Source organism: Streptomyces sp. CoH27, from assembly GCF_020181035.1.
GTDB lineage: Bacteria > Actinomycetota > Actinomycetes > Streptomycetales > Streptomycetaceae > Streptomyces > Streptomyces camelliae.
In genome coordinates this window covers 85,123-142,793 of the sequence record NZ_JAIQYY010000020.1, presented here as the reverse complement: position 1 = coordinate 142,793, position 57,671 = coordinate 85,123, and the positions used below count along the sequence as shown (strand labels likewise).

The 57,671-nt window shown below is 71.0% G+C and carries 50 protein-coding genes and 1 pseudogene; 32 read left to right on the top strand and 19 right to left on the bottom strand.

The features are described from left to right. Positions 1–183 precede the first annotated feature (183 nt). Complete coding sequence (locus LE548_RS31065) at positions 184–753, top strand: TetR/AcrR family transcriptional regulator (RefSeq protein ID WP_225100316.1); 570 nt, start codon at positions 184–186, stop codon at positions 751–753. A 284-nt stretch (positions 754–1,037) separates the two neighbouring features. On the opposite strand, the gene LE548_RS31060 is transcribed toward LE548_RS31065, so the two are convergent. The 7 genes from LE548_RS31060 to LE548_RS31030 form a co-directional block, all read right to left on the bottom strand. Next, positions 1,038–1,565: a DUF302 domain-containing protein gene (locus LE548_RS31060; protein WP_225100315.1), complete on the bottom strand. Its 528-nt coding sequence runs from the start codon at positions 1,563–1,565 to the stop codon at positions 1,038–1,040. Positions 1,566–1,647: 82 nt separating this feature from the next. Further along, entirely contained in the window at positions 1,648–3,093 is a 1,446-nt protein-coding gene (locus tag LE548_RS31055; RefSeq protein WP_225100314.1) for an MFS transporter, read from the bottom strand. Positions 3,094–3,274: 181 nt separating this feature from the next. Then, positions 3,275–6,010, bottom strand: a complete 2,736-nt coding sequence (locus LE548_RS31050; RefSeq protein ID WP_225100313.1) for an AAA family ATPase — start codon at positions 6,008–6,010, stop codon at positions 3,275–3,277. Next, positions 6,007–6,327, bottom strand: coding sequence for a WhiB family transcriptional regulator (locus LE548_RS46635; RefSeq protein ID WP_225100312.1), 321 nt, complete (start codon positions 6,325–6,327; stop codon positions 6,007–6,009). The genes LE548_RS31050 and LE548_RS46635 overlap by 4 nt, the downstream gene beginning before the upstream one ends. Positions 6,328–6,527: 200 nt before the next feature. After that, positions 6,528–9,284, bottom strand: coding sequence for a LuxR family transcriptional regulator (locus tag LE548_RS31040; RefSeq protein WP_225100310.1), 2,757 nt, complete (start codon positions 9,282–9,284; stop codon positions 6,528–6,530). Positions 9,285–9,389: 105 nt separating this feature from the next. After that, positions 9,390–9,797 carry a nuclear transport factor 2 family protein gene (locus LE548_RS31035; protein ID WP_225100309.1) on the bottom strand — a complete coding sequence of 136 codons (408 nt, stop codon included), beginning with the start codon at positions 9,795–9,797 and terminating at the stop codon, positions 9,390–9,392. A 105-nt stretch (positions 9,798–9,902) separates the two neighbouring features. Then, on the bottom strand, positions 9,903–10,751 hold the full coding sequence (locus LE548_RS31030; protein WP_225100308.1) for an alpha/beta fold hydrolase: 849 nt from the start codon (positions 10,749–10,751) through the stop codon (positions 9,903–9,905). A 223-nt stretch (positions 10,752–10,974) separates the two neighbouring features. Between LE548_RS31030 and LE548_RS31025 the strand changes: the two genes are divergently transcribed. Further along, positions 10,975–11,799, top strand: a complete 825-nt coding sequence (locus LE548_RS31025) for an alpha/beta fold hydrolase (protein WP_225100307.1) — start codon at positions 10,975–10,977, stop codon at positions 11,797–11,799. 51 nt (positions 11,800–11,850) lie between these two features. Here the strand turns inward: LE548_RS31025 and LE548_RS31020 are convergent, their stop codons facing one another. Further along, positions 11,851–12,279 carry a helix-turn-helix domain-containing protein gene (locus tag LE548_RS31020; protein WP_225100306.1) on the bottom strand — a complete coding sequence of 143 codons (429 nt, stop codon included), beginning with the start codon at positions 12,277–12,279 and terminating at the stop codon, positions 11,851–11,853. A 559-nt stretch (positions 12,280–12,838) separates the two neighbouring features. On the opposite strand from LE548_RS31020, the gene LE548_RS31015 reads away from it, so the two are divergent. From LE548_RS31015 to LE548_RS30955, 13 genes and pseudogenes are all read left to right on the top strand, one after another. Beyond that, positions 12,839–13,492, top strand: a complete 654-nt coding sequence (locus tag LE548_RS31015) for an HD domain-containing protein (RefSeq protein ID WP_225100305.1) — start codon at positions 12,839–12,841, stop codon at positions 13,490–13,492. A gap of 140 nt (positions 13,493–13,632) precedes the next feature. Next, positions 13,633–14,433, top strand: a complete 801-nt coding sequence (locus LE548_RS31010; RefSeq protein ID WP_225100304.1) for a maleylpyruvate isomerase N-terminal domain-containing protein — start codon at positions 13,633–13,635, stop codon at positions 14,431–14,433. Positions 14,434–14,678: 245 nt separating this feature from the next. Continuing rightward, on the top strand, positions 14,679–15,104 hold the full coding sequence (locus LE548_RS31005; RefSeq protein WP_225100302.1) for a hypothetical protein: 426 nt from the start codon (positions 14,679–14,681) through the stop codon (positions 15,102–15,104). Between the two features lie 150 nt (positions 15,105–15,254). Next, complete coding sequence (locus tag LE548_RS31000) at positions 15,255–15,746, top strand: Dps family protein (protein WP_225100301.1); 492 nt, start codon at positions 15,255–15,257, stop codon at positions 15,744–15,746. An 89-nt stretch (positions 15,747–15,835) separates the two neighbouring features. Then, the gene (locus tag LE548_RS46630) at positions 15,836–16,036 is read left to right on the top strand and encodes a LuxR C-terminal-related transcriptional regulator (protein WP_374116193.1); all 201 of its coding nucleotides are present in this window, start codon (positions 15,836–15,838) and stop codon (positions 16,034–16,036) included. 365 nt (positions 16,037–16,401) lie between these two features. Next, positions 16,402–18,741: pseudogene (locus LE548_RS30990) on the top strand (SpoIIE family protein phosphatase); the annotation flags it as partial. A 177-nt stretch (positions 18,742–18,918) separates the two neighbouring features. After that, entirely contained in the window at positions 18,919–19,824 is a 906-nt protein-coding gene (locus LE548_RS30985) for an alpha/beta fold hydrolase (RefSeq protein ID WP_225100393.1), read from the top strand. Positions 19,825–20,001: 177 nt separating this feature from the next. Continuing rightward, positions 20,002–20,193 (top strand): hypothetical protein, encoded by a 192-nt coding sequence (locus tag LE548_RS30980; protein ID WP_225100300.1) that lies wholly within the window; start codon positions 20,002–20,004, stop codon positions 20,191–20,193. A 451-nt stretch (positions 20,194–20,644) separates the two neighbouring features. Then, entirely contained in the window at positions 20,645–21,487 is an 843-nt protein-coding gene (locus tag LE548_RS30975; protein ID WP_225100298.1) for an alpha/beta fold hydrolase, read from the top strand. A 263-nt stretch (positions 21,488–21,750) separates the two neighbouring features. Further along, a complete protein-coding gene (locus LE548_RS30970) occupies positions 21,751–22,380 on the top strand; it encodes a TetR/AcrR family transcriptional regulator (RefSeq protein ID WP_225100295.1) in 630 nt (209 codons plus the stop codon). Between the two features lie 637 nt (positions 22,381–23,017). Further along, positions 23,018–24,496, top strand: a complete 1,479-nt coding sequence (locus LE548_RS30965) for a DUF2252 domain-containing protein (RefSeq protein ID WP_374116194.1) — start codon at positions 23,018–23,020, stop codon at positions 24,494–24,496. A gap of 180 nt (positions 24,497–24,676) precedes the next feature. Beyond that, on the top strand, positions 24,677–25,489 hold the full coding sequence (locus tag LE548_RS30960) for a hypothetical protein (RefSeq protein ID WP_225100291.1): 813 nt from the start codon (positions 24,677–24,679) through the stop codon (positions 25,487–25,489). 74 nt (positions 25,490–25,563) lie between these two features. Next, entirely contained in the window at positions 25,564–25,893 is a 330-nt protein-coding gene (locus LE548_RS30955; protein WP_225100391.1) for a rhodanese-like domain-containing protein, read from the top strand. Positions 25,894–25,937: 44 nt separating this feature from the next. On the opposite strand, the gene LE548_RS30950 is transcribed toward LE548_RS30955, so the two are convergent. The 6 genes from LE548_RS30950 to paaA all read right to left on the bottom strand — a co-directional run bounded on the left by LE548_RS30950 (position 25,938) and on the right by paaA (position 30,898). Continuing rightward, positions 25,938–27,068: an acyl-CoA dehydrogenase family protein gene (locus LE548_RS30950; protein ID WP_225100290.1), complete on the bottom strand. Its 1,131-nt coding sequence runs from the start codon at positions 27,066–27,068 to the stop codon at positions 25,938–25,940. Positions 27,069–27,245: 177 nt separating this feature from the next. After that, positions 27,246–28,310, bottom strand: coding sequence for a 2Fe-2S iron-sulfur cluster-binding protein (locus tag LE548_RS30945; RefSeq protein ID WP_225100288.1), 1,065 nt, complete (start codon positions 28,308–28,310; stop codon positions 27,246–27,248). Beyond that, complete coding sequence (paaD, locus tag LE548_RS30940) at positions 28,310–28,849, bottom strand: 1,2-phenylacetyl-CoA epoxidase subunit PaaD (protein WP_225100287.1); 540 nt, start codon at positions 28,847–28,849, stop codon at positions 28,310–28,312. The genes LE548_RS30945 and paaD overlap by 1 nt, the downstream gene beginning before the upstream one ends. After that, positions 28,843–29,574: a 1,2-phenylacetyl-CoA epoxidase subunit PaaC gene (paaC, locus tag LE548_RS30935; protein WP_225100286.1), complete on the bottom strand. Its 732-nt coding sequence runs from the start codon at positions 29,572–29,574 to the stop codon at positions 28,843–28,845. Before paaC ends, paaD begins: the two co-directional genes overlap by 7 nt. Further along, positions 29,571–29,858 carry a 1,2-phenylacetyl-CoA epoxidase subunit PaaB gene (gene paaB / locus LE548_RS30930; RefSeq protein WP_225100285.1) on the bottom strand — a complete coding sequence of 96 codons (288 nt, stop codon included), beginning with the start codon at positions 29,856–29,858 and terminating at the stop codon, positions 29,571–29,573. The genes paaC and paaB overlap by 4 nt, the downstream gene beginning before the upstream one ends. Beyond that, entirely contained in the window at positions 29,855–30,898 is a 1,044-nt protein-coding gene (paaA, locus tag LE548_RS30925) for a 1,2-phenylacetyl-CoA epoxidase subunit PaaA (RefSeq protein ID WP_225100284.1), read from the bottom strand. The genes paaB and paaA overlap by 4 nt, the downstream gene beginning before the upstream one ends. 400 nt (positions 30,899–31,298) lie before the next feature. Here paaA and LE548_RS30920 point away from each other — a divergent pair, with 400 nt between their 5' ends. The 3 genes from LE548_RS30920 to LE548_RS30910 are packed head-to-tail and all read left to right on the top strand — an operon-like array spanning position 31,299 to position 34,332. Further along, positions 31,299–32,300, top strand: coding sequence for a DUF5819 family protein (locus LE548_RS30920; RefSeq protein ID WP_225100283.1), 1,002 nt, complete (start codon positions 31,299–31,301; stop codon positions 32,298–32,300). After that, the gene (locus tag LE548_RS30915; RefSeq protein ID WP_225100282.1) at positions 32,297–33,514 is read left to right on the top strand and encodes an HTTM domain-containing protein; all 1,218 of its coding nucleotides are present in this window, start codon (positions 32,297–32,299) and stop codon (positions 33,512–33,514) included. Before LE548_RS30920 ends, LE548_RS30915 begins: the two co-directional genes overlap by 4 nt. 50 nt (positions 33,515–33,564) lie before the next feature. Next, complete coding sequence (locus LE548_RS30910; RefSeq protein WP_225100280.1) at positions 33,565–34,332, top strand: RNA methyltransferase; 768 nt, start codon at positions 33,565–33,567, stop codon at positions 34,330–34,332. Here LE548_RS30910 and paaN read toward each other — a convergent pair. Continuing rightward, positions 34,329–36,020: a phenylacetic acid degradation protein PaaN gene (gene paaN / locus LE548_RS30905; protein WP_225100279.1), complete on the bottom strand. Its 1,692-nt coding sequence runs from the start codon at positions 36,018–36,020 to the stop codon at positions 34,329–34,331. The two genes, LE548_RS30910 and paaN, sit on opposite strands and share 4 nt — an antisense overlap. A gap of 159 nt (positions 36,021–36,179) precedes the next feature. Between paaN and LE548_RS30900 the strand changes: the two genes are divergently transcribed. Together LE548_RS30900 and LE548_RS30895 are read left to right on the top strand one after the other, a co-directional pair. Further along, the gene (locus LE548_RS30900; RefSeq protein ID WP_225100277.1) at positions 36,180–37,694 is read left to right on the top strand and encodes a 3-hydroxyacyl-CoA dehydrogenase; all 1,515 of its coding nucleotides are present in this window, start codon (positions 36,180–36,182) and stop codon (positions 37,692–37,694) included. Next, on the top strand, positions 37,691–38,278 hold the full coding sequence (locus LE548_RS30895; protein WP_225100276.1) for a TetR/AcrR family transcriptional regulator: 588 nt from the start codon (positions 37,691–37,693) through the stop codon (positions 38,276–38,278). The genes LE548_RS30900 and LE548_RS30895 overlap by 4 nt, the downstream gene beginning before the upstream one ends. A gap of 37 nt (positions 38,279–38,315) precedes the next feature. Here the strand turns inward: LE548_RS30895 and LE548_RS30890 are convergent, their stop codons facing one another. After that, positions 38,316–38,816, bottom strand: coding sequence for an Lrp/AsnC family transcriptional regulator (locus LE548_RS30890; protein WP_225100274.1), 501 nt, complete (start codon positions 38,814–38,816; stop codon positions 38,316–38,318). Between the two features lie 175 nt (positions 38,817–38,991). On the opposite strand from LE548_RS30890, the gene pdhA (LE548_RS30885) reads away from it, so the two are divergent. The 7 genes from pdhA (LE548_RS30885) (at position 38,992) to LE548_RS30855 (ending at position 47,126) form a co-directional block, all read left to right on the top strand. Further along, positions 38,992–40,146, top strand: a complete 1,155-nt coding sequence (pdhA, locus tag LE548_RS30885) for a pyruvate dehydrogenase (acetyl-transferring) E1 component subunit alpha (protein ID WP_225100273.1) — start codon at positions 38,992–38,994, stop codon at positions 40,144–40,146. Continuing rightward, positions 40,143–41,147 carry an alpha-ketoacid dehydrogenase subunit beta gene (locus LE548_RS30880; RefSeq protein WP_225100272.1) on the top strand — a complete coding sequence of 335 codons (1,005 nt, stop codon included), beginning with the start codon at positions 40,143–40,145 and terminating at the stop codon, positions 41,145–41,147. Before pdhA (LE548_RS30885) ends, LE548_RS30880 begins: the two co-directional genes overlap by 4 nt. Then, positions 41,147–42,553 carry a dihydrolipoamide acetyltransferase family protein gene (locus LE548_RS30875; protein WP_225100271.1) on the top strand — a complete coding sequence of 469 codons (1,407 nt, stop codon included), beginning with the start codon at positions 41,147–41,149 and terminating at the stop codon, positions 42,551–42,553. Before LE548_RS30880 ends, LE548_RS30875 begins: the two co-directional genes overlap by 1 nt. A gap of 127 nt (positions 42,554–42,680) precedes the next feature. Next, on the top strand, positions 42,681–43,601 hold the full coding sequence (locus LE548_RS30870; RefSeq protein ID WP_225100270.1) for an NTP transferase domain-containing protein: 921 nt from the start codon (positions 42,681–42,683) through the stop codon (positions 43,599–43,601). Next, positions 43,598–44,947, top strand: a complete 1,350-nt coding sequence (locus LE548_RS30865) for a molybdopterin molybdotransferase MoeA (RefSeq protein ID WP_225100269.1) — start codon at positions 43,598–43,600, stop codon at positions 44,945–44,947. The genes LE548_RS30870 and LE548_RS30865 overlap by 4 nt, the downstream gene beginning before the upstream one ends. Beyond that, a complete protein-coding gene (locus LE548_RS30860) occupies positions 44,944–46,041 on the top strand; it encodes a TrkA family potassium uptake protein (RefSeq protein ID WP_225100268.1) in 1,098 nt (365 codons plus the stop codon). Before LE548_RS30865 ends, LE548_RS30860 begins: the two co-directional genes overlap by 4 nt. A gap of 104 nt (positions 46,042–46,145) precedes the next feature. After that, positions 46,146–47,126 (top strand): NAD(P)H-quinone oxidoreductase, encoded by a 981-nt coding sequence (locus LE548_RS30855; protein ID WP_225100267.1) that lies wholly within the window; start codon positions 46,146–46,148, stop codon positions 47,124–47,126. Positions 47,127–47,302: 176 nt separating this feature from the next. Here LE548_RS30855 and LE548_RS30850 read toward each other — a convergent pair whose 3' ends face one another. Beyond that, entirely contained in the window at positions 47,303–48,085 is a 783-nt protein-coding gene (locus tag LE548_RS30850; RefSeq protein ID WP_225100266.1) for a hypothetical protein, read from the bottom strand. A gap of 173 nt (positions 48,086–48,258) precedes the next feature. On the opposite strand from LE548_RS30850, the gene LE548_RS30845 reads away from it, so the two are divergent. Further along, a complete protein-coding gene (locus LE548_RS30845; protein ID WP_225100265.1) occupies positions 48,259–48,798 on the top strand; it encodes a bacterial proteasome activator family protein in 540 nt (179 codons plus the stop codon). An 87-nt stretch (positions 48,799–48,885) separates the two neighbouring features. On the opposite strand, the gene LE548_RS30840 is transcribed toward LE548_RS30845, so the two are convergent. Further along, a complete protein-coding gene (locus LE548_RS30840; RefSeq protein ID WP_225100264.1) occupies positions 48,886–50,532 on the bottom strand; it encodes a protein kinase in 1,647 nt (548 codons plus the stop codon). Between the two features lie 344 nt (positions 50,533–50,876). On the opposite strand from LE548_RS30840, the gene LE548_RS30835 reads away from it, so the two are divergent. Continuing rightward, on the top strand, positions 50,877–52,553 hold the full coding sequence (locus LE548_RS30835; protein ID WP_225100263.1) for a protein kinase: 1,677 nt from the start codon (positions 50,877–50,879) through the stop codon (positions 52,551–52,553). A 72-nt stretch (positions 52,554–52,625) separates the two neighbouring features. On the opposite strand, the gene LE548_RS30830 is transcribed toward LE548_RS30835, so the two are convergent. Beyond that, positions 52,626–53,642: a phosphotransferase gene (locus LE548_RS30830; RefSeq protein WP_225100262.1), complete on the bottom strand. Its 1,017-nt coding sequence runs from the start codon at positions 53,640–53,642 to the stop codon at positions 52,626–52,628. 477 nt (positions 53,643–54,119) lie between these two features. On the opposite strand from LE548_RS30830, the gene pdhA (LE548_RS30825) reads away from it, so the two are divergent. The 3 genes from pdhA (LE548_RS30825) to LE548_RS30815 all read left to right on the top strand — a co-directional run. Next, the gene (gene pdhA / locus LE548_RS30825) at positions 54,120–55,325 is read left to right on the top strand and encodes a pyruvate dehydrogenase (acetyl-transferring) E1 component subunit alpha (RefSeq protein WP_225100261.1); all 1,206 of its coding nucleotides are present in this window, start codon (positions 54,120–54,122) and stop codon (positions 55,323–55,325) included. A gap of 1 nt (position 55,326) precedes the next feature. After that, positions 55,327–56,304 carry an alpha-ketoacid dehydrogenase subunit beta gene (locus LE548_RS30820; RefSeq protein WP_225100260.1) on the top strand — a complete coding sequence of 326 codons (978 nt, stop codon included), beginning with the start codon at positions 55,327–55,329 and terminating at the stop codon, positions 56,302–56,304. 10 nt (positions 56,305–56,314) lie between these two features. Continuing rightward, a partial coding sequence (locus tag LE548_RS30815) for a dihydrolipoamide acetyltransferase family protein (RefSeq protein ID WP_225100259.1) occupies positions 56,315–57,671 on the top strand: 1,357 nt, incomplete at its 3' end.

Here is a 57,671-nt window from a genome sequence, read left to right as displayed (position 1 = left end):
AGTTCTCATGCTCGCAAAGCGTGGCGGGCGCCGGTGACAGCCACCCGCCCAGTCGGCAAGTGCTCTTCGGCCGCCGACTCTGAGAAAGAAGCACGACGATCTTCCGTGCGCGGTCGGCAAACGCCCTGGCACGGCCGGAAGGCGTTCGCGTCCAGTTCGTTCACATGGAGTTGACCTCACGCTATGACGAGCAAAGTGAAGCCGAGTACCAGGGAGCGGCTGCTGGACGCGGCGGCCGCGTTCACCTGCCGACACGGTGTCGGCATCAGTGTCGAGGCCTTGTGCAAGGCAGCGGGGGTGTCGAAGCGCTCGTTGTACCAGCTGTTCGACAGCAAGGACGAACTGCTGGCAGCCAGCCTGGAGGAGCACGCCGCTGCCCTCGTGCCGGTCCTCCCGTCCCCGGCCGACGAGGGCTGTTCAGCCCGCGAGAGCATCTTGCATATCTTTGAGCAATTGGAGTTGCAGGCGGGCGCACCCGGGTTTCGGGGATGCTGGTACCTGGCTGTCCAGATCGAACTCAAGGACCAGGGCCACCCTGCAAGCAAGGCCGCGCACCGGGCCAAGGCGAACCTGACGGCGTTCTTCCGTTCCCAGGCCGAACGAGGTGGGGCGAGCGATCCCGACCTGCTGGCCCGCCAACTCAGCCTGCTGTTCGACGGAGCCAATGCCCGTGCGGGGATCGGGGCCGACACGCTGACGGGGCTTGTCACGCCGACGGTCACCACCCTGCTTGATGCAGCCGGCATGCACTGATTCACATAGGCTCTATTACCGGCATGCCCCATGTATGGCGCCGCTTCCGCTCCCGTCAAGAAATCCTTCCAGTCGCTTGCATCTGTTGCTCGACATATTTGTGGAGCGGTGGTTGACTGTTCGGTTCCCTTGCGTCGGCGGACGGGGGGTAAGGACTTTCAAGGCAGGCCAAACCTGGGTAGGTAAACGCCGCTGTAATCCGTACCGGGAGTGATGGGTTGGAGAGGGTCCTTCTCGACGATATCCAGATTTTCCTGAAGGTGGTGCAGTCGCCTCTCGCGCGGTCAAGACTTCAGGAGTTCATCCGGCGCACTCACGCCAAGAAGTCCCAGCAACTGCGCGACCTTCTTGTCCAAATCGGCTGCTACCCCCGTGATGGCGTCCACGCCGAGTCCCGCGAATACCGTCGAAGGCTGATCGAGTGCGAAAACCGCCGATCCGTCCTCGCCCTCATAGATCAGGATGCGCAAGGGTGCATAAAGTAGGGCATCGGGATGGTGGCGATACATTCTTTCCGCAATGACATGGTTTCCCATGAGGTACTGAGTTGCCTTGCGTCGATGCCCTGCGATCGACATCAGCGCTTGCCCATCGATGGCGCCGAAGACAACGAATCCGTTCGGTGCGTTGTCGGCAACGGCGCTTCGGACGTCCTCCCATGTGCCCCCGTCTGCCGAGATTGCTTTGATCCTTTGAAGATCGAAGGGGGGAACCGCGGTCTCGAAAGCCCTGGCGAAATCGTCGAATTTCTGCCCGGTCGGGATGTCGAGTCGTGTTGTCAAGTTCTTGGTGGCGGTAGTGGCGCGGATCATGATCGTAGTGTCCCTCTCCAGTAGATGCTGCTCGTCCTCTTCGTCGGCAACCCCGCCTGTCGGTGGCTTGTCGGCCGTACTGCTATTCGGACTCTTCCTGGTTCTGGGTGGAGGTGCGCCTCCGGCTCGGAATGAGGGGGAGAAGGCTGCTGAACATGCCCAGTGCGGCGAAAATCCACCACAAGTGCTGGTAGGGAGAAAGTTTACCCTTCGGGTCGTTTCCGATAACCGCGACAAACACACTGATTCCCAGCACGGCGCCAAGCTGGCGGAAACTCTGGCTTATGGCTGAGCCCAGCCCGTACTGGTGCGGAGGCAGAGGCTGGACGGCAGCACCTGACTGAACGGGCAAGGTCAGGCCGATACCCAGACCCATGATCAATGTAGCCGGCAGCCAGTCCTCGGCCCAATGAGGGGATTCGGTGACCTGCGTCGCGAAAAGAGAAACGGCCGCAGCCCAAGCGATGCCTCCGGCGATCAGGACGCGCCGGTAACCGATGCGCTGGGCGAGTTTCCCCGCTTCGCGCCCCACCAGTGCCACGAGGATGGGGCCTGGCGCGCTCGCCAGCGCCGCATGCAGTACGGAGTATCCCCACACCGACTGGAGGAATATTATGTTTCCGAGCAGCAGTCCGTAGAAGGCCACAGCGAAGGAGAAAATGGAAGCATTGACCAGGCTGAACTGCCTCACCCGGAAAAGCGTGAGATCGATGACGGGCGTCGGGGCGGTTCTGGATCTCCAAAGGAGCGGAGGTATGAGCACTGCGGCGGTGGCGAACGCACCCATCACGGAGGCCGAATCCCATCCCTTCTGCGGACCCTCGATGATTCCGTAACTCAGGGCTGCCGGGATGGCTGCTACCAGGACAGCCGATGGAACATCAGGTACACCAGTGCCCTGAGACACGCGTGACTCGCGCAGTAGGCGGTTCCCGATGGCGATCATTGCCGCGCAGATGGGGACATTCACGAGGAACACCCAGCGCCAGGAGGCGTATTCCGTGAGGAGTGCCCCAAGGGTCGGTCCCATTGCGGCAGCAGCTCCACCCATGGCGCCCCAGGCCCCCACCGCCATCGAGTGCTTCGAAGGCGGAAATTCCGGGAGGATCAACGCGAGGGATGTCGGGACGATCAGGGCGGCGAACGCGGCCTGGAGCACACGGGCCGCGATCAGTACGTCGGCGGTGGGGGCGAGTCCGCACAGGGCACTCACGAGCGCAAAACCCGTCAGGCCGATGAGGAACAGCCGTTTCCGTCCGTATCGGTCGGCCAGCCTCCCCGCCGGTATGAGAGTGGCGGCGAAAGCCAGGCTGTAGGCATTCAGTACCCATGACAGATGGCTCGCAGTTGTGTCGAAGCTGCGGCTCATGGTGGCGAACGCGACGTTGACGATGGTGGTGTCGAGAAAGACGACGAAAACACCCAGGCTGCCCAACGCGAGGACTTGCATCGCGTGCGGGGCGGCAGGCGGTGGGGCGGGCGTCGTGGAGGTCGGATCCTGCGTCAGGTCCGAGTTTGGCGTGGACATGGTTTCCCTTGGCTGTGGGACTCCGGGGAGTCGCCCGGTCTCTACCGTATGGCGGGTAAGTTTGAAAAACAAACTTACCTGGTGGTGCTGCGCGAAGGTCTCTGGAAGGCTGGGTGAGGGGCTGGCGCCTCAGGAAGCGCCATCGTGGGGCTACTGCAGCAGCACGCGTCGCGTTCGCATCTCACGGCTGGGGCTGTGCGTACAGCAGCCGGAGTTGGTGCCGTCCGGCCACCCCGAGCACCGGGAACGAGTGGTAGAGGTGGGAGGCAACCGTTTTCGGTGACAGGAACAGGCGCTGTGCGATCTCCCGGTTGGACAGCCCCTCAGCTGCGAGACCGAGGACTCGCTGTTGCTGCGGGGTCAGCTCGCGGACCCGGCGGCTGTCGGCCAGCGTGCCCGGAACCGTCACTCCGCAGGCGCGCAGTTCGGCTTCTGCCTGGCGTTCCCAGGGGACGGCCCGCAGCGCTCGGAACGAGTCCAGAGCCGCGCGAAGTACGGGCTTGGCCTCGTTGATGCGGCGACGCCGGCGCAGCCATTCGCCGCCTTCGAGCTGGAACCGGGCGCGTTCGAAGGGCCACGACTTGCCTGCCGGGCTGGTCAACGCGGCCGGCTGGTAGGCGTCCGGGGTCGCCGGGTCGGTGAGAACGCCGTCGGCGCGCTGGAGCAGTTGCTGCAGGCGGTCCGACGGCTGCGGGCGGGTGCTTTCCAGGTCGGCCCTGATCCGCTTGAGCAGCTCGCGTCCCGCGAGGCGGTTTCCGGAGCGCGCGGCTGCGGCCGCGAGATCTCCTATCGCGAGGTAGGACACGTGGCAGTGGCTGGGCACGCCGTCCTGTGTGAAGAGGCCACGGAGTTGGTCGAAGCCGGTCGCGTGGTCGCCGTCGGACAGGGCGCACAGGCCGATGGCGTACCGGGCCCGTGCGGTGAGCAGTCCGTGGCTTTCCGTTTCGGCGGCCAGCGCGGCGGCGACGAGCCTGCGGGCCGCGCCGGTCCGGCCGCGCGCCGCGTAGACGGTGGCGGTGATCAGGCGGCGGGTGCTGTCGGCGGGGCCGGCCTCCGCGGCCTGAGCGCCGTGTGCCACGAGTTCAAGTGCCTCGTCCCAGCGGCCGGCGTCGACGTAGGCCCAGCCGAGCGCTGCGAAGGAGTCGTCCGTGGCGGCACGTGTCACGGGAATCCTTGCTGCTTCCCGCGCCGCCTCCAGCAGTTCGATGGCTTTGCCGGTCCGGTCGAGGAGCCAGGCGGCGGCTCCCGCGTGGGCGTAGGAGCCCCGGTCGTCGGTCGCGTCGTCGCGGAGCCAGGGCGCTATGTCCGCCGCGCCGGCTTCTCCTGCCACGGCGAGAGTCCACACCCGCGCCGCCCGGCTCTCGTCGCCTGTAGGGGGAGGCATCGTGGCGAGGGTGTTTGCGACAAGGCGGCTGTTCTGCGGCCGCCCGGCCTGGTAGGCGGCCGTAGCGGCGGCGGCGAGCGCGTTCCACGCGACGTTTGCGTCATGCCTCGCGGTCTGCCGGGCGAGCGGCAGCAGGGTCGCGACGGCCCGCCCCGGCCGGCCGGTCCAGGTGAGCGCGTGCCCGGCCACGAGTCGGGCACGCGACCGCGGCCCCGCCGTCCCTGGCAACGCCAGTGCCCTGGCCGCCAGGTCGTGTGCCCATTCGAATTGCCCGTCACCGGCTGCGCTCTCGGCCGCTGCGACGAGTCGGGTCGCCTGCAGGCCCGGGTCCGGAGTGAGGTCCGCGGCCCGTTCCAAGGCGAGCCCGGCAGCCGTGGCTCCCATCCGCCGTTCTGCGTCCGGCGCTGTATCGGCCAGCAGAGAGGCAATGGTCTCGTCAGGACGGCAGGCAGCGGCACCCAGGTGCCAAGCTCGCCGATCCGGCTCGTCACGCAGGACGGTGGCCAGCTCAAGGTGCGCGTCAGCGCGGTCGGCGAAGCTCGCACCGTGGTACACGGCCGCACGGGCCAGCGGATGACGGAAGCGGGCACCGTTCGCGGTCACGCTGATCAGGCCCCTCTCCTCGGCGGGAGCCAGCGCCGCCAGGTCAAGGCTCGGCGCGGTGCGCAGGGCGGCTGCCAGGTCCGTTCCGTCGGCGGTCGCGATGAGCAGCAGCGCCTTCCGGGTGTGATCGTGAAGGCCGCGCAGCTGGGCGGCGAACGCCGTGCTGAGTCTGTCGGTCAGCGGCAGTGGCAGGCCAGCCGGGTATTGCCGCTCGTCGATGTCCTCCCTGACCGCCCGGGACAGCTCCGTCAGCGCCAGGGGATTGCCCGCCGCCTGCGCGAGCACCTGCGCGCGGATCCGGCCTCGTGGCGGAGATGGCTGCGTGTCGAGCAGTTCGTTCGCGTCGCCGGTGCTCAGGGGCGCGAACGGGAGTCGGCCGATGCCTTCCGCAAGGCCTGCCGGTACTGCGTCGCCACGGACGGCGAACACCATCGCGACCGGATCGGTACCGAGACGGTGGGCGGCGAAGGAGAGCGCCTCCAGTGAGGGCGTGTCCATGCGATGGGCGTCATCCGCGAGCAGCAGGACGCCTGCGTGCCGGCCCGCGTGCCGGGAGAGCAGTTCCGTCAGGGCCGTGCCGACCCGGGAAGGTGTCGGCGGGCCGGCCGGTGTTTCCATGCCGACCGCGGCTCGCAACTCCTCGGCGTGCTGTCCCGGCATGGTGAGGAGGTCCGTCAGGATCGGGCGCAGGAGCTGCCGCAGCGCTGCGAAGACAAGGTCGCTCTCGTACTCGCGACCGGCACCGGCCAGTACGCACCAGCCCTGCGCCTGTGCGTACCCGCGCAGGTCGGCCAGGACGGTGCTCTTGCCGATTCCGGCCTCGCCGAGCACGACGAGGCTGCGGCCGACAGCGTTTTCGCGGCCGGGGCCGATCAGCGCACGCACTGTTTCCAGTTCCACGGACCGGCCGGTCAGGGAGGGACCGATCATGCCGGGTCCTGCGTTCGGCAGGCGTCCTGTTGCGGACGTGGCTGCGCAGCGGACCGGATGCGCCGGCTTGGCACGAGCGGAACGCCGGACATGGCCCGCCGCTCGCTCCCGGTGCTGCGGCCCCGGACACCGTCGGGCACTCCATGGCGCAGCGTCCGGTCGAGGCGGGTCCACTGCACGGTGCAGGTGCGGCAGATCTGCTGGGCCTGCCGGACCCGGTCTCTTGTCGGGACGGTCTTGTTCAGCGGGAGGAAAAGGTCGGGATCTGTGCGACGGCGGGCAGCTCGCTGCCCCCACCGGCTGACGTCCTCGTGCACGCCGCTCACCTCACGGGATGGTGCTGTTTCCAGGTGTTGGGAGCGTATGAATCAGTGGGCCGGGGCGTCGTCCGTCAGATGACCGAGTGCGTCGTGAGCCGGCGACCCGGGTTCTTCGCGGCCGCGGCTAGTCAACTGACGGACGCGGGTGTGACATGACCGGGGTCAGGATCGTTCGAGCGGGTCTGCGGCCGCGTGCTTCAGCTCGCCGGATCGGTTTCGGTGAGCGCGCCTGACTCCGCGAACAGCATGCCCAGTTCGACCCGCGAGGTGATGCCGAGCTTGGGGAACATCCGGTACAGGTGATAGCCGATGGTGCGGTGCGACACGGAGAGCCGCTCGCCGATCTCCTTGTTGGACAGTCCGCTCACCACCATCCGGGCGATCCGCTGCTCTTGGGGGGTGAGCTGGTCAAGCCGTCCCGGCTGCGCCGGGACGGCCGGTGACCTTGCTCCGGAGGCTCGCAGTTCCTCTTCCGCTCGCGTGCGCCAGGCGCTCGCGCCGATGGCGTCCAGCATGTCCCGTGCCGCCCTCAGATGTTCCCGGGACCGCACGGGCTGCTGGTGGCGCCGCAGCCAACTGCCGTACTCCAGCTTCAGCCGCGCATGGCCGAGCGGGGACTCCCGCAGGTCGCCGGCGAGCGCGGACTCGAATTGCCGCTCGGCTTCTTCTCCGTCCTGCGCGAGTATGGCGGCGGCATAGGCGATGCCGCCGGCCAGGAGCGGGCCCGGAGCATCGCCGACAGTGCCTGCCAGATCCGCGAACAGGGCCTGAGCCTCTGCGCGGTGGCCGCTGCGGACCGCCGCCTCCGCCAGATCGCCGAGATGGTACAGCCGCAGTATGTGGCTGAACGAAGGGCCTGCTGGATCGTGGATCCGGATCAGGTGCTCGTAGGCGTTGTGGTAATCGCCCTGCCCTATCGCGGCAAGCCCCCGGGCGATCTGCAAGAGAGCCAGGGCCGAGTTGGCTCCGAGCGACAGAAGGGCCGGCTCGGCCTCGGCCACCAGCCTCTCCATCTCCGCGACATCGCCGTGGACAGCCGCGACGTGCGCCTTGGGCACCATGGCTACCGGGACCCAGCGGCGGCGGGCCGCCTCGGCCGCGGTCTGGATGGCCTCATCCGCGGAGGCCAGGACCTCGGGCCACTGGCACAGGTACATCCCGCTGTAGCAGTTGTAGATCAGCGCCAGGATCAGGATCCCCAGGCGGCGCTGTGCCCGCAGTTGCGGAATGGCCGCCCCCAGCAGCGCCCGGGCTTGCCGGGGAACGCCGATCACCGTGCCCGCCGCGCCGAGATCCGCCAACCGGGCCGCGTCCAGCGTGGTGTCATGAGCCAGGCGGAGGAGGCGCTCGCGGGCAAGGGCGCCGTACGCATCCGGCGTGGCGAACGCCAGCACGGACAGCAGCGTGGGATGCAACGGGTGATCGGCCAGCTTCAGTGCCGTCTCTGCGACGAGCAACCGCGTATCCGTATCGGGGTGGTTCTGCCAGCAGCGGCGTGCCGCGGCGAGCAGCAGGTCCAGGGCGCACTCCGACTGCCCGTCCGCCGCCGTCTGTCCGGCCAGGTCGACAAGGAACCGGATGCGTTCGCCGCCTTCGGCCAGCCTGGTCTCGACGCCCTCCTCCAGCAAGGCGAGCCGGGCCTGGTCGATGGGTGTCAGGGCCGTCCTCGGGACACTCATGAGGAAACGGTTCACCATCGCGGGGCGGCCGAGTTCGTACGCCAGCCGGGCCGCGCGCAGCAGTCGGCCGATCCGAGCCGCGGAATCGCGGCTGAGTTCCACGGCGCGTTCCAGCGCCGTGATCGCCACGCTGACAGCGGCCCGCTGTACCGCGCGCTCGGCAGCCTCGTCGAGCTCGGCAGCCACGTCTTCGTCCGGTCCAAGGGCGGCGGCGGCCCGGTGCCATGCCCGCCGGTCCGGCTTGTCGGCCAGCACGGACGCCAGCGCCTGGTGCGCGGCGGCGAGGCGACTCGGGCCCGCCCGGTGTTCGATGGCCGACCTGACCAGCGGATGGCGGAACTGGAGGCCGGTCCGGTGCGACTCCACCAGCCGTGCCGCGATGGCCGGAGCAACCGACTCCGCCTTGACGGGCATACCCTCAAGCGCGCCCGCGGCTTCGAGCGTCTCGCTCAGCGCTCCGCCTTCGTTGAGCGCGGCGACGAGCAACACCGTCCTGGTCTCGGCCGGGAGTTCGCTCCACCGGGCCGCGAAGGCCCTCTCGATACGGTACGTGATCGGCACGGCCCCAGGCCCTGCCAGGGGAAGTTCCACCTGCGCCGCACCTTGGGAGAGTTCGGTGAGAGCGAGCGGGTTGCCCAGTGCGGTATCGAGGATGGCACGGCGCGTGGCGGGGGGCAGACCGGGGGCGACGGCATCGAGCAGCCGGCCCGCGGGCTCCTCGGTGAGCCCGCCCAGGCGAAGTTCCGGCAGGCCTGCCTCCAGTAGCGGCAGCGGGTAGCCGTCACGCGTCGTGGCCAGCATCGCTATGGGCTCGCTGTCGATGCGCCGGGCCAGGAACGACAGGACATCGCAGGTAGGGGAATCGATCCAGTGCGCGTCGTCGACGAGTACGACCAACGGCTGCCGGGCGGCCGCGGCGGTCAACAGTTCGGTGACCGCCAGCGCGACCAGGAATCGGTCCGGGGCCTGTGCGGTCGTCTGTCCGAAGGCGGCGAGTACGGCGTCGCGCTGCTGGCCGGGCAGGTCGTCCACGCCCTCCCTGAGCGTGCGCAGCAACTGGTGGAGTCCTGCGTACGGGAGGCGCGATTCCGCGGGCACTCCCGTGGCATTGATGACCATCAGGTCACGCTGGACCGCGGTCTGCCGGGCCAGTTCGGTCAGTTGTGACTTTCCGATGCCCGGGTCACCGATCACCACCAGCGCGCCGCCACGCGCCGGCAGGCCCCCGGTCAGCTCCCGGATCACCTGCTGCTCGTGGTCACGCCCGAGGAACATATGCCAGAGCCCCTCAATCTCTTGAGAAGCCCCCATCCTAGGGCGCGTTGGGCGATGCGGCACCGGTATGCCGACTGCTCCTGCCGCAGGGCCGTCCGGCTTTCATCAGGCCCGGTAGAAGTGATCCGCTCCCGGGCCTGGAGCCAGGCGTCTGGCCATCTCGGCGGAGAAGGCGAACACCGCGGCAAGAGGCTGGTGATACACCGTCACCTTGGCGAAGTCACCGTTCGCGTCGAGTACGAGGGCCGTTACCCCGTCCATCCGCATCCCGAGCGCTGCCGCTGTCCACTCCAAGTAGACGCGGTCGCCCGCGACCGTGTCCGTGGTGAACTCCACGTGCTCGTAAATACTTGACGCGGTGCGCAGGCATGTCCAGACCGTGTGCCTGCCGTATACCGGTTGCATGACGACGCTGCCCGCGAACTCGACGTCGGCCGCGAGGATCTCGTGGAACAATCCGCCGCTCGGATCCGCGAACGCGTCGCTCCACCGCCGGCCGTGGGCAGATGCCACAAGTAGCCTCCAATCATCCAGGTACCGGTTCGCCGGGGGCTGAGATCACCTTTCATCAGGCAGAGAGGTTTTCTGCGTCCGCCGAACGAAAGATGATCCCCCGCCTCAGCTCAGGAACTCCGCCACGTCGGCGGCGAACTCGTCGTGGTACTGGAACAGGAACCCGTGTGCCGCGTCCGTGTAGATCTTCAGCCGCGCCTGCGGGATCAGGCCGGCCAGCAGGTACGAGTAGCGCGGCAGGATCATCGGGTCACTGTCGCCGTTGGCGACGAAGACCGGCATCTCCAGAGCGGCCAGCCGTTCAAGCGCCGCGTGGTCGGGGATTCCCCAGGTGCATACCGCGTCGTACTGAGCCTCGCGGGTGGCCCAGTCGGCCATCTCGTCCCGGTCCTGCGTCCGGCTGCCGAAGATCCTGCCGAGTGTCTCCTTGCCGGCCTGCTGGCTGTCCGCCGAGCCGGTGAAGAACACGGTGAGGTACCCCTCCGGAGAGGGTTCCGGCGCGCCGACCGCGGCGATCACCTCGGGTGCCCAGCCGTGCATGCCCGGCGCACCCTTCGGCGCGGAGGACGCCAGCACCAGGCGCCGTACCAAGGCAGGGCGGCGCAGGGCGATCTCCTGGGCCGCGAAGCTGCCGATGGAGAACCCGAGCAGGTCGGTCCGGCTGAGCCCGATCGCGGTGACGAAGTCGATCGCGTCCCGGGCCATCTGCTCGACGGTGTCCGCCGGCACCCCGGTCGAGCCGCCCACGCCGGCGTTGTCGAAGGTGATGACCCGGCGGGTCCGCGCCAGTTGGTCGATCAGCGCGGGATCCCAGTAGTCCAGGTTGCCGCGGAAGTGCTGGAGCAGGACGATCGGTGCCTGGTCGGGATGGCCGCCCGTGTCCCGGTAGGCGTAGTCGACGCCGTTCGCGGAGCGGATCACGAGATTCGGCAGTTCAGCGTATGAGGTCTGCATGGACCAAGCGTGTCCGGGGACCACGGCCCGAGGTATCGGAAGGCTGACTGAGAAGGACCGGCCCAGGACAGCTCAGTCACGTCGGGGTGCGTCGCGGCGGAAGTGACTGACCCGGCGGGATGCCCGGCCTATCAGTAGCGACGCCGATACCGCGGTCCGGGTGCTCGTGATGGAGTCGGTACTGCAAACCCCGAGGCGAACCTGACAGCTACAGGAGTCACACATGCCCACCATCACCACCGCTGACGGCACGGAGATCTTCTACAAGGACTGGGGGCAGGGCCGACCTGTCGTGTTCAGTCACGGCTGGCCGCTGTCGTCCGACGACTGGGACACGCAGATGCTGTTCTTCCTCAACCGCGGCTACCGGGTCATCGCGCACGACCGGCGTGGCCACGGACGGTCCGCGCAGGTCGACAACGGCCACGACATGGACCACTACGCCGACGACCTCGCGGCGCTGACCGAGCACCTGGACCTGCGTGACGCGGTCCACGTCGGTCACTCCACGGGAGGAGGAGAGGTGGTCCGCTACCTGGCCAGGCACGGCGAGGGCAGGGCGGCCAAGGCCGTGCTGATCGCCGCGGTGCCGCCGCTGATGGTACAGACCGAGGCCAATCCCGGCGGCCTGCCCAAGGAGGTCTTCGACGGGTTGCAGGACCAGGTGGCCCGGCGCCGCTCGGAGTTCTACCGGGAGATGCCCGCGGGACCCTTCTACGGATTCAACCGGCCCGGCGTGGAGCCGTCGGAGGCGCTCATCCAAAACTGGTGGCGGCAGGGTATGACGGGTGGTGCGAAGGCACACTACGACGGCATCGTCGCGTTCTCGCAGACCGACTTCACCGAGGACCTCAAGAAGATCACGATCCCCGTGCTGGTCATGCACGGCGACGACGACCAGGTGGTGCCGTACGCCGACTCGGGCCCGCTGACCGCCGGCCTGCTCAAGAACGGGACGCTGAAGACGTACCCCGGCTTCCCGCACGGCATGCCCACCACCCAGGCCGACATCATCAACGCGGACCTGCTCGCGTTCATCGAGATGTGACACGACCGGAAGTCCCGGCCATGCCTGCCCGTGCGGACGGGGCGCGGTCGGTCAGACCTGGGTCAGGTCCGCCGTCGCGGCCGGGCGACCACAGGCGTCGCAGGCGACGGCGGCGTGGAAGGCCTCGCCGCAGCTGTGCCGGAACGCGACGGGCGGCCCGGCGGGCCCGGCGAGGTGGTCGTCGCCCCACTGGCGCAGCACGTGTACCACCGGCGCGAGGCTCTGGCCGAGCTGGGTGAGGTGGTACTCGTGGCGCGGCGGGTGCTCGCAGTAGGGCCGGCGCTCCACCAGCCCGTGTTCCTCCAGGGCGCGCAGTCGGGCGGTGAGGATGTCGCGCGGGGCGCCCGTGTGCTGGGCGATCTCGTCGAACCTGTGCGAGCCGAGCAGTAGTTCACGCACGGCGAGCAAAGTCCATTTGCTGCCGACGATCTCCAGCGTCCTGGCGATCGAGCACTCGCGGACATCATCGGTCCTGGCCATGCTGCCCAGTCTAGCGAGTAGGAAAGTCCGACTCACGCGCCGTTCTCGTCTCGCTCCGGCCGCATTCGGTAGGTCACGCCATAGGGGATGTCACAGAGAATGGGTGCGTGACCAGGTAAGTTGACTTATCAAACTTACCCTGTCAGCGTTGCGCGGGTGATGGTTGGAAAACCGAACCGACTGAGAGTGGTCATGGGACCGGTTCTCCGTCGAGCCCGGAGAGTCCCGGTCTCCCCGGTGGCCTCGCGCAACCCCGTCAGCGGCGTGCACCCCCGGGCGTTCGCCCCGGCCGCTCCGACGTGACCCGCGCACCGTCGGGGCGCACGTGGTCCACCCGCCCGGCAACAGGCCTCGCATGCCTCGGCCGATCCCGTCGCCCTGTTTCCCGCCCGGAGTCCGGGCTGCGCGCAGCAGGGTTGCGCCGGCTGTCCCATCTGGTGGCGGGGCGCCCGGTACCTAGGTATTCGTTCCCCGGGCCGAGGACCGCGAACAGCCTCAGCAGAGCGAGTTCCGAGGAGTCCGGAGCGACCCGGATGAGCCCGACGAGCAGGAGAGTCCCATGCCCGAGATCATCGCCGGAATCGAGATCCCCGACAGCGCCCTGGTCCGCGCCGCGACCGAGGTGACCCGGCAGGCGGCCGACGATCCCGTCTCCGGAGACACGCTGTTCCACCACTCCCGGCGCGTCTACCTGTGGGGGATGCTGAAGTCCCGGGCGCGAGGCATCGAGGTCGATCCCGAACTCGCCTACGTGGGAGGCATGTTCCACGATCTCGGCCTGACCGGGAAGCACCGTACCGCCGGGCAGCGGTTCGAGATCGACGGCGCGGACGCCGCTGCGGCCTTCCTCCGCGAGCACGGCCGCAGCGAAGCCGAGGCCCGCGACGTCTGGCTGGCCATCGCCCTGCACACCACCCCGGAGGTGCCGCTGCGCCTGGCACCGGAGACCGGTGTGGTGACTCTCGGGGTCGAGACCGATGTCCTCGGCCTCGACCTGGACCAGATCAGCGACGCGGACAAGCGGGCCGTGCTGCTGGCCCACCCGCGCCCCGACTTCAAGCGCCGGATCCTGCACGCCTTCCACGAGGGCATGGCGGACCGCCCCCACACCACCTTCGGCACCATGAACGACGACGTCCTGGCCTACTTCGACCCGTCCTTCAGGCGCGAGAACTTCGTCGACATCATCCAGCGCAACGCCTGGCCCGAATAGGACCGCAGCTCCCCCGGCCCCGGACCGGGCGCCCCCGCAGCACCGCCGGGCGCCCCCGGCTGCCGAACACCGCAACGTCCGGCACCGGACGCTCCGGTCCGCCGATGACCACCTTCATCACCGTGACAAAGGGGAACCACGTGAGTCTTCAGGGAATGCGGGGCTTCCGAGACGCCGCGCAGAGCATCGCCACACTGGCGGATGACCTGTCCGAGAAGGAGTGGACCGCGCCCAGCGCAGCCGAGGGCTGGACCGTCCAGGACGTGTTCACCCACGCCGCCGAACTGCTGGGCCTGCTCGTCGCCGCGGTCAACGGCGAACTGCCCGAACCCGCAGAACCGATCGGTGTGGAAAAGCTCAACGAACTCGCCGTGCAGTCGCGCTCGGACTGGACGCCGGCCCGCACGCTGGAGTCTTTCCGCACCCGGTTCGCCCAGGGCGAGCCGGTGTTCGCGGCCCTTCAGCAGGAGCCGGCCGCCTCCACGCAGGCCCAGCTGCTCGACCTCGGCCGCTACCCCCTGCACGCCATCGCGGACATGTTCGCCTTCGACCTCACCACCCACCTGCACTGGGACATTCTCGGTCCCCGCGGCCCCCTCACCCACGAACTGCCTCCGCCCGGCGAGGACCAGATCGCCGCCTCCCTGAACTGGCTGACCGGCGGCATCCCGCAGATGCAGTCCGGACTGGCCGCGTTCCTGACCGCCCCTCTCACCCTCCACTTCACCGGGCCCGGAGGACGCACTGTCACCCTGCGCCCCGACGCCGGCCGCGTCGTCGTCGAGGACGGCCCCTCCACCGCAGCGGTCGCCACCGTCACCTCCACCGGCTTCGACGCCCTCGCCTGGACCACCCACCGGGTCCCCTGGCGCGAGCTGACCCGCATCACCGGCGATTTCGTCGCCGCCTCCCGCTTCCTCGATCAGCTCAACCTGATCTGACGCCCGATCAGCCCGCTGCGGGCCGCCGGCTCAGCGCGGCTCGGCTCCTCCTGACGCTGTCCCAGGCCGGCTCCCTGTTCCGGCGCGGCCGGCTCCCGGTGCCGGCCGGGACTCACGCGACAGCTCACCCGGGGCTGGGAAACCGTGCGACAGCGTCTTCTCCCACCTGGAGACCGGGCCCGCACGGCAGCCCGGACAGTCCCTCGCATCCATCTCGCCCTGCACACACCCTGGAGAACCCCGCAATGCCCATGATCGACGTCTACGCGACGAGCGGCACCTTCAGCAACCCCCGACAGCTCGCCCAGGATCTGGCCGCCGCCGTCATGGCCGTCGAGCAGGTACCCGACATCCCCCTGTTCCGCCAGAACACCGCCGCGTTCATCCACGAGCTGCCCGGACACGCACTCTCCGACGTCGACGGCGACAACGACCACATCCGCGTGCAGGTCCTCACCAACCAGGGTGCCCTCGACCGGGCCAAGCAGCTCGCCGTCGTCCGTCGGCTGACCGACATCGTGGCCGAGGCCGCCGCCGACCCGTCCCTGGCCGAACGCACCTGGGTCCTGCTCACCGAGGCCCCGGACGGCGGCTGGGGCCTGGCAGGCCACGCACACACCAACGGTGAACTCGTCGATGCGGCCCGCCGCGAACTGGGCCGGCGCGGCTGACACCCCTCGCCGCCCTCCAGTCCGCACTCCGCTCGTCCGCACCGACCGCCGCCGTCACCGTCGGGGAAGCCCGCCGACCGAGGACCGCCGTCGAGCACTCTCCTCCCGCCGATCGGCGGATCACCCGCATGAGACTGCCCAGGAGAAACCGTGACCGCTCCAGAACTCCCCTCCGAGACCGTCCCCGGCCTTTCGCCGCAAGACGCCAGGGCCCTTGCCGAACTGCTCCAGGACCGTCTTCACGCCCTCAACGACCTGCAGCTGACCCTCAAACACGCCCACTGGAACGTCGTGGGCCCCCACTTCGTCGCCGTCCACGAGCTGCTGGACGCGCAGGTGGACGGCGTCCGCGCGATGACCGACGACGTCGCCGAGCGCCTCGCGACCCTCGGTGGCATCCCCCAGGGCACACCAGGCGCCCTCGTCGCCGGGCGGACCTGGGACGACTACGCCGTCGGCCGCGCCGACACCAGCACCCACCTCGCCGCCCTGGACCGGGTCTACGGACGCGTCGTCGAGGACCTGCGCAAGGCGGTCACCACCTCCGCCGGAATCGACCCGGCCACCGAGGACCTGCTCATCGGGCAGCTGCGGGATCTGGAGAAGTTCCAATGGTTCATCCGCGCCCACCTCAGGGCTTGATCAAGTTCCGTAGGTGTCCGGGTTGATGTTGTCGGCTTCGAGGGTTTTCAGTACGCCGATGGCGAGGTTGCGGAGGGTCGCCATGGCCCGTGGTGCGGTTTCCGGCGTGGACGGTGGAGGCGTCCTCGGCGAAGGCTGCCGCGTCGCGGTTGGGCGTCTCCATCAACACGGTTGGCACCCAAGCAAGATCCATCTTCGCGAAGCTCGGCGTGCGGTCTCGTGTTCAACTGGCCAACCACCTGCACGAGGAGGGCGTCGTCGGGCCAGGCGAGCAGCCCGAAGCTCACTGAGATGGCAGGCTGCTCCCTGGTCGGCCGAGGCCCTTGCCCACGCACTGACCCGAAACGGTAGGCATTCTGGCTCAGAGTACCGGCCTTGCCGGTCGGCAGTGTCGTCGTCGGGGACACGTAGCACTCACCGTCGCACACCCGGCAGGTGACCTTCTTGCAACCGATGACTGCCTCGGCCGCGTCGCGCTCGGCCTCCTCGGCGAGATCGCGCCAGTGGTCGCGTCCACCTTGTCTTCGAGGGCCGCAGCGAGCTTCGTGTGAACACCCGCGCCAACCGGGCGCTGGCCGCCCTGCGCGGCCGTCAGGGGTGAGATGGTCTGCGTCCGCACTTGATGCATTCCGGCATAGGTTCCATTCTGGGGCATATGGAATATGCCGCCGCCGTGGCGGTCATAGACGCACTGGGCCGGGTCGCAGGGTGGAGCGAAGGCGCGCGGATGCTCACCGGACACCCGGCCCAAGAGGTCGTGGGCAAGCCGGCCGCCGACCTCCTGGCCGACGAGGTCCCCGCGCATGTGCTGGCCGCTCGTTCCGGAACCGTCGCCCTGCGCCATGCCGACGGGCGACGGGTGGAGTTCGTCCTGACAGCCTGCCCGGTCCCCGGCCCCGAGGGCGAGACCGTCGGCCATTTGCTCACCGCCGACCCGCCCTGGTCGGCCGACCCGACCCTGGCCGGCCAGGCGTTCCAGCAGGCATCCATACCCATGTCGGTCTTCGACGTCCATCAGCGTCACCTGTGCTCCAATGAGGCTGCCCACCAGGTCATGGGCGCTCCCGAGAAGGCTCTGCCCGAGGGTTTCTTCCTGGACACCGTCGAGGACGCCTCGCGCAGCGAGGGCTTTGTGCGCCATCTGCGGCAGGTGGTCGAGACCGGCCGGCCAGTCCGCTATGAGAGCTTCACCGGCGCCCTGGCCCTGGACCGGGAGCGCGCCTGGAGCGTCGAGATGTGGCCCCTGCGCGACCCCGCAGGGGAGCTGACGGCCGTCGCCCTCGGCGCCATCGACAGCACCGAGCAGTACCTGGCCCGGCTCCGGCTGGCACTGATCGACGAGGCCGCCACTTCGATAGGCACCACCCTGGACGTGGTCCGCACCTCCGAGGAACTCGTCGAGATCCTCGTCCCTGGATGCGCCGACTTTGTCAGTGTCGACCTCCTCGACTGGGTCCTCGGCGCCGAGGAACCGCCCGTCTTCCCGGAGGGCGACATCGTGCTGCGTCGTGTAGCCCACGGCTCGACCACCGAGGGCACCCCCGAGGCCGCCGTACGCCTGGGCGAGACTGAGGTGTACGAGGCGGCATCGCCGCCCGCCCGGGCGCTGCGGGAGGGGCGGACGGTGCGCAGCCAGGGCGGGGAGCCGGAGCTCCTGTGCTTGGCCGAGGAACGCGATGCCCGCTCGCCGGAGGGCCGCCGGTACCGAAAGGGTGTCCACTCCGTGATCGCCGTACCGCTGCAGGCCCGGGGTGTCACACTCGGGGTAGCCGTGGGCGTGCGCATGCGCCACCCCGAGGCCTACGCCTACGACGACGCCGTCTTCGCCGAGGAAGTCGTCAGCCGGGCGGCTGTCTGCATCGACAATGCGCGCCGTTTCGCCCGAGAGCGCTCCACCGCCCTCGCTCTCCAGCGCAGCCTGCTGCCTGGCGGCCTGCCTGGGCAGGCCGCCGTCGAGGTGGCCCACCGCTACCTGCCCAGCGGATCGCTGGCCGGCATCGGAGGCGACTGGTTCGACGTGATCCCGCTCTCCGGCAGCCGGGTCGGGCTGGTCGTCGGCGACGTCGTCGGCCACGGCATCCGCTCCTCCGCCACCATGGGTCGGCTGCGCACCGCCGTACGCACCCTCGCGGACGTGGACCTGCCACCCGACGAGCTCCTCACCCATCTCGACGACCTGGTGACCCACCTGGCCGCCGAAGGCACCAATGGCACCGGCGAGGAGGTAGCCGAACTCGGCGCCACCTGTCTGTACGCCGTCTACGACCCCGTCTCGCGGCACCTCGTACTCGCCGCCGCCGGGCACCCGCCGCCCGCTGTGGTGCTGCCGGGCGGCGAGGCCGAGCTGATCCCGATGACCGCCGGCCCGCCGCTCGGCGTCGGCGGACTGCCCTTCGAGGCGGCGGAGCTCCAGCTGCCCGAAGGAGCCGTCGTCGCCCTCTACACCGACGGTCTGATCGAGGACCGGGACCGGGACGTCGACCGCGCCACCGAGGAGATGTGCCGCGCGTTGAGCGCACCCGCCGACTCCCTGGAAGCCCTCAGCGACAACGTGCTCAAGGCCGTCCTGCCGGAACAGCCCTGCGACGACGTCGCCCTGCTCATCGCCCGCACCCGCGCCCTCGGCGCCGACCGGGTCGCCACCTGGGACGTGCCGCCCGACCCGGCCCAGGTGGCCCACTTCCGGCAAGCGGCCACCGAACGACTCACCGACTGGGGGCTTGACGAGGCCGCCTTCGTCACCGAACTCGTCGTCAGCGAACTCGTCACCAACGCCATCCGCTACGGCGAACCGCCCATCACGCTAAGGCTGATCCGCGACCGCGCCCTCATCTGCGAGGTCGCCGACGGCAGTTCGACCTCGCCGCATCTGCGCCGGGCGCACGCCTACGACGAGGGCGGCCGCGGCCTGCTCCTCGTCGCCCAGCTCACCCAGCGCTGGGGCAGCCGTCAGACGGGCAGCGGCAAGACCATCTGGTGCGAACAGCCGCTGCCCGAAGATGCGGATCAGGCTTCCGCGCCGGCATCGCCGCAAGCCTGTTGGACCGTGCCCTCCGGTCCGTCGTTCACATCGACGACTTCTTCGCGAACGCGGCGAACCGCGGACGTGACGTGTCCTGAACAAGACGAGAATCCCGGACGAAAAAGCGTTCAGCGAACAGAAAGCACCATCATGTCCCACAGTAAAGACAGGTCATTCGGGGATAAGCCGGTATACAAGGAGCTTCGCGTACCCACGGCTGCGGGTGAACTCTATGTCCGCGACTACGCGGGCGACGGGCCGGCCTTCGTGATGCTGCACGGATTTCCGGACAATCTCGGAATCTTCGACAAGATCGCACCTCTGGTCGCGGAATCGGGTCGCCGAGTCGTCGTGTTCGACTTCCTCGGCTTCGGGGATTCGGACAAGCCCGGCGCGGGCTACTCCTTCGACCAGCAAGCCGGTGACGTGCTCGCCGTGGCCGATGCCCTCCACTTCGACCGCATCATCCCTGTCGGCCACGACGCGGGCGGTGCCGTGGCGGTGAACTTCGCCTTGAGCCACCCGGAGCGTACCGCCGAGGTGGCCCTGCTCAACTGCTTCTACGGCAGCAGCCCGTCGTTGCGGTTCCCCGAACTCATCCTGTTCTTCGCGACTCCCGAACTGTCGGCGCTGAGCCAGCACTTCCTGCACAGCCCCGCCCACTTTGAACAGATCCTGGAGTTCCAGCGCACGCAGTTCCGCGAGATCCTCGGCACCGAGGAGCAGATCGACGACGAGTTCCTGGCCCGGCTCATCGACGAGAACTTCAGCCGCCAGGGTTCGGGACCGGCTTTCGCCCACATGACGGCACAGCTGCTGTCCGAGGTGGCCCGCGAAGACCAGAAGATGGCCGCGCTCGAACAGCTCGACATCCCCTTCCGTCTCATCTGGGGTGCCGAGGACCCGTACCTCAGCCCGGCAGTCGCCGAGGAGATCGCCAAGCATCTGCGTAACGCCACGCTCACCGTCCTGGCGGGCGGGGGGCACTGGCCGCAGCTCGACCGGCCGGCCGAGGTCACTCGCGCGCTTCTGTCGGACGCCGACAGCAGCAAGTGACCAGTACGGGATGAGCTGACGGGCGCCCGCACCCGCCTGGCCATGCCGCGCAAGGCACTTGGCAGTGCGCCGGGCAGCGGGACCGAGTGTCGACAGGCGCCGGAGATTCGCGGCTCGACGGCTGCCGGCTCGCCTGTCGCACGACCGCCCGCGCGCGGGCGTCAGTATGTCGGCCCTTTGAATGAGGAGAACGCAGGGTACGAGCACTACGCGGATGTCAAGACGCAGACCATCGAGGCGGCGAACGGCGTCACCTACGCCTATGTCTGCCGCCGGCAACCCGGATACGGACAGGGCACCCTACGCACCCGCAAGCGGCCGACGACCTGGCGCCCGTCGGCCGGAACGTCTGCCATCGTCCGGCTGTGACAGCCGTGCACGGTCGCCGTCACGGTCCCGCACACCGGACAGCCGCAGCACCGTCCCGAGTCCTTACCGTGATCAGCATCTTCTCGCTGCCGCCCGCCGCATCCTCAAGGACCGGCGCCGACAGTCCGAAGGCACAGGGCTCACAAGGAAGTTGACAGCAATCACCCCCCGTGATCACCGGCAAGCAACTCAACGTCACCACCGACTACGGGTCAGGGCCGTTCAACTGACGGACCTGCTGTCTCGCGGGTAGCTAGCTCTCGCGAGGCTGATCACCTTCTGTAACTAATCGGAAGCGGTGGGGAGCAGTCCATGGACGAGGCTCTTTCGTCGCTTGACTTTATAGATGATGGCCATCATCATAAATCGAGGCCACTCCGGGGTCTCGATCAGCGGGCGGAGCCGATCGGGGGCAGTCCCGCCAAAGGTCCGCAATCGAAGGGAAGCTGTCATGTCTTTGTCGCACGTCACTGCGCCGACCCAGTACGTGGAGGTCGACGGCGTCAGCTACGCCTATCGGCGCTGGGGCAAGAAGTGTGGAACGCCGCTGTTCCTCGTCCAGCACTTCCGCGGCGGCCTGGACCACTGGGACCCGCTGATGACGGACGGCCTCGCCGAAGGCCGTGAGGTCATCCTCTTCAACGGCCGCGGCGTGGGCGCCTCATCGGGCACCCCGCGGCGCCGCTTCGAGGACATGGCGGACGACATCGCCGCCGTCATCAAGGCGCTCGACCTCCCCGTGGTGGACCTGCTGGGCTTCTCGATCGGGGGCTTCCAGGCGCAGGAAGTGGTGCTGCGCCACCCGCGGCTCGTCCGCAAGCTTCTCCTGCTGGGCACGGGCCCGCGCAGCGGCGACACGACGATCGACCCCGAGATGGTGCCGGTGGCCACGAAGCCGGTACACGACCAGGACGACTTCGTGTTCCTCTTCTTCGGCCGGTCCGAAGCGGCGAAGCAGGCCGGGCGGGATTTCTGGCAGCGCCGCCATGAGCGCACCGTCGATGTCGACCCGCTCAGCTCCCCCGAGGTGGCCGAGGCGCAGTGGGAGGCATACCTGGCCTACATGGAGCCCCCGGCCGAGGGTGAGCCGTTCGAGCACCTGAAGGCCATCACGATTCCGACGCTGGTCGTCAACGGGATCAGGGACATCATGATCGCCACGGTGAACTCCTTCTACCTGGGGCAGAACATCCCCAACTCGCAGGTGATCCTCTATCCGGACGCCGGCCACGGCTCCCAGTTCCAGTACCCGGAGCGGTTCCTGAAGCACGCCATCCAGTTCCTGGACGAGTAAACGGCGGCAGAGGGAGCCTCGCGGTGGGGGCGACGACTGAAACGGTCCGGGCGGCTATGGGCATCCCGCCGGCCGGATCGGATGTCCCGGGGGTGCGGCGAAACGCGCCTCCAGGGCATGGGCGGCGCTGTGAATCCTCGCCACCGCACCCCGGCCTTGTCGGCCCTGCCTCGTTGTATAGATGATTGGTGTAATCTAGCGCTCGTTCCGGTAGACCGGCCACCCCGCATCCAGCCGGTACGTCTCAACGGAGGTGATCGGTGATGCCGCGTGTTTCCAAAGCCCAGACCGAACTGAACTACCGGCGCATCCTTGAGGTCACGGCCGCCAGGATCCGTGAGGCCGGCGTCGACAAGGTCAGCGTTCCCGAGGTGATGGCGGCGGCCGGGCTGACGCACGGTGGTTTCTACCGGCACTTCGCCTCGAAGGACGACCTGGTCGCCCGCGCCACCGCCGTGGCGTTCGCGCAGCGTGAGGAGGAGTACCAGGCGGCCGTGGACGGCCACAGCCAAGGGCTGGGGGCCGATGGCGAAACCCGGCGTGAAGAGACCTACCGGGCGTATCTGGAAGGCTACGTCTCGGAGTTCCACCGCGACAATCCCGGCACCGGTTGCCCGGCGGCGGCTCTCGCCTTCGACGCCGCACACGTGGAGCGGGACACGTCCGACCTCAAGGGGGCGTACGTCGACGGTGTCCGCCGCATGGTGGACAACCTGGAGAAACTGGCCACGGACGGCAAGGACGTCGCCCAGGACCGGCAGCGCGCCCTCGTCGACCTGGCCACCATGGTCGGGGCGATCACCCTGGCCCGCGCCACCGCCCACGACGGCCTCTCCAACGAGATCCTGACAGCCGTTCGCGGCAGCCTCCTCGACGCGCGTCCCACGTCATAAAGTGAAGCCGAAGGCGCCCGACCGACGGCGCCGGACGGCCATGGTCGACGCGATTGAGGGCCTTGTGGCAAGCCGGATCTTGTCCGAGGGCCCTCCTCGGCTGGCATCGGCACGAGCCCCTCACGCCCCACCCGGTACCGCACTCTGCGGTCAGCCATACCAGGCACGGCTTCGTGTTCAGATCCTTACCCAGCACCGTCCACAGTTGCCCCAGCCCGAGGTCGCAGCGCTGGTGATCCGGCACGGCCCGCCGGTGATCACCGGCGTTCTTACCGGCGTGCCGGTCCGGAGCCGATGCGGCCTCGGCCAGGGCGGTGGGAAACGATCTCCCCGAGCATGGGAAGCGATCTTGATGAGCGCTCGATAGACGCTGATCGGGGATTTCCGTCGGTGCCCCACAGAGGCTACGGGCCCATCGTGAAAACGATGGGCCCGTAGTCGTATGTACGGCTGTCCTCTTTTATGTGCGTCGTGTGAGGAAGCTCTCTCCCAGGGGTGCTCGCGGTGGCGGGCCGAGTTGTACGGTCTGCACGAGTTGATGTTCGTGCGGACGGTTGTCCGGCGCCGGGGTCCACGGCGTACGGCGTACGGCGTTCGGGGGAGGGCGGTCATGGTGACCGAGGCCGGTGGGGACACAGTGACTGGCGTGACCGGCGTGACCGGCGTGACCGGCGTGACCGGCGTGACCGGCGTGACCGGCGTGACCGGCGTGACCGGCGTGGCCGGGGGCGGCCGGCGGCTGCCGCGGGTGCGGGGGTTCGCCGAGTGGCCGCGGCAGGGCTCGCCCAAGGAGGAGGGCAAGGCGCTGCGCGTCGCTGTGCCGCGTGCCGCGCACCGCACGCTCGACGTGGACGCCTCCCGCCCCGACGCGGTGAGCGCGGTCGCCGAGTCCAACGCCGGCCGGATCCCGGAGCTGACCCCCATCCGCGTCGGACGGATGGCGGCGACCCCGTTCGCCTTCCTGCGCGGCTCGGCCGGACTCATGGCCTACGACCTGGCCCGCACCCCGATGACCAGGATCGGCACCCAGATATGCGGAGACGCCCACGCGGCCAACTTCGGCCTGTACGGCGACGCCCGCGGTGACCTCGTCATCGACCTCAACGACTTCGACGAGACCGTGCACGGCCCCTGGGAGTGGGATCTGAAGCGGCTCGCCGCCTCCCTGGTGCTCGCCGGGCGCGAGGCCGGCGCCGACGAGGACACCTGCCGGGCGGCGGCGCGGGACACGGTCGGCGCCTACCGGCGCACCATGCGGCTCCTGGCCAGGCTGCCCGTGCTGGAGGCGTGGAACGCCATCGCCGACGAGGAACTGGTCTCCCACACCGACGCCCACGATCTGCTCGGCACTCTCCAGCGGGTCTCGGAGAAGGCGCGGGCCAACACCAGCGGGCGTTTCGCGGCGAGGTCGACGGAGGTGGTCGAGGACGGCGGGCGCCGTTTCGTGGACGCGGCTCCCGTCCTGCGCCGGATCCCGGACGAGGAGGCCGCAGCGGTCGCCGCGTCCCTGGAGCCGTACGTCCACACCCTCGGCGAGGACCGGCACCCGCTGCTCGCCCGGCACGCCGTGCACGACGTGGCCTTCCGGGTGGTCGGCACCGGCAGCGTCGGCACCCGGTCCTACGTCGTCCTGCTCCTCGACCACCGCGAGCAGCCGCTGGTGCTCCAGGTCAAGGAGGCCCGCCCCTCCGCGCTCGTCCCGCACCTGGCCACGGCCGGTTTCGAGACGCCGGCGGTGGAGCACGAGGGGCGCCGGGTGGTCCTCGGCCAGAAGCACATGCAGGTCGTCAGCGACACCCTGCTCGGCTGGACGACCGTCGACGGGCGCCCCTTCCAGGTACGGCAGTTCCGCAATCGCAAGGGCAGCGTCGACCCCGCCGCCCTCGCCGCCGACCAGATCGACGACTACGGCCGCATGACCGGCGCCCTGCTGGCCCGCGCCCACTCCCACAGCGCCGACCCGCGGCTGATCGCCGGGTACTGCGGCAAGAACACGGAACTGGACGAGGCGATAGCCGCCTTCGCCGTCGCCTACGCCGACCGCACGGAGAAGGACCACGCCGAACTGGTGGCCGGAGTGCGGACGGGGAGGATCGCGGCCGAGCTGGGGGTGTGAGGCTGGGGTGCGAGGCTGGGGTGTGAGGGGGCTCGGGCGCCGTGTGCGCCGGGGCGTGGGGTTGTGTGGATACGCGGCTCCGCCTCGACGAGGGTGCCTCTGCTCGGTGAGTGGACGTGCGGCTGGGCGACCCCCGGCCCTACGGCGCGCTGCCGCGGTCACACCCCCTACCCTGGTCGGATGACGACCCCGGAAGCCGATCAGTCACAGGCGCCGCGGCCCGAGGAACGGCTTGAGCAGGCCGTACGGGCCGCCGAGCAGGCGTTGATCGAGTACGAGATCGCCGTGGAGACCTTCCGCGTCGAGGTCGAGAACTTCTCCCGCCTGCACGAACAGCGACTCGGCCCGCTCTACGCCCGCATCGAGGAGCTGGACGCCGAGATCGCCCAGGCGAAGGCCGCCCGCACCGGCGACCCGGAGGACATCCGCCGCGCCGAGGAGGCCCGCGCCCAGGTGCTGCCGATTCCCGGCGTGGAGGAACTGCTGCACGGCTGGATGGACGGCCACGGCCTGTTCCCGGAGGCCGCCGCCATGCTCACCGACCAGGCCGTACGGCCCCCGGAGCGGGTGCGCCCCAGTGAGGAGGCCCGCAAGCTCTACCGCGAGCTGGCCCGCAAGGCCCACCCCGACCTCGCGCAGGAGGAAGAGGAGCAGCAGCGGCGTGAGGAGTTTCTCACCCGCGTCAACGCCGCCTACGCCCGCGGCGACGAGGCCCTGCTCAGGGAGCTCGCCGAGGAGTGGGCGGCGGGCCCGGTACCGCCGGAGCGGCGGCCGAGCGCCGCCGAGGAGCTCTACGCCCGCCTGGAGTGGCTCGCCCAGCGCAAGGAACTGCTCACCCTCGTCGCCCGTGAGCTGGAGGAGGGCGCGATCGCCGGCATGCTCCGGCTCGCCCCGGACGACCCCGACGGGCTGCTTGAGGAGATCGCCGGCCGGTTGCGCGACGACATCGCCCAGCGGGAGGCCGAACTGGCCGGCCTGCTGGGGCAGGGCTGAGCCGCCCGCGGTCGGGACCTCGGTCGGGGCCGGGGCCTTCGGGTAGCGTCGGGGACATGAATTTCGGAGCTGGTGTGCCCACGGTCGAGGTCACGGACCTCAAGGACGGCGACTTCCTGCTGGACGTCCGCGAGGACGACGAGTGGCAGGAGGGCCACGCCGAGCGGGCGCTGCACATCCCCATGAGCGACTTCGTGGCCCGCTTCGGCGAGCTGACCGAGGCGGCCCCGCAGGACGGCCGCGTCCATGTCATTTGCCGCTCCGGCGGCCGCTCGGCCCAGGTCACCGCGTACCTGGTCCAGCAAGGCATCGACGCGGTGAATGTCGCGGGCGGCATGCAGCTCTGGGAGGCCGCGGGCCGCCCGGTGATCACGGACGAGGGCAAGCCCGGCCAGGTCGTGTAGCTTCCCCCCGCTGTCTTCTCCCCCCTTCTGCTCGGGGCGTGCGGTCAGCCCAGCGGGTGGGCCGCCAGCAGATCCCCCAGACGCTCCTCGTACGCCGCCGCCGGGCCGAGCGCCAGCTCCAGGTGCTTGGCCCAGGCGTGATACCGGTGCAGCGGATAGTCGGTGTCGGCGCCGAACCCGCCGTGCAGATGCTGTGCCGTCTGCACCACCCGGCGCACGCCCTCGGCCGCCCAGATCTTCGCCACCGCCACGTCCCCGGCGGCGGGCAGCGCCCCCTTCGCCCCCGAGGAGATCCGCCAGGCGGCCTGCCAGAGGGTGGCCTCCATGGCGCGCAGATCGATGTACCGGTCCGCTGCCTGTACGGCCACCGCCTGGAAGGTCGCGATCGGATACCCGAACTGCTCCCGCTTGCCGGTGTACTCGGCGGTCATCCGCAGCACCCGCTCGCCCAGCCCGAGCGCCAGCGCACAGGTGCCGGTGGTGAGCAGCGCGTGCAGCCACTCCCAGGCGCCGTCGGCCTCGATGACCTCGCCCGCGTCCACCCGGACCGACGCCAGCCGCAGCTCGGCCAGTCGCTCCCCGCTGGTGGACACCTGCTCGGCGAGGACCACCCCGTCCCGCTCGCGCGGCACCAGCGCCAGCACGGTCGTCCCTTCGCCCTGCGCCGGTACGACGACCAGATCCGCGTCGTACGCCCAGGGCACCGCCGTCTGCACCCCGTCCAGCACCCACGCCGACCCGTCCCGCCGGGCGCCGACGGCCAGTTCGGCCGGGTCGTGGCCGGTGCGGCCGTTCGCCGCCACGGTCAGCACCAGCTCACCTCGCCCGGCCCCGGCCAGCACCCGCTCGGCCAACTCCGGCCCGCCGTAGGCCTGTACGGCCGCTGCGGCCGCGCTGTGCTCCAGCAGCGGCACCCGGGCGAGCACCTTCGCGGACTCGCGCAGCACCAGGCACAGCGCGATCGCGTCCAGGCCGGAGCCGCCATGTGCCTCGTCGAGCAGCAGACTCAGCAGGTCCGCCTCGGCGAGCCGGGTCCACAGCTCCCGGTCGAAGCCCTCGGCCACGGCGCCGGTGGTGAGCGCCGGGCTGGGCACCGCGTCCGCCACGACGCCCGCGAACACCCCGCGCGCCGCCTCGCCTGCCGCCCGCTGCTCCTCGGTGAAGGTGAAGTCCACGGCCTGTCCCTCCGACGGTGCGGTATCTGACGGAGCGTCAAGATAGAACAGGTTCTAGGAGAAGGGAACGGGGAAGGGAACGGGGAAGGGAAGGGGGAAGGGAACGGGGAAGGGAACGGGGGCTGGTGTTCTTCTGTCGTGCAGCTCCTCTCGTGCAGCTTCTCTCTCGTGCAGCCCTCAGCGGTCGAAGTCCAGTTCCACCTGTTCCGTCAGCGGATGCGACTGGCAGGCCAGGACATAGCCGGCCTCCGTCTCCTCCGTCTCCAGGGCGAAGTTGCGGTCCATGCGGACCTCGCCGGAGACCAGGAAGGCACGGCAGGTGCCGCAGACTCCGCCTTTGCAGGCGTAGGGCGCGTCCGGGCGGTTGCGCAGGACCGTCTCCAGCAGGGTCTCGCCGTCGCGCACCGGCCAGCTGCCCCCGCGGCCGTCGAGACGGGCGGTGACCGTGCTGTGCGCCGGGGCCTGGGCCGGGGCGGGCGGGGGCGATCCGGCGTCCACGTGGAAGATCTCCTGGTGGATGCGGGAGCGGTCCACGTCGAGCTTGCGCAGCGCCTGCTCCGCGCCCTGCACCAGTCCGTACGGCCCGCACAGGAACCACCCCGCGACCTGGTCGACCGGCAGCAGCGCGGGCAGCAGTCCGGTCAGGCGGTCCCGGTCGAGCCGGCCGGACGGCAGGCCCGCCTGCTGCTCCTCCCGGGAGAGGACGGTCACCAGCTGGAAGCGCTCCGGGTAGCGGTCCTTCAGGTCGGCGACCTCCTCCAGGAACATCGTCGAGGCCGCCGTACGGTCACCGCGTATCAGGCAGAACCGGGCCGCCGGCTCGCGGGCCAGCAGCGTGGAGACGATGGACAGCACCGGGGTGATGCCGCTGCCGCCGACGATCGCCGCGTACAGCCCCGGCGCCGGGTCCAGGGTGAAGCGGCCGGCCGGGGTCATCACGTCCAGCTCGTCGCCGACGTTGATCTCCTTCAGCGCGTAGGCCGAGAAGGCGCCGCCCTCCACCATCCGCACGCCGACCCGCAGGGTGTCCGGGCCCGCGCCGGCCGGGTCGGGGGCGGGGGAGCAGATCGAGTACGTGCGCCGGACCTCCGTGCCGTCGACGCTCCGGCGCAGCGCGAGGTGCTGGCCGGCTGCGTGCCGGTACTCCTCGCGTAGTGCGGGCGGGACGGTGAAGGTGAGGGCGACGGCGTCGTCGGTGATCCGGTCGACCGCGGCCACCTGGAGCGGGTGGAAGCGTGCCATCACAACTCCTTGAAGTGGTCGAACGGTTCACGGCAGGACAGACAGCGGCGCAGCGCCTTGCAGGCGGTGGAGGAGAACCTGCTCAGCAGCTCCGTCTCGGCGGAGCCGCAGTGCGGGCAGCGGACCGGGTCCGGATCCTCCGCGCGCTCCGCCGCGATCGTGCGGGTCGGGCCGAGTGCGAGCGGCACCGGGCCGGAGTCGGCGCGGACTCGCGGGGGAGCTATGCCGAACTCCCGGAGTTTGCGCCGGCCTTCGGGGGTGATGTCGTCGGTGGACCAGGTGGGTGCGAGGACCGTGCGGACCGTGACCTCGCGTATGCCGTGGGCGCGCAGGATCCGTTCGATGTCGAGGGTCATCGCCTCGATGGCGGGGCAGCCGGTGTAGGTGGGGGTCAGGTCGACCTCGACCGTGTCGCCGTCCCCGACATGCACCGCGCGCAGGACGCCGAGCTCCCGCAGGGTGAGCACGGGCAGCTCGGGGTCGGGCACCGAGCCGGCCAGCTCCAGCAGTTCCGCCTCCAGGGCGGTGGCGGTCACCATGTCGCCCCCGGGTGGCTGCGGTGCAGATGCTGCATCTCGGCGAGCATCCGCCCGAACGGCTCGGTGTGCAGGCCCTGCCGGCCGGCGCCCGCCGACCAGGCGCCGGTGCGCGGTCCTTCGGGGAGGGGGAGCGTGGCCCGGCCGAGGACGTCGGTGACGGACTGGAGCCACCGGGCCTCCAGCTCCGGCCAGTCGACGGTGTCCAGGCCTTCCACCGGCTGGAACATCTCGCCGGTGAACCGCCACAGCGCGTCGCACGCCCGCCGCATCCGCTCGTGGCTCGTCTCCGTGCCGTCGCCCAGTCTGAGGGTCCACTGCTCGGCGTGGTCGCGGTGGTAGGCCACCTCCTTCACGGCCTTCGCGGCGAGGGGGGCGAACGGTCCGTCCCCGGCGGCGAGTTCGGCGTAGAGCAGGTGCTGGTAGGTGGAGAAGTACAGCTGGCGGGCGATGGTGTGCGCGAAGTCGCCACCCGGCTGTTCCACCAGCTGGAGGTTGCGGAAGGACCGCTCCTCGCGCAGGAAGGCCAGTTCGTCCTCGTCGCCGGCCAGTGACAGCAGCACCCGGGCCTGGCCGAGGAGGTCGAGGGCGATGTTGGCGAGGGCGACCTCCTCCTCCAGTACGGGGGCGTGGCCGGCCCACTCCCCCAGCCGGTGGGAGAGCACCAGGGCGTCGTCGCCGAGGGCGAGCGCGGCGGTCACCGGGACGGTGGCGGGGGTGGCGGTCACAGGTGCTTCACCCCGTCCGGGATCTCGTAGAAGGTCGGGTGGCGGTAGGGCTTGTCGGCGGCCGGTTCGAAGAACGGGTCCTTCTCGTCCGGCGAGGACGCGGTGATCGCGGCGGCCGGGACGACCCAGATGGAGACGCCTTCGCCGCGCCGGGTGTACAGGTCTCGGGCGTTGCGCAGGGCCAGCTCGGCGTCCGGGGCGTGCAGGCTGCCGGCGTGGGTGTGGGAGAGGCCGCGCCGGGAGCGCACGAAGACCTCCCACAGGGGCCAGTCGGTGGTGCTCATGCTCGCTCCGCTTCTGTCTCGTGGCCGGTCTCGCCGGTGGTGTCGGCACGTCCGGTGCTGTGCTTGGCCGCGTAGGCCGCCGCCGCTTCCCGTACCCAGGCGCCCTCGTCGTGGGCGCGTCTGCGCTGGGTGATCCGCTGCTCGTTGCACGGGCCGTTGCCCTTGAGGACGTCCCAGAACTCCGTCCAGTCGATCGGGCCGAAGTCGTAGTGCCCCCGCTCCTCGTTCCACCGCAGGTCAGGGTCGGGGAGGGCGAGGCCCAGGGATTCGGCCTGGGGGACGCAGATGTCGACGAAGCGCTGGCGCAGCTCGTCGTTGGAGTGGCGCTTGATCTTCCACTCCATGGACTGTGCGGAGTGCTGGGACTCGTCGTCGGGCGGGCCGAACATCATCAGGGAGGGCCACCACCAGCGGTTCACCGCGTCCTGCGCCATCGCGTGCTGTTCCGCGGTGCCCTTGCTGAGGGCCAGCAGCAGTTCGTAGCCCTGGCGCTGGTGGAAGGACTCCTCCTTGCAGATCCGCACCATGGCGCGCGCGTACGGGCCGTAGGAGCAGCGGCACAGCGGGACCTGGTTGGTGATCGCGGCGCCGTCCACCAGCCAGCCGATCGCGCCGACGTCGGCCCAGGTCAGGGTCGGGTAGTTGAAGATCGAGGAGTACTTCTGGCGGCCGCTGTGCAGCTTGTCGAGCAGCTCCTCGCGGCTGGTGCCGAGGGTCTCGGCCGCGCTGTACAGGTACAGCCCGTGGCCGGCCTCGTCCTGGACCTTGGCCATCAGGATGGCCTTGCGGCGCAGGCTGGGGGCGCGGGTGATCCAGTTGGCCTCCGGCTGCATGCCGATGATCTCGGAGTGCGCGTGCTGGGCGATCTGCCGGACCAGGGTCGCGCGGTAGGCGTCAGGCATCCAGTCGCGTGGTTCGATGCGCTCGTCGGCGGCCACGGCCGCGTCGAAGACGCGCTGGTAGGCCGTCGTGTCGACGGTGTCCGGCGTGCCGTCCGCCTCCGTGCGGGCCGTGCGCTGCGCGGCGGCTGCTGTGGCCATTGCGGTCCCCCTGACCTCGGGCTCTGCGGTGGACTCTGTCCCGACCGATCGTTCGGTCCGTGTGACATCAATGGTGTGCCGGGCCGATGTGGGGTGTCAACCGCTGTGGAAAACTCCGGCGGCCGGCCTGTGGACAACCCTGGCGGAGGTCGGTACGGCCGGGTACGGCCGGATTCCGGTGCCCTGCGGCGTGGTGAGGACCACGAGGTCGGCCCGTACCCGGGGCTGCGCCCGGTGGCCGGCTCTGAGTACCGTTCCGTGCGGACGCCGCACAGTGGCGTGGGTGAATCGTGTGGCGCTGGGCAAGGGCGCGCCGCCGCACCGAGCCGGCCGCCGCGCCGGCCACGGAACCGAACGACGGAACCGAGACGACCGAGCCGAGACGGGGGACGGGACGGACATGGACGCGTACGACGAGGACCCGGGGGCCCGGTCGGGCCCCGGCGGGCCGGCCGGGGCGCGTCTCCCGGACGAACCTTCGGCCTACGACGCCGGAGGCCGGGAAGGGAACGACCGGGGTGACGGTCGAGGTGCGTCGGCCCGGACGGCCCCGGACGCCTACCCCCGGCCGGGCATGGCTGCCGGGCCTGAGGGCCCCGACCGGACAGGCATGGCTGCCGGGCCTGAGGACCCCGACCGGACAGGCATGGCTGCCGGGCCTGAGGACCCCGACCGGACAGGCATGGCTACCGGACCCGACCGGACAGGCACGGCCGGTCGGCCTGACGTCCCCGCGTCGCCGCCCGCCGAGCCCCGTGCCGGTGTGGCTGCCCTCTCCCCCCGCTACCAGGTCGGCGCGGCGCTGGCGCTCGCCGTGGTCGGGGTGGCCGCCTGTGTGCATCTGCTGATGGTGTTCCTCAGCCTCGCCCCGGCGAACACGGTGACGAAGCAGCACGGCAAGGCGGTCGAGGAGTGGGTGTACCCGGAGTTCGAGCAGAACTGGAAGCTGTTCGCCCCGAATCCGCTCCAGCAGAACATCGCCGTCCAGGTGCGCGCCGAGACGCGGACGAAGGACGGGGAGCTGCGCACCACCGGGTGGATCGATCTGTCCGCCCAGGACGGCGCCGCCATCGACGGCAACCTGGCGCCCAGCCACACGCAGCAGAACGAGCTGCGCCGGGCCTGGGACTTCTTCACCGCCACGCACGGCGTCGACAACCGGCCCGTGGGCATGCGGGGCTCCCTGTCCGAGCAGTACCTGCGTCGGATCGTGGTGATGCGGCTGTACCGGAACGATCCGCCGGACAAGCTGGGCGTCATACAGCGGGTGCAGGTCCGCTCCAGCACGACCAATGTGCAGCCGCCGAAGTGGAGCCCTGAGCGCGTGTCCGACCAGCCCGTCTACCGCCTGCTTCCCTGGTGGACCGTGACCGCCGACGAGGCCGCCGGGGGTGTGCGGTGAACCGTCTCTCCCTGACTCTCTCGCGTGGGATCGCCCGGGTCACCGGGTCCGCGCTCGGGCCGTACCAGAGCGCCGTGATCCGCATCGGGTTCGCCGGGACCTGGCTGCTGTTCCTGCTGCGCGAGTTCCCGAACCGGCAGGAGCTGTACGGCCCCACCGGGCCGTGGGGCTGGAACCTCGCCAGGGCGCTGACCGCCGACAATCACGCCTTCACGGCCCTGCTCTGGTCCGACACACAGCTCTGGTTCGAGTGCTTCTATCTGCTGGCGCTCCTCGCCAGCGCCGCGCTGCTGCTCGGCTGGCGGACCCGGACGGCGTCCGTGCTGTTCATGGTGGGCGTGCTGTCGCTGCAGAACCGCAGTGTCTTCGTCGGCGACGGCGGCGACAACGTCCTGCACCTGATGTCCTTCTATCTCGTGTTCACGCGCTGCGGTCAGGTGTGGTCGCTGGACGCGCGGCGGGCGGAGCGGGCAGAGGCGGCACGCGCGCGTGGGGAGCGGGTTCCCGCCGACCGGGTCGGACCGGTCCTGTGGGCGGTGCTGGGCCTGGCGCTCGTGCTCGCGACGGTCACCGGCCGGTTCGACAACGGCTGGCTGATCCCCGCGCTGCTGTGGACGGCCCTGGTGGGACTCGCCCTGTGGTGGGCCGTTGACCGCTGGGCGAAGGCGCGGGACCCGAAGATCCTGCTGGACGTCGTCGCCAACATCCTGCACAACGGTGCCCTGGTCGTGATCATGGCGGAGGCGTGCCTGATCTACGCGACGGCGGGCTGGTACAAGATCCAGGGCTCGCGCTGGCAGGACGGCACGGCCGTCTACTACCCGCTCCACCTGGACTACTTCTCGCCGTGGCCCGGTCTCGCCGATCTGATGTCCTCCAGCGGCACGATCATGATGGTCGTGGCCTATGGGACGGTCATGGTGCAGGTCGCCTTTCCGTTCACCCTGTTCAACCGGCGGGTCAAGAACGTCCTGCTGGTGCTGCTGATGATCGAGCACTCGGTGATCGCGGTCGTCCTCGGCCTGCCGTTCTTCTCGCTGGCGATGATCACCACGGACGCGGTCTTCCTGCCGACGTCCTTCCTGCGCCGGCTGGGCGCGCTGACGGCACGCGCGCGTGTGCGGGTCGTGCGGCGCGGGGTGCGTACGGTGCCCGAACCGCGCTCAGCGGAGGAGGACGAGCAGGTCGCCATGGGCCGGGTGGGGGCCGAGTAGGGTCGTCGAGGTCGTGTAGGGGGCCGTGGGGGCCGCGTAGGGTTCATCGCATGACCGACCCGCTGACCCGCTGGCGCGAGCACGCCGGCAGTGCTGTGCTGCTCGACGGCTTCCACGCCCTGAAGCATGCGCTGCGCTTCGGGGCCGAGGTGCCGGTGGCGGTCACCACCGACCGGGCGGCCGCGCTCGCGCTGGCCGGGGAGCTGGCCGGGGACGTGCGGGACGCGCTGGACGCGCTGCTCACCGAGGTGCCCGCGCAGACGTACGCCTCGCTCGTGCCGCGGCCCCACCCGACCGGGGTGGCCGCGCTCGCCGTACGGCCGTCCCGCGAGGCCAATCTGCGCACGCTCGCCCGCACCCCGCGCACCGCGCCCGTCGTGGTCCTGGACAACCCCCGCAACCTCGGCAACGCCGGTGCCGTGATCCGGCTGGCCGCCGGTTTCGGGGCGACCGGGGTGGTCACCACGGGCCCGCTCGACCCGTGGCACCCCACCGTGGTGCGTGGCGGCGCCGGGCTGCACTTCGCGACCGCCGTGGAGCGCCTCGGCGTCGACGAGCTGCCCCCGGGGCCGGTGTTCGCGCTGGATCCCGAGGGTGACGACATCCGGGGCGTGAAGCTGCCGGACGACGCCGTCCTCGCCTTCGGTTCCGAGCGCAGCGGACTGTCCGTCGCACTGCGCGCGCGTGCCGATCATCTGCTGTCCCTGCCGATGCGCCCCCAGGTCTCCAGCTACAACCTGGCCACCAGCGTGGCGATGACGCTGTACCACTGGAGCGTCACCGGGGGCGCATCCACGGACTCCCGGGCCTCTTCCTAGGCCTCCCGGCGCACCTCGACGACCCGGAACCGGCTGGCCACGAACGCGCCGTCGGTGAGGGCGGCGTTCGCCGCAGGGTTGCCGCCCGAGCCGTGGAAGTCGGAGAAGGCGGCGGTCTGGTTGACGTACACCCCGCCGGTCAGGTTGAGGGACAGCTGGGCCGCCTCCTCCAGGCAGGCCTCCTCGACGGCCCGCTCGACCTCGGGGTCGGTGGTGTAGGCGCCGACCGTCATCGCGCCCTTCTCGCGGACCGTACGGCGCAGCAGCTCCACGGCGTCTGCGGCCGAGTCGACCGCGACGGCGAAGGAGACGGGGCCGAAGCACTCGCTCATGTAGGCGGCCTGGTCGTCAGGCTTGGCGCCGTCCAGCTTGACGATGACGGGGGTGCGCACGACCGCGTCCGGGAAGTCCGGGTTGGTGATCTCCCGGGAGGCGAGGGCGACTTCGCCGAGGCCGGCCGCGGCTTCCAGACGGGCCTTGACGTCCGGGTTGACGATCGCGCCCAGCAGGGCGTTCGCGCGCGCGTCGTCGCCGAGGAGGCCGTCGATCGCGCGGGCGAGGTCGGCGGTGACCTCGTCGAAGGTCTTGGAGCCCTCGTCGGTGCGGATGCCGTCGCGGGGAACGAGCAGGTTCTGCGGGGTGGTGCACATCTGGCCGCTGTACAGGGACAGCGAGAACGCCAGGTTGGCCAGCATGCCCTTGTAGTTGTCCGTGGAGTGCACGAGCACCGTGTTGACGCCGGCCTTCTCCGTGTAGACCTGCGCCTGGCGGGCGTTGGCCTCCAGCCAGTCGCCGAAGGACGTCGAGCCGGTGTAGTCGATGATCCGGATCTCGGGGCGGGTGGCCAGGGTCTTGGCGATGCCCTCGCCGGGGCGCTCGGCGGCCAGCGCCACCAGGTTCGGGTCGAAGCCGGCTCCGGCCAGCACGTCCCGGGCGACCTGGACAGTGAGGGCGAGCGGCAGCACCGCGCGCGGGTGGGGCTTGACCAGGACCGCGTTGCCGGTGGCGAGGGAGGCGAACAGGCCCGGGAAGCCGTTCCAGGTCGGGAAGGTGTTGCAGCCGATGAGCAGGGCGATGCCGCGCGGCACCGGCGTGAACCGCTTGGTGAGGGCCAGCGGGTCCTTCTTGCCCTGGGGCTTGGTCCACTCGGCCGCGTCCGGTGTGCGGACCTGCTCCGCGTACGCGTAGGCCACCGCCTCCAGGCCGCGGTCCTGGGCGTGCGGGCCGCCCGCCTGGAACGCCATCATGAAGGCCTGGCCGCTGGTGTGCATGACGACGTGCGCGAACTCGTGCGTCCGGTCGCTGATCCGCTTGAGGATCTCCAGACAGACCACCGCGCGCGTCTCCGGGCCGGCGTCCCGCCAGGCGCGCTGACCGGCCTTCATCGCGGGCAGCAGCACGTCCGCGTCCGCGTGCGGGTACGTAACGCCCAGCTCGATGCCGTACGGCGAGACCTCGCCGCCCGTCCAGTCGTCCGTGCCGGGCTGGCCGAGGTCCAGGCGGGTGTTCAGTACGGCGTCGAACGCGGCCTTGCCGGCTGCCGCGTCCAGGCTGCCGTTCTCGCCGTAGGCCTTCGGGTGCTCGGGGTGCGGGGACCAGTACGCGCGCGTACGGATCGCTTCCAGCGCCTGGTCCAGGGTGGGCCGGTGCTTCGCGATCAGATCGGGCACGGACAGTTCGGCGGCCATGCGGGACCAACTCCTCGTCTGGGGAACTCTTCGTCGAGTTCACGGCCTGGCAGAAAGAGCAGCGGGATGAGACGGTCAGAGCTAGAGTAACCGAACGATCGGTCGGGACAAGGGGGACCGCCGCATCTGTGGAAAACCCCGTGCGGGAGGATCGCGCACATGACAGCACTCGACCTCAGCAGCCCCGTGGCCGTCGTCGGCACCGGCACCATGGGCCAGGGCATCGCCCAGGTCGCGCTGGTCGCCGGCCACCCGGTGCGGCTCTACGACGCCGTCGCCGGGCGCGCCCGGGACGCGGCCGAAGAGATCGGCGCCCGCCTCGACCGGCTCGTCGCCAAGGGCAAGCTCGGCGCCGCCCAGCGGGACGCCGCCCACGACCGACTGAAGCCCGTGGACAGCCTCACCGAGCTGGCCGACTGCGCGCTGGTCGTGGAGGCGGTCCTGGAGCGGCTGCACGTCAAACAGCAGCTTTTCGGCGAACTGGAGGACATCGTCGCCGAGGACTGCCTGCTCGCCACCAACACCTCCTCGCTGTCGGTGACGGCCATCGGCGGCGCCCTGCGCCATCCCGGCCGCTTCGTCGGCCTGCACTTCTTCAACCCGGCCCCGCTGCTGCCGCTCGTCGAGGTCGTCTCCGGGTTCGCCACCGACGTCACGTCGGCCACGCGCGCGTACGAGACCGCCCGCGCCTGGGGCAAGACCCCGGTGGCCTGCGCGGACACCCCGGGCTTCATCGTCAACCGGATCGCCCGGCCCTTCTACGCCGAGGCGTTCGCCGTCTACGAGGCCCAGGCGGCCGACCCCGCCACCATCGACGCGGTGCTGCGCGGTTCCGGCGGCTTCAAGATGGGCGCCTTCGAGCTGACCGACCTGATCGGACAGGACGTCAACGAGTCGGTGACGCACTCGGTGTGGCAGTCCTTCTTCCAGGACGTGCGCTTCACGCCCTCCCTCGCACAGCGCAGGCTGGTGGAGTCCGGCCGCCTCGGCCGCAAGAGCGGGCACGGCTGGTACGACTACGCCGAGGGCGCCGAGCGGGCCGAACCGCACACCGCCGACAAGGAGCAGCCGCCCGCGTACGTCGTCGCCGAGGGTGACCTCGGCCCCGCCGCCGAACTGCTCGCGCTGATCCGGGAGGCGGGCATCCAGGTCCGCGAGGAGGACGAGGACAACGGCACGCGCCTGGTGCTGCCCGGCGGCGGCCAGCTGGTCCTCGCCGACGGTCAGACCTCCGTGGAGTTCCGGGACGTCGTCTACTTCGACCTCGCCCTCGACTACCGCACGGCCACCCGCATCGCCCTGTCCGCCGGCCACGACACCTCGCCGCGGACCCTCACCGAGGCCACCGGCCTGTTCCAGGCGCTCGGCAAGGACGTCAGCGTCATCGGCGACGTCCCCGGCATGATCGTCGCGCGCACCGTCGCCCGGATCATCGACCTCGCCCACGACGCCGTCGCCAAGGGCGTGGCCACCGAGGAGGACATCGACACGGCCATGCGCCTCGGGGTCAACTACCCGCTCGGCCCGTTCGAGTGGGACCGCAGGCTCGGCCGTGACTTCGCGATCGACGTCCTGGACGAGATGCACGAGCGCGACGCGTCCGGACGCTACGCGCCCTCGCTCGCGCTCTACCGCCACGCATACGCCGTCGACAAGCGGGAGGGCGCCTCATGACCACGGCCAGACGCGACACGTACACCCCGGAGACGCTCCTGTCCGTCGCCGTGCGGGTCTTCAACGAGCGCGGCTACGACGGCACCTCCATGGAGCACCTGTCCAAGGCGGCCGGGATCTCCAAGTCGTCGATCTACCACCACGTCAGCGGCAAGGAGGAGCTGCTGCGCCGGGCCGTCAGCCGCGCCCTGGACGGTCTGTTCGCCATCCTGGACGAGGAGCACGCGCGCGTGGGGCGGCCCGTCGACCGGCTGGAGCACGTCGTGCGCCGCATGGTCGAGGTGCTGATAGGCGAGCTGCCCTACGTCACACTGCTGCTGCGTGTACGCGGCAACACCGAGACCGAGCGCTGGGCGCTGGAGCGGCGGCGCGACTTCGACCACCGGGTCGCCGAACTGCTGAAGGCCGCTGCCGCCGACGGCGACGTGCGCGGCGACGTCGAGGTCCGCCTGGCCACCCGGCTGGTCTTCGGGATGATCAACTCGATCGTGGAGTGGTACCGGCCGGACCCGAGCGGGGCCGGCGACCGCGAGGTGGCCGACGCGGTGGTCCGGCTCGTCTTCTCCGGCCTGCGTCAGGACTGACACCGGGCACCGAAGATCACGCCTCCGGCGCACCCCTTTACGCCTCCGGCTCCAGGTCCTCCTCCTCGAACACCAGCAGCGTGCGCGTGCTGAGCACCTCGGGGATCGCCTGGAGCCGGGTGAGCACCAGCTCGCGCAGCGCCCTGTTGTCGGGCGTGTGCACCAGCAGCAGCACGTCGAAGTCGCCGCCCACGAGGGCGATGTGGGAGGCACCGGGCAGCTGCCTGAGCTGCTCGCGGACCGTGCGCCAGGTGTTCTGGACGATCTTCAGCGTGATGTACGCCGAGGTGCCGTGCCCCGCCCGCTCGTGGTCCACGCGCGCGCCGAAGCCGCGGATCACCCCGTCCTCGACGAGCCGGTTGATGCGCGCGTACGCGTTGGCGCGCGAGACGTGGACACGTTCGGCGACCGACCGTATCGAGGCGCGGCCGTCCGCCTGCAGGATTCTCAGGATGTCCTGATCGATCGCGTCGAGCGGACGCGGGGGCGGCAGCGGGACGCCGTCCTGCGGTCCGTCGGCCAATTGTTCAGCTGCCATGTCCCCCCGCCTCCTCGCCGTGGACGTCCTGCGTTCATTCCAGGCTGTGGAGAACCGTTTGTCCACAGCCTGGAGGGGCCTGTAGCCAAAATGTGCCGACGACCGAACAATCGGTAGGTGAGGCGGGTCACAGCCGACGCGCCTCCCGTAGCCGCTCCCACGAGGAGGTGCCGTCATGACGGTCATGGAGCAGCGGGGCGCGTACCGGCCATCCCCGCCGCCCGCCTGGCAGCCCCGCATGGACCCCGCGCCGCTGCTGCCCGACGCCGAGCCCTACCGCGTCCTCGGCACCGAGGCGGCCGCCAAGGCCGACCCGGACCTGCTGCGCCGGCTTCACGCCCAGCTGGTGCGTGGCCGCCGCTACAACACGCAGGCCACCGCGCTCACCAAGCAGGGCCGCCTCGCCGTCTACCCCTCCAGCGCCGGCCAGGAGGCCTGCCAGGTCGCCGCCGCCCTGGCTCTGAAGGAGCGGGACTGGCTCTTCCCCAGCTACCGCGACACGCTCGCCGTCGTCGCGCGCGGTGTGGATCCCGTCGAGGCGCTCACGCTGCTGCGCGGCGACTGGCACTCCGGCTACGACCCGCACGCCCACCGCGTGGCCCCCCTGTCCACCCCGCTGGCCACCCAGTTGCCGCACGCCGTCGGTCTCGCGCACGCCGCCCGCCTCAAGGGCGACGACGTGGTCGCGCTCGCCCTGGTCGGCGACGGCGGCACCAGCGAGGGCGACTTCCACGAGGCGCTGAACTTCGCCGCCGTCTGGCAGGCCCCGGTCGTCTTCCTCGTGCAGAACAACGGCTTCGCCATCTCCGTCCCGCTCGCCAAGCAGACCGCCGCGCCCTCCCTGGCCCACAAGGCCGTCGGGTACGGCATGCCGGGCCGGCTGGTCGACGGCAACGACGCCGCGGCCGTGCACGAGGTCCTCAGCGCCGCCGTACGACACGCGCGCGCGGGGGGCGGCCCGACCCTGGTGGAGGCGGTGACGTACCGCGTCGACGCCCACACCAACGCCGACGACGCCACCCGCTACCGCGGCGACGCCGAGGTCGCGGCCTGGCGCGCGCACGACCCGATTGAGCTGCTGGAAGCGGAGCTGACCGCGCGCGGACTGATCGACGAGGACGCCATCGCGGCCGCCCGCCAGGACGCCGAGGACATGGCCGCCTCCTTGCGTGAACGCATGAACCAGGACCCCGAACTGAACCCCATGGACCTCTTCGACCACGTCTACGCGCAGACGACGGCCCAGCTGCGCGAGCAGCGCGCCCTGCTCCAGGCCGAACTGGACGCCGAGCAGGAGCACCACGGCGAGCAGGAAGGCGGCGCCCGATGACCACCGTCGCCGTCAAGCCCGCCACCATGGCGCAGGCCCTCACGCGCGCGCTGCGCGACGCGATGGCCGCCGACCCCACCGTGCACGTCATGGGCGAGGACGTCGGCACCCTCGGCGGTGTCTTCCGGGTCACCGACGGCCTCGCCAAGGAGTTCGGCGAGGACCGCTGCACCGATACCCCGCTCGCGGAGGCCGGGATCCTCGGCACCGCCGTCGGCATGGCCATGTACGGCCTGCGCCCGGTGGTGGAGATGCAGTTCGACGCGTTCGCCTACCCGGCGTTCGAGCAGCTCATCAGCCATGTCTCCCGGATGCGCAACCGCACGCGCGGACGTATGCCGCTGCCCATCACCGTCCGCGTCCCCTACGGCGGCGGCATCGGCGGCGTCGAGCACCACAGCGACTCCTCCGAGGCCTACTACATGGCCACCCCGGGCCTGCACGTCGTCACGCCCGCGACCGTCGCCGACGCCTACGGCCTGCTGCGCCAGGCCATCGCCTCCGACGACCCGGTGGTCTTCCTGGAGCCCAAGCGGCTGTACTGGTCGAAGGACTCCTGGAACCCTGAGCACCCCACGGACGTCGAGCCCATCGGGCGCGCGGTGGTGCGCCGCGCGGGCCGCAGCGCCACCCTCGTCACCTACGGCCCGTCCCTGCCCGTCTGCCTGGAGGCCGCCGAGGCCGCCCAGGCGGAGGGCTGGGACCTGGAGGTCGTCGACCTGCGCTCCCTGGTGCCGTTCGACGACGAGACGGTCTGCGCGGCCGTCCGGCGCACCGGACGCGCCGTCGTCGTCCACGAGTCCACCGGGTTCGGCGGACCGGGCGGCGAGATCGCGGCCCGGATCACCGAGCGCTGCTTCCACCACCTGGAGGCACCGGTGCTGCGCGTGGCCGGCTTCGACCTCCCCTACCCGCCGCCCATGCTGGAGCGGCACCACCTGCCCGGCGTCGACCGCATCCTGGACGCCGTGGCCCGGCTGCAATGGGAGGCCGAGAGCTGATGGCACAGGTGCTGGAGTTCAAGCTCCCCGACCTCGGCGAGGGGCTCACCGAGGCGGAGATCGTCCGCTGGCTGGTCGAGGTCGGTGACGTCGTCGCCGTCGACCAGCCGGTCGTCGAGGTCGAGACGGCCAAGGCCATGGTCGAGGTGCCTTGCCCCTACGGCGGCGTGATCACCGCCCGCTTCGGCGAGGAGGGCACCGAACTGCCCGTCGGAGCGCCGCTGCTGACGGTGGCCGTGGGGGATCCGGCGGCCCGCTCGGAGGGCTCCGGCAACGTCCTGGTCGGCTACGGCACCTCCGAAGCGCCGGCCCGGCGGCGCCGGGTGCGGGCCACGACGGCGGCCGACGCGGGCACGGCGGCCGGTGCTGCCGATGCGGCCAACGCGGTCACGGGCGCCACGGCGGCTCGCAACGGCCGCGCCAAGGCAGCCGAACCGACGACGATGCTCCCCGCGCGCGTGGCCGTTCCGGCACCGGCGCCCGCGAACGGACCGGTCCCGGTGATCTCCCCGCTGGTGCGCAAACTCGCCCGGGACAACGACGTCGACCTGCGGGAGCTGTCCGGCTCCGGCCCCGACGGACTGATCCTGCGGGCCGACGTCGAGGGCGCCCTGCGCGCCAGGGCCGCGCGCCCCGGCACGGCCCCGGAAACGGTGGCACCGGCCCCCGTCGCGCCCCCCTCGTCCCCTGGGTCCACCGCACCGCCCGCCGAGGCCGCCGCCGTCCGTGTCCCGCTCAAGGGAGTCCGCGGCGCCGTCGCCGACAAGCTGTCCCGGAGCCGCCGGGAGATCCCGGACGCCACCTGCTGGGTTGACGCCGACGCGACGGAACTCATGCGCGCGCGTGCCGCCATGAACGCCGCCGGGGGACCGAAGATCTCCCTGCTGGCGCTGCTCGCCCGGATCTCCACCGCCGCGCTCGCCCGGTTCCCCGAGCTGAACTCCTTCGTCGACACCGAGGCCCGCGAGATCGTCCGGCTCGGCCAGGTGCACCTCGGATTCGCCGCGCAGACCGAGCGCGGGCTGGTCGTGCCGGTCGTGCGGGACGCCCACACGCGCGACGCCGAGTCGCTCACCGCGGAGTTCGCCCGGCTCACCGAGGCCGCCCGCACCGGCACGCTGACGCCCGGGGAACTCACGGGCGGGACCTTCACGTTGAACAACTACGGGGTCTTCGGCGTCGACGGCTCCACCCCGATCATCAACCACCCAGAGGCGGCCATGCTCGGCGTCGGCCGCATCGTCCCCAAACCCTGGGTGCACGAGGGTGAGCTGGCGGTGCGTCAGGTCGTCCAGCTGTCGCTCACCTTCGACCACCGGGTGTGCGACGGCGGCACGGCGGGCGGCTTCCTACGGTACGTGGCGGACTGCGTGGAACACCCGGCGGTGCTTCTGCGCACGCTGTGACCTCGGCGGGGCCCGGACGAAGGGCCCCGCGGCAGAGACGAACGCGGAGCCCCGCGGCACCCGCGAGGCGCCCTCGGGGCATCCGCCCGGCGCATACAAGCGGGCTGGCGCGGGACATACTCGGGGGATGAGCGACAACGCCCCCGCCGTCCCCGGGACGCCCGCGCCGTACGACGCCGTCGTGCTGGCCGGCGGTGCCGCGCGGCGGCTCGGCGGGGCCGACAAGCCCGGGGTGCGGGTCGGCGGCCGGGCGTTGCTCGATCGGGTGCTCACGGCCTGTGCGGGCGCCCGTACGACGGTCGTCGTGGCCGGCCCGCGCCCCGTCGCGCGGCCAGTGCTGTGGGCGCGCGAGGAACCGCCCGGCGCCGGACCGGTCGCCGCGCTGGAGGCCGGCCTGCGCCTGACCACCGCCGAGCAGGCCGTCGTGCTCTCCGCCGACCTGCCCTTCCTCGAACCGGCCACCCTTCACCGCCTGTTGGCCGCCCTGCGCGCCAGCGGCGCCGACGGCGCGCTGCTCACCGACGCCGACGGCCGTGACCAGCCGCTCGTGGCCGCGTACCGCACCGGCGTGCTCCGCCGCGAACTGGCCGCCCTCGCGGCCGGCGGCGACGGTCTGACCGGACTGCCTCTGCGCCGGCTCACCGGCGCCCTCCGCCTCACCCGTGTCCCGGACCCGCTCGCGTCCTTCGACTGCGACACCTGGGACGACATCGCCGACGCCAGGGCACGCATCAGGGAGCATGGGCACGTGTTGGATGAATGGATCTCCGTAGTCAAGGACGAACTGGGCATCGACCTCGACGTCGACACCGGCGTCCTGCTCGACCTGGCCCGGGACGCCGCGCACGGCGTGGCCCGGCCCGCCGCCCCGCTGACCACTTTCCTCGTCGGGTACGCCGCAGCCCAGGGCAAGGGAGGCCCCGAGGCGGTCGCCGAGGCCGCCCGCAAGGCCGCCGCGCTGGCGCTGCGGTGGGAGGAAGAGAACGAAGCGAAGGACGGGGGCGGGAACGCGCGTGGCGGCGGCCCGAGCACCCCGGATGCCGGATGACCGCCCCCGGAACCCGGGCCGGGGCGCCCGCGCAGGACAGCGACGACCTCGACCTGGAGGAGGCCCTTGCCCTCGTGAGAGAGCCCAGGGGCGACAGCGCGGGCCAGATGCCCGCCGAGGCGCCTGAACCGACCGGCGAACGGCACCGGGCCACCCCCTGGCACCAGGCCCGTGAGACCGCCGCCCGCGCCGCGCGCACCCGCCCCCGCCGCACCCCCGTCTCCGTGCCACTCGGCGAGGCCCTCGGCCTGGTCCTGGCCGCCCCCCTCGACGCCCTCACCGACCTGCCCTCCTTCGACACCTCCGCGATGGACGGCTGGGCCGTCGCCGGACCGGGCCCCTGGCAGGTGCGGGACGACGGCGTGCTCGCCGGGCACGCCCAGCCCGAGCCGCTCACCGACGGCGAGGCCGTGCGCATCGCGACCGGTGCCCGCATCCCCGCCGACACCACCGCGGTGCTGCGCAGCGAGCAGGGCCGGACCGACACGCAAGGCCGCCTGCACGCGGCCCGCGACCTGGCGCACGGCCAGGACATCCGCCCGCGCGGCCAGGAGTGCCGCACCGGCGATCAGTTGCTGCCCGTCGGCACCCTGGTCACCCCCGCCGTCCTCGGCCTCGCCGCGGCGGCCGGATACGACACCGTCACCGCCGTACCCCGTCCGCGGGCCGAAGTGCTGGTCCTGGGCGACGAGTTGCTGACCGAGGGGCTGCCCCACGACGGGCTGATCCGGGACGCGCTCGGCCCCCTGCTGCCGCCCTGGCTGCGCGCGCTCGGCGCCGACGTCGTCGCGGTGCGCAGGATCGGCGACGACGCCGAGGCCCTGTACCGGGCGGTCACCGGCTCCGACGCCGACCTGATCGTCACCACCGGCGGCACCGCCGCAGGACCCCGCGACCATGTCCACCCGATCCTGGAGCGCATCGGCGCCGAACTTCTCGTCGACGGCGTCAAGGTGCGCCCCGGCCACCCCATGCTGCTGGCCCGCACCAAGGACGACCAGCACCTCGTCGGCCTGCCCGGCAACCCTCTCGCGGCCGTGTCCGGCCTGCTCACGCTCGCCGAACCGCTGCTGCGCACCCTCGCCGCCCACCCGGCCCCCGATCCGTACGCGCTGCCGCTCACGGAGGCGATCCAGGGGCACCCGTACGACACCCGGCTCGTGCCCGTGGTGCTGCGCGGCGATCGTGCCGTACCGCTGCACTACAACGGCCCGGCCATGCTCCGCGGGGTCGCCGCCGCGGACGCGCTGGCCGTCGTACCGCCCGGCGGGGCGCGGCCGGGTGCGGAGGCGGAGCTGCTGGACCTGCCGTGGGCGAGCGCCGGGATCGGGGTGTGTTTCACGTGAAACTTCCGGGCCATGACGCCATCGCCCGCCAGGCGGGCGATCATCTGGTGACCCATCGGGTGAAACTCCCGAGGAAAGTGGTGGAGCGTCCGATCCGCCAGGTCGCCAAGCGGCTGCTCATGGCCCTGCTGGTGCTGGTCGCCACGGCACTGATCGTCTACGCCGACCACGACGGCTACAACGACAACGCCGACGGCTCCGTGGACCTGCTCGACGCGTTCTACTACGCGACCGTCACCCTCTCCACCACGGGATACGGCGACATCACCCCGGTCGGTGACGGCGCCCGGCTCACCAACATCTTCGTCATCACACCCCTGCGCGTGCTGTTCTTGATCATCCTGGTCGGCACCACGCTGGAGGTCCTCACCGAACGCACCCGGGAGGAATGGCGTTTGAGCAGATGGAGGTCCACTTTGCGCGATCACACCGTCGTCATCGGCTTCGGCACCAAGGGGCGCTCGGCGATCCAGACCGTGTGTGCGACCGGGCTGAAGAAGGAGCAGGTGGTCGTGATCGACCCCAGCGCCAAGGCCGTCGACGCGGCGACCGCCGAGGGCTATGCGGGCGTCATAGGCGACGCCACCCGCAGTGATGTGCTCAAGCGGGCCGAGCTGCACAAGGCCCGGCAGATCATCGTGGCCCCACAGCGCGACGACACTGCCGTCCTTGTCACGCTGACGGCCCGCCAGCTCAACCGGGGCGCGAAGATCGTGGCCGCAGTGCGCGAGGAGGAGAACGCCCCGCTGCTCAAGCAGTCCGGCGCCGACGCGGTCATCACCAGCGCCAGCGCGGCCGGCCGGCTGCTCGGCCTGTCCGTGCTCAGCCCCGCCGCCGGCATGGTCATGGAGGACCTGATCCAGCAGGGCAGCGGGCTGGACCTTGTCGAACGGCCGGTGGTCCGCGGCGAGGCGGGCAAGCGGCCGCGCGAGACCGCAGATCTCGTGGTGAGTGTCGTCCGCGGACACCGGGTGCTCGGCTACGACGACCCGGCCGTCGGCACTCTCCAGCTGACCGACCGGCTCATCACGATCGTCCGCGCCTCCCCCGGCAACCACGTCACCCCGGACTTCCGGCCGCTGTTCCACGACTGACCGGCCTGCCGAGGGCACGAACTGTGCCGGCCCGGTCCGGAGGGCGGCGCACCCCTGGGGAGTCTGCCCGGGAGCGCGGACCCGCGGGGAGTAGCGTCACTGGCATGCATGCGATCACGATTCCCGAACCTGGTGGTCCCGAGGCGCTGGTGTGGGCGGAGGTCCCCGACCCGGTGCCCGGTGAGGGCGAGGTGCTGGTCGAGGTGGTGGCCAGCGCCGTCAACCGTGCCGACATCCTGCAGCGGCAGGGCTTCTACAACCCGCCGCCCGGCGCCTCCCTCTACCCCGGCCTGGAGTGCTCCGGCAGGATCGCCGCGCTCGGCCCCGGAGTCTCCGGCTGGGCCGTCGGCGACCCGGTGTGCGCGCTGCTCGCGGGCGGCGGTTACGCCCAGAAGGTCGTCGTACCGGCCGGGCAGCTGCTGCCCGTGCCCGAGGGCGTCGACCTCACGCGGGCGGCCGCGCTGCCCGAGGTGGTCTGCACGGTCTGGTCCAACGTGTTCATGGTCGCCCACCTGCGGCCCGGCGAGACGCTGCTGGTGCACGGCGGCTCCAGCGGCATCGGCACCATGGCCATCCAGCTCGCCAAGGCCGTCGGCGCCAAGGTCGCGGTGACGGCCGGGACGAAGGAGAAGCTGGAGCGCTGTGCCGAGCTCGGCGCGGACATCCTGATCAACTACCGCGAGCAGGACTTCGTCGCCGAGATCAAGCAGGCCACGGATGGTGCCGGTGCCGATGTCATCCTCGACAACATGGGCGCCAAGTACCTGGACCGCAACGTCCAGGCCCTCGCGGTCAGCGGACGTCTCGCGATCATCGGCCTGCAGGGCGGGGCGAAGGGCGAGCTGAACATCGGCACCCTGCTCAGCAAGCGGGCCGCGGTCAGCGCGACCTCGCTCCGGGCGCGTCCGCTGAGCGAGAAGGCGGCCATCGTGGCCGCCGTACGCGAACATGTGTGGCCCCTGCTCGCCTCCGGGCACGTCCGCCCGGTCGTGGACCGTGAGCTGCCCATGCCGGAGGCCGCCGAGGCACACCGGGTGGTCGAGGCCAGCGGTCATGTCGGCAAGGTGCTGCTGGTGGCGCCGTAACACGGCGGTTCGGCTCGCAGGCTCGATCGGCACTCCGTGCGGGCCGGAGCGGGGGCCGCTTGCCGGTGTCGGCCGGGTGCCGCGGCGCTCCGGGACGCGTGCCGCCCTGGTCCAGGCCCTGCTCGTAGCAGCTCGGGCAGCCACGGCGGCCCTGGCAGCGGTGCCAGGGGCGGCGGTCAGTTTCTGCGGAGGCGTAGCCCCAGGAAGGCCAGGCCCAGCCCGAGGCCGATGAGGACCAGGCCGCTGCCCAGCGGGAGGATCCGCAGGACCGGCTCGCCCGCGCTCTCGCCCCGCTGGACGGCGTTCTGGGCGGGCGGCCGCTGCGGGGGCTGCCCGGCGGGGAGACGGGCGTCATCCGTGGCGGCCGGGGCCGTCGGGATCGCTGTCGGAACCGCCGACCGGCTCGCTGTCGGGACCGCGGTCGGGCTCGCCGTCGGGATCGCGGTCGGGCTCGGGAGGCCCGAGGCGGGCAGGTCCGCGGTCTCCGGCTCCTGCGGGCGGCCCGAGCCGGGCGCCCGGGTGGGGACGGGGTTGTCGTTGCCCTCCACCTCGGCCGCGGGCCCGTCCGGCCGCCCCGGCCGCATCCGCCCCTCACCGGCCAGGCTGCCCGCCCGGCTGGGTTCGACGGCCAGCGGGCGGTACGAGCCCGACGCGGAGTCGGCCTCCAGGGGGCGGTACGACGCGGAGGCGGAGTCGGAGGGCATGGGGAGGAGGGGGGCACCGGAGTCGGGGGAGCCACGGTCACCGTGGCCGGTGCGGTCCGGGCGGTACGAGCCGTCGGAGTGGCCCCCGGCGCCCGCGTGGCCGGGGCTCGGGCCGGCCGAGATCCCGGGGCCGGCCTCGGCGGCCCGGGCGGCCGGGGCGTACGCGGTGACCGCGCCGTACGCCGGCAGGGCCGCCACCGAGAGGGCCGGCAGCAGTCGTACGGAGCGACGTGCGAGTCGCAGCCATGGAGTCACGTCGTGACCTCCCGGAGCCCGGATGCCCCGATCGATGGATGACCAACGGGAATAAGCCTCACATTCATTGATAAACAGGGCATTTCATAATGCTCCGTCGGGTCCAAACGGTGGATCAGCCCCAGCAGGGGGCACCACGGTGATGAGGTGTACGCGTGCGAGAGAATGACGGTATGGAGATGCCGAGGAACGAACGGTCGCGGGAGAATCCCCAGATCCTCGTCGTGGGTCAGGACGGAATGGCCCTCGGCGGCACCGGGGACGAGGACTCCCGCGAGATCCCGGTGACGGAGCAGGTGGAGCAGCCGGCCAAGGTCATGCGGATCGGCAGCATGATCAAGCAGCTCCTGGAGGAGGTACGCGCGGCTCCCCTGGACGAGGCGAGCCGGGCCCGGCTCAAGGAGATCCACCGCAGCTCGGTGAAGGAGCTGGAGGACGGCCTGGCGCCGGAGCTGGTCGAGGAACTGGAGCGGCTCTCCCTGCCGTTCACCGACGGCGTGACCCCGAGCGACGCGGAACTGCGGATCGCGCAGGCGCAGTTGGTGGGCTGGCTCGAAGGCCTGTTCCACGGGATCCAGACGACGCTCTTCGCCCAGCAGATGGCCGCGCGGGCCCAGCTGGAGCAGATGCGCCGCGCGCTCCCGCCGGGCGTGACGGGACATGAGGGCGACGACTCGCACACCGGCGGCCGCTCGGGCGGACCGTACCTGTAAAGCCCTGCCTGTAAAGCTTCATCTGTGACGACCGAGGCCCGGCACGCGATGTGCCGGGCCTCGCCTGGTACTTGACGCGCCCGTCCCTCAGGAAGGGTTGCCCGTCGAGACGCTCAGCTCGATGGTGCCCGAGTTCTTCGGGTCGATGTCCGAGCCCGCGGAGGGGAACTGGTCCATCACCGTGCCGTCACCCCAGGTGTTGTCGGGCACGTGCTTGATCTCGTACGTCCAGTTCGCGGCCTGGAAGCAGGCCTTCACGGAGCCGATGTCCTTGTACCGGAAGTCGGGCAGCTGCACCTTCTTCGGGTCCTGGATCGACTCCACCGGCTCGGTGCACTTGGTCTTGTCGATGACGCGGGTGGTGTCCGGGCCGCGGTAGCCCGCCTGGTGCGAGGCGGACGCCGAGGCGCTCGCGCCGCCGCTGCCGCCGGCGCCGTTGTCGCTCCCCCCGCTGTTGCTCATGGTCAGCGCGACGATCAGGCCGACGACCGCGACCAGGGACACCGCGATCGAACCGATGATCACCGGCTTGTTGCTCTTGCCGCCGCCGGAGCCGGACCCGGGCGTCTGCGTGGCCGGCTGGGCCTGGCCCGCGTACGGCGGCGGGGTCGGCGCCTGTGCGGCCTGCGGGGCGTAGCCCGCCGGGGCCGGCGTCGGGTAGCCGCCCTGCTGCGGGTAGCCGTAGGCCGGGGCTGGTGTCTGCGGGGCGCCGTACGGGCCCGGCTGGTACGGCGTCTGCACCGGGCCGGGGGCCGCCTGGCCGGTCTGGCCCACCGGCGGGAACACCGCCGAGCCGACGCCCGCGCCGCTCTGCGTGGGCCCGGCGCCCGGCACGATGCTCGGCGCGGCGGCCTGGAGGGAGGCGACGACGCGCAGGCACTCGTCGCGCATCGCCTCGGCGGTCGGGAAGCGCTCGTTCGGGTTCTTCTTCAGCGCGCGGGCGACCAGCGCGTCCACCGCGGGCGGCAGCGAGCGGTTGATCGAGGAGGGCGCGACCGGCTCCTCCTGCACATGCGCGTAGGCGATCGCCAGCGGCGAGTCCGCGTCGAACGGCAGGCGCCCGGTGACCAGCTGGAACAGCATGATGCCGACCGAGTAGAGGTCGGAGCGGGCGTCGACGCCGCGGCCGAGGGCCTGCTCGGGCGAGAGGTACTGAGGGGTGCCGACGACCATGCCGGTCTGGGTCATCGAGGTGACCCCGGACTGCATGGCGCGGGCGATGCCGAAGTCCATGACCTTGACCACACCGCGCTTGGTCACCATCACGTTGCCCGGCTTGATGTCGCGGTGGACCAGCCCCATCTCGTGGCTGATCTCCAGCGCCGCCAGCACGTCGGCGGTGACCTTCAGCGCCTTGTCGGCGGGCATGGCGCCGTACTGCCGCACGTCCGCGTCGAGGACCGAGCCCAGCGGGCGGCCCTCAATGTACTCCATGACGATGTACGGCATCGCCGTGCCGCCGAGATCGTCCTCGCCGGTGTCGAAGACCGAGACGATGTTGGTGTGCGTGAGCTTGGCCACGGCCTGGGCCTCGCGGCGGAAGCGCTCGCGGAAGGCCTGCTCCCGGCCCAGCTCGGTGTGGAGTGTCTTGATCGCGACCTGGCGGTCGAGCACGGCGTCGTAGGCCAGGTGCACCGAGGCCATGCCGCCCTCGCCGAGCAGGTCCCGCAGCTGGTAGCGGCCGCCCGCGAGGGCCTGCCCCGCATACCGGCCGTGTGCGCCGTCCTGGCTCATCTCTCCCCGTCCCCCACCGGCCGTCCGACGCCTTCGCTCATCGCATGGGCCTTGATCGAATGTGTCATTCCCGGCCAAGTCTGCCCGAGGGCACTGACACGTCAAGCTCGGTGCCCGTTCCGTGACCGTACGCGCAAGAAGCGTCGCGCAAGCGTTACAGGGGGCCTACGACCGGCACACAGAATTTGCACGACAGCGCGTGCTAAAGGTTTCATGGCCGGTCACGCTCGTGGCTGGTCCCGGTGCCCGTTCCGGACCGGCGGCCCCCACGGAGGCTGTAGCGTGGCCGACGGAGACCGTGACAACACCGCGCGCACCGCGGGCAGAAACGACGGCGAGGACTGATGGCACAGACGCAGCGCGCCCAGGGCCCGTCCGACCCCGAGGCGACTGGCGGCGGCATGTCGGACGCGCCGGAGATGTGGGGCAACGGCGGGCTCGTCGGCGACGGCCGCTACCGGCTGACCCACCGGCTGGGCCGGGGCGGCATGGCCGAGGTCTTCGCGGCCGAGGACGTCCGGCTGGGCCGGACCGTCGCAGTCAAGCTGCTGCGCGCGGACCTCGCAGAGGACCCGGTCTCCAAGGCCCGCTTCACGCGTGAGGCCCAGTCGGTCGCCGGCCTCAACCACCACGCGATCGTCGCCGTGTACGACTCCGGCGAGGACTTCGTGGGCGGCCAGTCCGTGCCGTACATCGTGATGGAGCTGGTCGAGGGCCGCACCATCCGTGACCTGCTGATGAACGCCGAGGCGCCGGGCCCCGAGCAGGCCCTGATCATCGTCTCGGGCGTGCTGGAAGCGCTTGCCTATTCGCATCAGCATGGCATCGTGCACCGTGACATCAAGCCCGCGAATGTGATCATCACCCACAGCGGTGCCGTCAAGGTGATGGACTTCGGCATCGCCCGCGCCCTGCACGGCGCCTCCACGACGATGACGCAGACCGGCATGGTCATGGGCACGCCGCAGTACCTCTCCCCGGAGCAGGCGCTCGGCAAGGCCGTCGACCACCGCTCCGACCTGTACGCGACCGGCTGCCTGCTGTACGAACTGCTCGCGCTCAGGCCTCCGTTCACCGGCGAGACCCCGCTGTCGGTGGTCTACCAGCACGTCCAGGACATGCCGGTGCCGCCGTCGCAGGTCGGCGACGGGGGCTGCCCGCCGGAGCTGGACGGCCTGGTCATGCGCTCGCTCGCCAAGGAGCCGGACGACCGGTTCCAGACGGCCGAGGAGATGCGCGGGCTGATCCAGTACGGCCTGCAGATGCTCTACGAGGCGGGCGGCCACACCGGCACCTGGAACACCGGCCCGGTGGAGTCGCACGACGGCCGGCACACCCCGGCGGGCGGCTTCGCGGGGACGACCGCGATGCAGCACCCCGGCGACTTCGGCTCCGGCACCGCGCAGATCCCCCAGCCGATCCTGCCGTCCGGTTACGGCGGCGGTGACGACGGCGGCTTCGAGGGGCACGGCAACAAGGGCAGCGGCCGCGGCAAGCTGTGGATCGTCGCCGTCCTCGCGGTGATCGCGATCGCGGCGGGCGTCGCGTTCGCCCTGAACAGCGGCTCGGGCGGCGGCGGCAGCACCGGCAGCGACAGCACGTCGTCGACGACACCCTCGGCGTCCGCGACAGACGACACGGGCTCCCCGAGCCCGTCGGACACCACCACCGACCAGCCCACGGATCCCGGCACGGACAACGGCTCGGGCTCGACCTCGGGCGGCTCCGGCTACACCCCGTCGTACACGCCGACGCGGTCCCAGACCACCCCGTCCGACCAGCCGACGAACCCGCAGACCTCGCCGTCGCAGTCCACGAGCACCGGCGGTACCACCACCGGCGGTGGTACCAACACGGGTGGCACGACCGGTAACGGCGGCACCGGCACCACCGGTACCACCGGCAACGGCGGCACCAGCACCACCGGCAGCACCACCAACGGCGGCACGGACACGGGCGGGACGACCGGCACGGACACGGGTGGTCTGACGGCCGGCACCGCGGGCGCCCCCACCGGTTGAAAGACGCCTGCGGCGCCCGGGAGGGCGTCCCGCTGAGCCGTACCGGAGCCCGGGGCGGGAGAGCCGGCCCGGTCAGCCGGTGAACGCGTCGCAGACGGCCTCGTACTCGCGCGTCCACCACACCACGAGCGCCGACGCGGCCGGGAACTGGCAGTCCGCGCGCGTGTCACGGCGTTCGTAGTGCCAGCGCAGCATCCAGAAGTCGTTCAGCCGCTCCCACCACACCCGGTGCACGGCCGCCGCCAGCTCTGAGGGCGTGGCGCGGGCCGCGCGCCGGTACGCGCGCGCGTAGGCGCGTACTTTCGGCAGGTCCAGGGCGCCGGCGGGGCGCACGAAGAAGATCACCGCAGCGCGTACGGCCTCCTCCGCGCGGGGCTGCACGCCGAGCCGGTCCCAGTCGACGATGGCCGCGGGCATGTCGTCCTTGTAGAGCAGGTTGAACGGGTGGAAGTCCCCGTGCACCCAGCCCACCGGGCCACCGCGCGGAGGGCGCCGGTCGGCGTGCTGCTCCAGCAGGGTGCGGCGCTCCAGGAGCCGGTGCCGGGCCAGCTCGTCGAAGGCGTCGGCGGGGCGGTGGCGCCGGACGTGACGGAGCAGGTCGTCGATGAGGTCGAAGGTGTCGGCCGGGTCGGCGCTCTCCACGGGATGGGGGCTCGTGGCCGGGCGCGTGCGCCCCTTGGGGGGCATCACACGTTCCAGACAGGCGTGTACGGCGCCCAGGACGGCTCCCAGGCGTGCACTCTCCGCGCGCGTGAGCTGGCCGCCGTGCCGGTGCCTGCCGTCGATCCAGGGGTGCAGGGCGTAGGCGTGGCCGCCGACGACGGCGACCGTACGGCCCTCGCGGTGCGCGAGCGGCACGGGGACGGGGACGCCGAGGTCGGCCAGGCGCTGGGTGGCCCGATGGCGGCGCTCGATGGCGGCCGGGTCGGCGGTGTCGGGATCGAAATGGTGCTTGAGGAAATAGCTGCCACGGGTGGTGCACAGCCGGTAGCCGCGATTGAGCAGACCTTGCACGACCGGTTCACAGGTGAGCGCGGTACCCGCGGAGTACAGGCGGAGCAAGTCGCCCAGAGGGGGCGCATGGGTCACGAAAGGGGGTACACATGAGCGCGGCACGCCGCAGATGCTAGGGCACGAAAAGCCGCTGTGAGCTGGGGCTTGTCACAAACTGTCGTCAGCGATCGCTTTCGGTCAGGCTCTATCCGAGAGTCCGTTGCACCATGATTTTTCCGTCTTTCGCGCACGGGTTCGGTCTCCCGGCAAACTCTTCCCGTGACCTGGGTGCGCGGGATAACGTGCGCTTGCTCCGGCCTTTCGCGAGGCTGTGACCAGCACGCTTCCGCATCCCCTCGGATTTACTTGGAAATCCAAGCAAAGTCGCAGGTCAGATGGGGTTTCACAGAAATGTGGACCTCTGGGTAACGTGATGGTTGCAGGGCGCTCGCCGGGGCACCTGTCACGCCTGTTCCCGGCCGAGTGGCACCCACCCCGTGCCCGGTGGTCGAAACAGGTGAGCCGCACTGGCCTACCGGCAACCCCGGGGGCCGGAACGACGGAGGAGCACACGTGACCGTGGACAGCAGTGCCGCGCGCCAGCCGCGACGCAGCGCCGCAGGCAAGGCCGGCACCCCCGGCAGCAAGCGCACCACCACCCGCACCACCGCCCCGCGCGCAAAGAAGAGCACCGAGCCCGAGCTCGTACAGCTCCTGACGCCCGAGGGCAAGCGGGTCAAGAACGCCGAGTACGACGCCTACGTCGCCGGCATCACCCCCGAAGACCTGCGCGGCCTGTACCGCGACATGGTGCTCACCCGCCGCTTCGACGCCGAGGCCACCGCCCTGCAGCGCCAGGGCGAGCTGGGCCTGTGGGCCTCCCTGCTGGGCCAGGAGGCCGCCCAGATCGGCTCCGGCCGGGCCCTGCGCGACGACGACTACGTCTTCCCGACCTACCGCGAGCACGGCGTCGCCTGGTGCCGCGGGGTCGACCCGACCAACCTGCTCGGCATGTTCCGCGGGGTGAACAACGGCGGCTGGGACCCGAACGGCAACAACTTCCACCTGTACACGATCGTCATCGGCTCCCAGACGCTGCACGCCACCGGCTACGCGATGGGCATCACCAAGGACGGCGCGGACAGCGCGGTCATCGCCTACTTCGGCGACGGCGCTTCCAGCCAGGGCGACGTAGCCGAATCGTTCACCTTCTCCGCGGTCTACAACGCCCCCGTGGTGTTCTTCTGCCAGAACAACCAGTGGGCGATCTCCGAGCCGACCGAGAAGCAGACCCGCGTGCCGCTCTACCAGCGCGCCCAGGGCTTCGGCTTCCCCGGCGTCCGCGTCGACGGCAACGACGTACTGGCCTGCCTCGCGGTGACCAAGTGGGCGCTGGAGCGCGCCCGCAGCGGCGAGGGCCCCACCCTGGTGGAGGCGTACACCTACCGCATGGGCGCCCACACCACCTCCGACGACCCCACCCGCTACCGGGCCGACGACGAGCGCGTCGCCTGGGAGGCGAAGGACCCGATCCTGCGCCTTCGCCGGTACCTGGAGGCCTCAAACCACGCGGACGAGGGATTCTTCGCGGAACTTGAGGCCGAGTCCGAGGCGTTGGGCAAACGAGTACGCGAAGCGGTCCGCGCCATGCCCGACCCGGACCACTTCGCCATCTTCGAGAACGTGTACGCGGACGGGCACGCGCTCGTCGACGAGGAGCGAGCGCAGTTCGCCGCCTACCAGGCATCGTTCGCTGACGCAGCTGAAGGGGGTCGCTGAGATGGCCGAGAAGATGGCGATGGCGAAGGCCATCAACGAGTCGCTGCGCCGTGCCCTGGAGACCGACCCCAAGGTCCTGGTCATGGGCGAGGACGTCGGCAAGCTCGGCGGCGTGTTCCGGGTGACGGACGGCCTGCAGAAGGACTTCGGCGAGAGCCGCGTCATCGACACCCCGCTGGCGGAGTCCGGCATCGTGGGCGCGGCGATCGGTCTCGCGCTGCGCGGCTACCGCCCGGTGGTGGAGATCCAGTTCGACGGCTTCGTCTTCCCGGCCTACGACCAGATCGTCACCCAGCTCGCGAAGATGCACGCGCGCTCGCTGGGCAAGGTCAAGATGCCGGTCGTCGTCCGCATCCCCTACGGCGGCGGCATCGGCGCGGTCGAGCATCACTCCGAGTCCCCCGAGGCGCTCTTCGCGCACGTGGCGGGCCTGAAGATCGTCAGCCCCTCCAACGCGTCGGACGCGTACTGGATGATGCAGCAGGCCATCCAGAGCGACGACCCGGTGATCTACTTCGAGCCCAAGCGCCGCTACTGGGACAAGGCCGAGGTCGACTTCGAGGCGATCCCGGCGCCCCTGCACAAGGCGCAGGTGGTCCGCGAGGGCACCGACCTGACCCTGGCCGCCTACGGCCCGATGGTGAAGCTGTGCCAGGAGGTCGCGAACGCGGCAGCCGAGGAGGGCAAGTCCCTGGAGGTCCTGGACCTGCGCTCGGTGTCGCCCCTCGACTTCGACGCCATCCAGGCCTCGGTGGAGAAGACCCGCCGTCTGGTCGTGGTCCACGAGGCGCCGGTGTTCTTCGGCTCCGGCGCGGAGATCGCCGCCCGGATCACCGAGCGCTGCTTCTACCACCTGGAGGCTCCGGTCCTGCGGGTCGGCGGCTACCACGCCCCCTACCCCCCGGCCCGCCTGGAGGAGGAGTACCTGCCGGACCTGGACCGCGTGCTCGACGCCGTCGACCGCTCGCTGGCGTACTGAGGAGAGGGTCGTGACGACGATGACGGAAACGTCCGTACGCGAGTTCAAGATGCCGGACGTCGGGGAGGGACTCACCGAGGCCGAGATCCTCAAGTGGTACGTCCAGCCGGGCGACTCGGTCACCGACGGCCAGGTGGTGTGCGAGGTGGAGACCGCCAAGGCGGCGGTGGAACTCCCCATCCCGTACGACGGCGTGGTCCGCGCCCTGCACTTCCCCGAGGGCACCACGGTCGACGTGGGCACGGCCATCATCGCGGTGGACGTGGCGGGCGGCGCGCCGGAGCCGGTGAAGGCCGAGCCTGCCGCGCCCGCCGAGGCGCCGGCGCAGGAGCCCGAGCCGGAGGGCCGCAAGCCGGTCCTCGTCGGCTACGGCGTGGGCACGTCGGCCACCAAGCGCCGCCCCCGCAAGGGCCCCGAGGTGAGCGTCCCCGCACCGGCCCAGGCGATCCAGTCCGAGCTGAACGGCCACGCCCCCGTCGCCGAGAAGCCCCGCCCGCTGGCCAAGCCGCCGGTGCGCAAGCTGGCCAAGGACCTCGGCGTCGACCTGGACACGATCACCCCGTCCGGCCCCGACGGCATCATCACGCGCGAGGACGTCCATGCGGCGGCCACGCCGAAGCAGGCCGAGCCGGTGGTGACGGTCCCGACCGCCGCGGCCCCCACCGCCACGCCCGTGATCCCGGCGCCCGTGGCGTCGTACGACACCGCGCGCGAGACCCGTATCCCGGTCAAGGGCGTCCGCAAGGCCACGGCGGCGGCGATGGTCGGCTCCGCCTTCACGGCGCCGCACGTCACGGAGTTCGTGACGGTCGACGTGACCCGCACGATGAAGCTGGTCGAGGAGCTCAAGCAGGACAAGGAGTTCCAGGGCCTGCGCGTGAACCCGCTGCTGCTGATCGCCAAGGCCCTGCTGGTCGCCATCAAGCGCAACCCGGACATCAACGCGTCCTGGGACGAGGCCAACCAGGAGATCGTGCAGAAGCACTACGTCAACCTGGGTATCGCGGCGGCCACCCCCCGCGGGCTGATCGTGCCGAACATCAAGGACGCGCACGGCAAGACGCTCCCGCAACTTGCCGAGGCCCTCGGCGAGCTGGTGGCGACGGCCCGCGAGGGCAAGACGTCCCCGGCCGCGATGCAGGGCGGCACGGTGACGATCACCAACGTCGGCGTCTTCGGCGTCGACACCGGCACGCCGATTCTCAACCCCGGCGAGTCGGCGATCCTCGCGGTCGGCGCGATCAAGCTCCAGCCGTGGGTCCACAAGGGCAAGGTCAAGCCGCGCCAGGTGACGACGCTGGCCCTGAGCTTCGACCACCGCTTGGTGGACGGCGAGCTGGGCTCCAAGGTGCTGGCCGACGTGGCGG

Coding starts and splice junctions, on each gene's coding strand:
- LE548_RS30820 (WP_225100260.1), top strand. CDS start 55,327: ATGGCCGAGAAGATGGCGATGGCGAAGGCCATCAACGAGTCGCTGCGC.
- LE548_RS30900 (WP_225100277.1), top strand. CDS start 36,180: ATGACAGCACTCGACCTCAGCAGCCCCGTGGCCGTCGTCGGCACCGGC.
- LE548_RS30890 (WP_225100274.1), bottom strand. CDS start 38,816: ATGGCAGCTGAACAATTGGCCGACGGACCGCAGGACGGCGTCCCGCTG.
- pdhA (WP_225100273.1), top strand. CDS start 38,992: ATGACGGTCATGGAGCAGCGGGGCGCGTACCGGCCATCCCCGCCGCCC.
- LE548_RS31025 (WP_225100307.1), top strand. CDS start 10,975: ATGCCCACCATCACCACCGCTGACGGCACGGAGATCTTCTACAAGGAC.
- LE548_RS31050 (WP_225100313.1), bottom strand. CDS start 6,010: ATGATCGGTCCCTCCCTGACCGGCCGGTCCGTGGAACTGGAAACAGTG.
- LE548_RS31020 (WP_225100306.1), bottom strand. CDS start 12,279: ATGGCCAGGACCGATGATGTCCGCGAGTGCTCGATCGCCAGGACGCTG.
- LE548_RS30960 (WP_225100291.1), top strand. CDS start 24,677: ATGACGACCCCGGAAGCCGATCAGTCACAGGCGCCGCGGCCCGAGGAA.
- paaD (WP_225100287.1), bottom strand. CDS start 28,849: ATGGTGACCGCCACCGCCCTGGAGGCGGAACTGCTGGAGCTGGCCGGC.
- LE548_RS31030 (WP_225100308.1), bottom strand. CDS start 10,751: ATGCAGACCTCATACGCTGAACTGCCGAATCTCGTGATCCGCTCCGCG.
- LE548_RS30910 (WP_225100280.1), top strand. CDS start 33,565: ATGACCGACCCGCTGACCCGCTGGCGCGAGCACGCCGGCAGTGCTGTG.
- LE548_RS30975 (WP_225100298.1), top strand. CDS start 20,645: ATGTCTTTGTCGCACGTCACTGCGCCGACCCAGTACGTGGAGGTCGAC.
- LE548_RS31065 (WP_225100316.1), top strand. CDS start 184: ATGACGAGCAAAGTGAAGCCGAGTACCAGGGAGCGGCTGCTGGACGCG.
- paaN (WP_225100279.1), bottom strand. CDS start 36,020: ATGGCCGCCGAACTGTCCGTGCCCGATCTGATCGCGAAGCACCGGCCC.
- LE548_RS31015 (WP_225100305.1), top strand. CDS start 12,839: ATGCCCGAGATCATCGCCGGAATCGAGATCCCCGACAGCGCCCTGGTC.
- LE548_RS31060 (WP_225100315.1), bottom strand. CDS start 1,565: ATGATCCGCGCCACTACCGCCACCAAGAACTTGACAACACGACTCGAC.
- paaA (WP_225100284.1), bottom strand. CDS start 30,898: ATGGCCACAGCAGCCGCCGCGCAGCGCACGGCCCGCACGGAGGCGGAC.
- LE548_RS31005 (WP_225100302.1), top strand. CDS start 14,679: ATGCCCATGATCGACGTCTACGCGACGAGCGGCACCTTCAGCAACCCC.
- paaB (WP_225100285.1), bottom strand. CDS start 29,858: ATGAGCACCACCGACTGGCCCCTGTGGGAGGTCTTCGTGCGCTCCCGG.
- LE548_RS30920 (WP_225100283.1), top strand. CDS start 31,299: ATGGACGCGTACGACGAGGACCCGGGGGCCCGGTCGGGCCCCGGCGGG.
- LE548_RS30880 (WP_225100272.1), top strand. CDS start 40,143: ATGACCACCGTCGCCGTCAAGCCCGCCACCATGGCGCAGGCCCTCACG.
- LE548_RS30870 (WP_225100270.1), top strand. CDS start 42,681: ATGAGCGACAACGCCCCCGCCGTCCCCGGGACGCCCGCGCCGTACGAC.
- LE548_RS30840 (WP_225100264.1), bottom strand. CDS start 50,532: ATGAGCCAGGACGGCGCACACGGCCGGTATGCGGGGCAGGCCCTCGCG.
- LE548_RS30985 (WP_225100393.1), top strand. CDS start 18,919: ATGTCCCACAGTAAAGACAGGTCATTCGGGGATAAGCCGGTATACAAG.
- LE548_RS31055 (WP_225100314.1), bottom strand. CDS start 3,093: ATGTCCACGCCAAACTCGGACCTGACGCAGGATCCGACCTCCACGACG.
- LE548_RS30855 (WP_225100267.1), top strand. CDS start 46,146: ATGCATGCGATCACGATTCCCGAACCTGGTGGTCCCGAGGCGCTGGTG.
- LE548_RS30865 (WP_225100269.1), top strand. CDS start 43,598: ATGACCGCCCCCGGAACCCGGGCCGGGGCGCCCGCGCAGGACAGCGAC.
- LE548_RS30845 (WP_225100265.1), top strand. CDS start 48,259: ATGGAGATGCCGAGGAACGAACGGTCGCGGGAGAATCCCCAGATCCTC.
- LE548_RS30945 (WP_225100288.1), bottom strand. CDS start 28,310: ATGGCACGCTTCCACCCGCTCCAGGTGGCCGCGGTCGACCGGATCACC.
- LE548_RS30875 (WP_225100271.1), top strand. CDS start 41,147: ATGGCACAGGTGCTGGAGTTCAAGCTCCCCGACCTCGGCGAGGGGCTC.
- LE548_RS30895 (WP_225100276.1), top strand. CDS start 37,691: ATGACCACGGCCAGACGCGACACGTACACCCCGGAGACGCTCCTGTCC.
- LE548_RS31040 (WP_225100310.1), bottom strand. CDS start 9,284: ATGTTCCTCGGGCGTGACCACGAGCAGCAGGTGATCCGGGAGCTGACC.
- LE548_RS30835 (WP_225100263.1), top strand. CDS start 50,877: ATGGCACAGACGCAGCGCGCCCAGGGCCCGTCCGACCCCGAGGCGACT.
- LE548_RS30970 (WP_225100295.1), top strand. CDS start 21,751: ATGCCGCGTGTTTCCAAAGCCCAGACCGAACTGAACTACCGGCGCATC.